The sequence below is a fragment of the Actinoplanes sandaracinus genome, from assembly GCF_030009775.1.
Lineage (GTDB): Bacteria > Actinomycetota > Actinomycetes > Mycobacteriales > Micromonosporaceae > Actinoplanes > Actinoplanes sandaracinus.
In genome coordinates this window covers 39431-96629 of record NZ_JASCTH010000023.1, presented here as the reverse complement: position 1 = coordinate 96629, position 57199 = coordinate 39431, and the positions used below count along the sequence as shown (strand labels likewise).

General features: G+C 70.1%; 50 protein-coding genes and 1 pseudogene (1 of these 51 only partly in view). 18 read left to right on the top strand and 33 right to left on the bottom strand.

Features of this window, described 5'->3' with window-relative positions:
• A protein-coding gene (locus tag QLQ12_RS31030) for an ATP-binding protein (RefSeq protein WP_282764064.1) crosses the window boundary here: on the bottom strand, nt 1-471 show its 5' portion. 18 nt of this gene lie to the left of the window's left edge; the window shows 471 of its 489 coding nt (coding positions 1-471); the start codon lies at nt 469-471; its stop codon lies off the left edge, out of view.
• A 118-nt stretch (nt 472-589) separates the two neighbouring features.
• Nucleotides 590-1855, bottom strand: coding sequence for a PP2C family protein-serine/threonine phosphatase (locus QLQ12_RS31025; RefSeq protein WP_282764063.1), 1266 nt, complete (start codon nt 1853-1855; stop codon nt 590-592).
• Between the two features lie 977 nt (nt 1856-2832).
• Between QLQ12_RS31025 and QLQ12_RS31020 the strand changes: the two genes are divergently transcribed.
• A complete protein-coding gene (locus QLQ12_RS31020; protein WP_282764062.1) occupies nt 2833-3309 on the top strand; it encodes an Hsp20/alpha crystallin family protein in 477 nt (158 codons plus the stop codon).
• Nucleotides 3310-3370: 61 nt separating this feature from the next.
• On the opposite strand, the gene groL is transcribed toward QLQ12_RS31020, so the two are convergent.
• A complete protein-coding gene (gene groL / locus QLQ12_RS31015; RefSeq protein ID WP_282764060.1) occupies nt 3371-4990 on the bottom strand; it encodes a chaperonin GroEL in 1620 nt (539 codons plus the stop codon).
• A gap of 421 nt (nt 4991-5411) precedes the next feature.
• Here groL and QLQ12_RS31010 point away from each other — a divergent pair.
• Nucleotides 5412-5729, top strand: a pseudogene (locus tag QLQ12_RS31010) (MmyB family transcriptional regulator); the annotation flags it as partial.
• A gap of 72 nt (nt 5730-5801) precedes the next feature.
• On the opposite strand, the gene QLQ12_RS31005 reads toward QLQ12_RS31010, so the two are convergent.
• From QLQ12_RS31005 to QLQ12_RS30960, 10 genes are all read right to left on the bottom strand, one after another.
• Nucleotides 5802-6416: a dihydrofolate reductase family protein gene (locus tag QLQ12_RS31005; RefSeq protein WP_282764059.1), complete on the bottom strand. Its 615-nt coding sequence runs from the start codon at nt 6414-6416 to the stop codon at nt 5802-5804.
• A 121-nt stretch (nt 6417-6537) separates the two neighbouring features.
• Nucleotides 6538-7086 (bottom strand): MauE/DoxX family redox-associated membrane protein, encoded by a 549-nt coding sequence (locus QLQ12_RS31000; protein WP_282764058.1) that lies wholly within the window; start codon nt 7084-7086, stop codon nt 6538-6540.
• Nucleotides 7087-7091: 5 nt separating this feature from the next.
• Entirely contained in the window at nt 7092-7598 is a 507-nt protein-coding gene (locus tag QLQ12_RS30995; RefSeq protein ID WP_282764057.1) for a hypothetical protein, read from the bottom strand.
• 48 nt (nt 7599-7646) lie between these two features.
• Nucleotides 7647-7808, bottom strand: coding sequence for a hypothetical protein (locus QLQ12_RS30990; RefSeq protein ID WP_282764056.1), 162 nt, complete (start codon nt 7806-7808; stop codon nt 7647-7649).
• Nucleotides 7808-8173 (bottom strand): hypothetical protein, encoded by a 366-nt coding sequence (locus tag QLQ12_RS30985; protein WP_282764055.1) that lies wholly within the window; start codon nt 8171-8173, stop codon nt 7808-7810. Before QLQ12_RS30985 ends, QLQ12_RS30990 begins: the two co-directional genes overlap by 1 nt.
• A 152-nt stretch (nt 8174-8325) precedes the next feature.
• On the bottom strand, nt 8326-8832 hold the full coding sequence (locus QLQ12_RS30980; protein WP_282764054.1) for a hypothetical protein: 507 nt from the start codon (nt 8830-8832) through the stop codon (nt 8326-8328).
• A gap of 7 nt (nt 8833-8839) precedes the next feature.
• The gene (locus QLQ12_RS30975; protein ID WP_282764053.1) at nt 8840-9520 is read right to left on the bottom strand and encodes a hypothetical protein; all 681 of its coding nucleotides are present in this window, start codon (nt 9518-9520) and stop codon (nt 8840-8842) included.
• Between the two features lie 143 nt (nt 9521-9663).
• Nucleotides 9664-10728, bottom strand: coding sequence for a hypothetical protein (locus QLQ12_RS30970; protein WP_282764052.1), 1065 nt, complete (start codon nt 10726-10728; stop codon nt 9664-9666).
• On the bottom strand, nt 10725-11240 hold the full coding sequence (locus tag QLQ12_RS30965; RefSeq protein ID WP_282764051.1) for a SigE family RNA polymerase sigma factor: 516 nt from the start codon (nt 11238-11240) through the stop codon (nt 10725-10727). The genes QLQ12_RS30970 and QLQ12_RS30965 overlap by 4 nt, the downstream gene beginning before the upstream one ends.
• Before the next feature lie 302 nt (nt 11241-11542).
• Nucleotides 11543-11764: a hypothetical protein gene (locus QLQ12_RS30960; protein WP_282764050.1), complete on the bottom strand. Its 222-nt coding sequence runs from the start codon at nt 11762-11764 to the stop codon at nt 11543-11545.
• On the opposite strand from QLQ12_RS30960, the gene QLQ12_RS30955 reads away from it, so the two are divergent.
• Complete coding sequence (locus QLQ12_RS30955; protein WP_282764048.1) at nt 11748-11981, top strand: hypothetical protein; 234 nt, start codon at nt 11748-11750, stop codon at nt 11979-11981. The genes QLQ12_RS30960 and QLQ12_RS30955 overlap by 17 nt on opposite strands.
• A gap of 28 nt (nt 11982-12009) precedes the next feature.
• Here QLQ12_RS30955 and QLQ12_RS30950 read toward each other — a convergent pair whose 3' ends face one another.
• A complete protein-coding gene (locus QLQ12_RS30950) occupies nt 12010-13017 on the bottom strand; it encodes an NADP-dependent oxidoreductase (RefSeq protein WP_282764047.1) in 1008 nt (335 codons plus the stop codon).
• Between the two features lie 125 nt (nt 13018-13142).
• Between QLQ12_RS30950 and QLQ12_RS30945 the strand changes: the two genes are divergently transcribed.
• The gene (locus QLQ12_RS30945; RefSeq protein WP_282764046.1) at nt 13143-13664 is read left to right on the top strand and encodes a winged helix-turn-helix transcriptional regulator; all 522 of its coding nucleotides are present in this window, start codon (nt 13143-13145) and stop codon (nt 13662-13664) included.
• A 44-nt stretch (nt 13665-13708) separates the two neighbouring features.
• Here the strand turns inward: QLQ12_RS30945 and QLQ12_RS30940 are convergent, their stop codons facing one another.
• Complete coding sequence (locus QLQ12_RS30940) at nt 13709-15259, bottom strand: glycerol-3-phosphate dehydrogenase/oxidase (RefSeq protein ID WP_282764045.1); 1551 nt, start codon at nt 15257-15259, stop codon at nt 13709-13711.
• On the bottom strand, nt 15256-15849 hold the full coding sequence (locus tag QLQ12_RS30935) for a TetR/AcrR family transcriptional regulator (RefSeq protein WP_282764044.1): 594 nt from the start codon (nt 15847-15849) through the stop codon (nt 15256-15258). Before QLQ12_RS30935 ends, QLQ12_RS30940 begins: the two co-directional genes overlap by 4 nt.
• A gap of 17 nt (nt 15850-15866) precedes the next feature.
• Between QLQ12_RS30935 and QLQ12_RS30930 the strand changes: the two genes are divergently transcribed.
• A complete protein-coding gene (locus QLQ12_RS30930; protein ID WP_282764043.1) occupies nt 15867-17429 on the top strand; it encodes an FAD-binding oxidoreductase in 1563 nt (520 codons plus the stop codon).
• Nucleotides 17426-18304 (top strand): diacylglycerol/lipid kinase family protein, encoded by an 879-nt coding sequence (locus QLQ12_RS30925; RefSeq protein WP_282764042.1) that lies wholly within the window; start codon nt 17426-17428, stop codon nt 18302-18304. The genes QLQ12_RS30930 and QLQ12_RS30925 overlap by 4 nt, the downstream gene beginning before the upstream one ends.
• Nucleotides 18305-18320: 16 nt before the next feature.
• Here QLQ12_RS30925 and QLQ12_RS30920 read toward each other — a convergent pair whose 3' ends face one another.
• Nucleotides 18321-20495, bottom strand: a complete 2175-nt coding sequence (locus QLQ12_RS30920) for an AbfB domain-containing protein (RefSeq protein ID WP_282764041.1) — start codon at nt 20493-20495, stop codon at nt 18321-18323.
• A 164-nt stretch (nt 20496-20659) separates the two neighbouring features.
• Entirely contained in the window at nt 20660-22999 is a 2340-nt protein-coding gene (locus tag QLQ12_RS30915) for an ATP-binding protein (RefSeq protein ID WP_282764039.1), read from the bottom strand.
• A 401-nt stretch (nt 23000-23400) separates the two neighbouring features.
• Here QLQ12_RS30915 and QLQ12_RS30910 point away from each other — a divergent pair, with 401 nt between their 5' ends.
• Nucleotides 23401-23862 carry a sigma-70 family RNA polymerase sigma factor gene (locus tag QLQ12_RS30910; protein ID WP_282764038.1) on the top strand — a complete coding sequence of 154 codons (462 nt, stop codon included), beginning with the start codon at nt 23401-23403 and terminating at the stop codon, nt 23860-23862.
• 67 nt (nt 23863-23929) lie between these two features.
• On the opposite strand, the gene QLQ12_RS30905 is transcribed toward QLQ12_RS30910, so the two are convergent.
• On the bottom strand, nt 23930-24298 hold the full coding sequence (locus QLQ12_RS30905) for a DUF2255 family protein (protein ID WP_282764037.1): 369 nt from the start codon (nt 24296-24298) through the stop codon (nt 23930-23932).
• Nucleotides 24299-24410: 112 nt separating this feature from the next.
• A complete protein-coding gene (locus tag QLQ12_RS30900) occupies nt 24411-25664 on the bottom strand; it encodes a serine hydrolase domain-containing protein (RefSeq protein WP_282764036.1) in 1254 nt (417 codons plus the stop codon).
• 129 nt (nt 25665-25793) lie between these two features.
• On the opposite strand from QLQ12_RS30900, the gene QLQ12_RS30895 reads away from it, so the two are divergent.
• The 4 genes from QLQ12_RS30895 (at nt 25794) to QLQ12_RS30880 (ending at nt 29778) form a co-directional block, all read left to right on the top strand.
• Nucleotides 25794-26609, top strand: a complete 816-nt coding sequence (locus tag QLQ12_RS30895; RefSeq protein WP_282764035.1) for a helix-turn-helix transcriptional regulator — start codon at nt 25794-25796, stop codon at nt 26607-26609.
• Nucleotides 26590-27027, top strand: coding sequence for an MmyB family transcriptional regulator (locus QLQ12_RS30890; RefSeq protein ID WP_328518325.1), 438 nt, complete (start codon nt 26590-26592; stop codon nt 27025-27027). Before QLQ12_RS30895 ends, QLQ12_RS30890 begins: the two co-directional genes overlap by 20 nt.
• A gap of 280 nt (nt 27028-27307) precedes the next feature.
• On the top strand, nt 27308-27961 hold the full coding sequence (locus tag QLQ12_RS30885; RefSeq protein ID WP_282764034.1) for a lysophospholipid acyltransferase family protein: 654 nt from the start codon (nt 27308-27310) through the stop codon (nt 27959-27961).
• Between the two features lie 401 nt (nt 27962-28362).
• The gene (locus tag QLQ12_RS30880) at nt 28363-29778 is read left to right on the top strand and encodes an FG-GAP repeat domain-containing protein (protein WP_282764033.1); all 1416 of its coding nucleotides are present in this window, start codon (nt 28363-28365) and stop codon (nt 29776-29778) included.
• 74 nt (nt 29779-29852) lie between these two features.
• Here the strand turns inward: QLQ12_RS30880 and QLQ12_RS30875 are convergent, their stop codons facing one another.
• A complete protein-coding gene (locus QLQ12_RS30875; protein WP_282764032.1) occupies nt 29853-30626 on the bottom strand; it encodes an AraC family transcriptional regulator in 774 nt (257 codons plus the stop codon).
• 122 nt (nt 30627-30748) lie between these two features.
• Here QLQ12_RS30875 and QLQ12_RS30870 point away from each other — a divergent pair, with 122 nt between their 5' ends.
• On the top strand, nt 30749-31930 hold the full coding sequence (locus QLQ12_RS30870; RefSeq protein ID WP_282764031.1) for a trans-sulfuration enzyme family protein: 1182 nt from the start codon (nt 30749-30751) through the stop codon (nt 31928-31930).
• Between the two features lie 92 nt (nt 31931-32022).
• On the opposite strand, the gene QLQ12_RS30865 is transcribed toward QLQ12_RS30870, so the two are convergent.
• Both QLQ12_RS30865 and QLQ12_RS30860 read right to left on the bottom strand, forming a co-directional pair.
• The gene (locus tag QLQ12_RS30865; protein WP_282764030.1) at nt 32023-33525 is read right to left on the bottom strand and encodes a ricin-type beta-trefoil lectin domain protein; all 1503 of its coding nucleotides are present in this window, start codon (nt 33523-33525) and stop codon (nt 32023-32025) included.
• A 160-nt stretch (nt 33526-33685) separates the two neighbouring features.
• The gene (locus QLQ12_RS30860; protein WP_282764029.1) at nt 33686-34201 is read right to left on the bottom strand and encodes a hypothetical protein; all 516 of its coding nucleotides are present in this window, start codon (nt 34199-34201) and stop codon (nt 33686-33688) included.
• A gap of 179 nt (nt 34202-34380) precedes the next feature.
• Between QLQ12_RS30860 and QLQ12_RS30855 the strand changes: the two genes are divergently transcribed.
• Nucleotides 34381-38490: a polymorphic toxin-type HINT domain-containing protein gene (locus QLQ12_RS30855; RefSeq protein ID WP_282764028.1), complete on the top strand. Its 4110-nt coding sequence runs from the start codon at nt 34381-34383 to the stop codon at nt 38488-38490.
• The gene (locus QLQ12_RS30850) at nt 38487-38759 is read left to right on the top strand and encodes a hypothetical protein (protein ID WP_282764027.1); all 273 of its coding nucleotides are present in this window, start codon (nt 38487-38489) and stop codon (nt 38757-38759) included. The genes QLQ12_RS30855 and QLQ12_RS30850 overlap by 4 nt, the downstream gene beginning before the upstream one ends.
• 428 nt (nt 38760-39187) lie before the next feature.
• On the opposite strand, the gene QLQ12_RS30845 is transcribed toward QLQ12_RS30850, so the two are convergent.
• From QLQ12_RS30845 to QLQ12_RS30815, 7 genes are all read right to left on the bottom strand, one after another.
• Nucleotides 39188-39358, bottom strand: a complete 171-nt coding sequence (locus QLQ12_RS30845; protein WP_282764026.1) for a hypothetical protein — start codon at nt 39356-39358, stop codon at nt 39188-39190.
• Between the two features lie 33 nt (nt 39359-39391).
• A complete protein-coding gene (locus tag QLQ12_RS30840) occupies nt 39392-39838 on the bottom strand; it encodes a hypothetical protein (RefSeq protein WP_282764025.1) in 447 nt (148 codons plus the stop codon).
• 93 nt (nt 39839-39931) lie between these two features.
• Entirely contained in the window at nt 39932-40378 is a 447-nt protein-coding gene (locus QLQ12_RS30835) for a hypothetical protein (RefSeq protein WP_282764024.1), read from the bottom strand.
• A gap of 275 nt (nt 40379-40653) precedes the next feature.
• The gene (locus QLQ12_RS30830) at nt 40654-41634 is read right to left on the bottom strand and encodes an NADP-dependent oxidoreductase (protein ID WP_282764023.1); all 981 of its coding nucleotides are present in this window, start codon (nt 41632-41634) and stop codon (nt 40654-40656) included.
• A 48-nt stretch (nt 41635-41682) separates the two neighbouring features.
• A complete protein-coding gene (locus QLQ12_RS30825; protein WP_282764022.1) occupies nt 41683-42078 on the bottom strand; it encodes a MerR family transcriptional regulator in 396 nt (131 codons plus the stop codon).
• A gap of 185 nt (nt 42079-42263) precedes the next feature.
• Nucleotides 42264-44801 carry an ABC transporter permease gene (locus QLQ12_RS30820; protein WP_282764021.1) on the bottom strand — a complete coding sequence of 846 codons (2538 nt, stop codon included), beginning with the start codon at nt 44799-44801 and terminating at the stop codon, nt 42264-42266.
• Nucleotides 44798-45601, bottom strand: a complete 804-nt coding sequence (locus tag QLQ12_RS30815; protein ID WP_282764152.1) for an ABC transporter ATP-binding protein — start codon at nt 45599-45601, stop codon at nt 44798-44800. The genes QLQ12_RS30820 and QLQ12_RS30815 overlap by 4 nt, the downstream gene beginning before the upstream one ends.
• A 213-nt stretch (nt 45602-45814) precedes the next feature.
• Between QLQ12_RS30815 and QLQ12_RS30810 the strand changes: the two genes are divergently transcribed.
• From QLQ12_RS30810 to QLQ12_RS30795, 4 genes are read left to right on the top strand one after another with little or no spacing between them, the layout of a single operon-like run.
• Nucleotides 45815-46981, top strand: a complete 1167-nt coding sequence (locus QLQ12_RS30810) for a sensor histidine kinase (protein ID WP_282764020.1) — start codon at nt 45815-45817, stop codon at nt 46979-46981.
• Nucleotides 46978-47646: a response regulator transcription factor gene (locus QLQ12_RS30805; protein ID WP_282764019.1), complete on the top strand. Its 669-nt coding sequence runs from the start codon at nt 46978-46980 to the stop codon at nt 47644-47646. Before QLQ12_RS30810 ends, QLQ12_RS30805 begins: the two co-directional genes overlap by 4 nt.
• Nucleotides 47647-47686: 40 nt before the next feature.
• Nucleotides 47687-48151, top strand: a complete 465-nt coding sequence (locus QLQ12_RS30800) for an NUDIX hydrolase (protein ID WP_282764018.1) — start codon at nt 47687-47689, stop codon at nt 48149-48151.
• 37 nt (nt 48152-48188) lie between these two features.
• Nucleotides 48189-48656: a 4'-phosphopantetheinyl transferase family protein gene (locus tag QLQ12_RS30795; protein WP_328518323.1), complete on the top strand. Its 468-nt coding sequence runs from the start codon at nt 48189-48191 to the stop codon at nt 48654-48656.
• 598 nt (nt 48657-49254) lie between these two features.
• Here QLQ12_RS30795 and QLQ12_RS30790 read toward each other — a convergent pair.
• From QLQ12_RS30790 to QLQ12_RS30780, 3 genes are all read right to left on the bottom strand, one after another.
• A complete protein-coding gene (locus QLQ12_RS30790) occupies nt 49255-50610 on the bottom strand; it encodes a serine hydroxymethyltransferase (RefSeq protein WP_282764017.1) in 1356 nt (451 codons plus the stop codon).
• Complete coding sequence (locus tag QLQ12_RS30785; protein ID WP_282764016.1) at nt 50592-53897, bottom strand: non-ribosomal peptide synthetase; 3306 nt, start codon at nt 53895-53897, stop codon at nt 50592-50594. Before QLQ12_RS30785 ends, QLQ12_RS30790 begins: the two co-directional genes overlap by 19 nt.
• A gap of 17 nt (nt 53898-53914) precedes the next feature.
• Nucleotides 53915-57199: non-ribosomal peptide synthetase (locus tag QLQ12_RS30780; RefSeq protein WP_282764015.1), on the bottom strand; the 3285-nt coding region annotated here is incomplete at its 5' end.

The following is a 57199-nucleotide window of genomic DNA, read 5'->3' as shown; positions in this document are numbered from 1 at the left end:
ATCGGCCGCCCCCCATCGCGGCGTGCTCCGCGGTCGTTCGTGCGGCGCTGGGAAGGACGCCCAGACGTGCTTGACGTCTTCGGTCGCATACCAGCACAGCTGCCGCGTCAGCGAGCGGACGATGTGCAGGCCCCGGCCGCCGGCGCGGAACTGCTGGGGTAGTTCGGCGGACTCGGGCGCGTGGTGCGGGTCGTGGTCGCTGACGTCGAGGATGTAACCGTCCTCATCGCGGAGCAGCCGGACGACGATCGGCGGCATTCCGTGGCGCAGCGCGTTGCCGCCCAGTTCGGTGGCCACCAACCCGATCCGTTGCGCGATGTCGTCGTTTCTCGCCGGTTCGTCCAGCTCGCGTGCGGTGAAGAAGTGGTGGAGCTCGGCGCGTATCCGCCGGAGATCCTGGTCGTTCGTCAGTTCCCAGCTGAGCAACAGGCAGGCGCGTGCAGGCGGCGCCTGCGACCGCAAGTGGCTCATGGGCAGCTGATGCCCTCGCCATCGCGTCGGCAACCCTCCCGGCGCCATCGAACCGGATCATTACTCGGTTCGCCCGGCCCGCGTTCGTCCACTTCACCGATGCGGTCGATCAGTCGCCTCAAACCTGGTGATCGGTTGCGCTGGCTCGGTGGGGGTCGGCGCCCCCGGCGGTGGAACGGGTCTCGCCGTGGCCGCCGTGCCAGTCGAGGATCAGCAGGCAGGCGTCGTCGGGCAGGGTCGGGCCGGCGACCTCGAGGACCAGGTCGCCGAGGACGCGGACGACCTCCCTGGGGTGCAACTGGATCAGATGCCGCAGTCGCTCGGGCAGGTCGAGAGCGGCGGCGCCTCGCTCCAGCATGCCGTCGGTGAGCAGGACGAGGCGGTCACCGGGCTCCAGCTGGAATCGGGTCGCCCGGTAGGGCTTGTCCTTCAGCACCCCGAAGGGCCGGTTGGCCGGCAACACCACGGGCCGCACGGTTCCGGCGCGGACCAACAAGGGAGCGGGGTGCCCGGCGTTGACGACGTCGAGAATCCCGGTCGACAGGTCGAGGCGGCCGAGCAACCCGGTGGCGAACAACGACCCGGCCGGAGTGTTGCCGATGATCGCCTCGTTCGCGGCCAGCGCCTGTTCCAGCAGGGTCGCGCCGCGGCGGCGAGCGTTACGCAGCCCGCTGACGCACAGGGTGGCGGTGAGCGCGCTGTCGACACCGTGGCCGACCGCGTCGGTGATGCTCAGATGCAGCAGGTCACGAGCCAGGCTGTAGTCGAAGGTGTCCCCGCCGATGCTGGCCGCCGGTTCCAGCCATGCCGACAGGGTGAACGAGTCGGCCTCACAGGTGAACGACTCGGGCAGCAGCCTCCGCTGGATCTCCGCGGCGAGGGTGAACGGTGTCGTCCGCTGGCCCCATTCGAACAGGTCGGTGTGCCGGCGATTGGCGATCACCACGAACGCCAGGGTGTGCGCGGCCCGGGACACCCACTGCACGGCCGCGTCACTCGGCGCGGCCGACAGGGCCATCTCCAACAGCCCGATGGCCTCCCCGCGCTGGGTGACCGGCGCCCGCACGACGAATCGGTCACCGATCTGCTCGACCAGCGTGCGCTGACCGCGCAGCGCCTGCTCCTGAGATCCGCCGTCGAACGGCAACACCAACGCGATGTCCTTGTCCTGCCTGCGGCCGACGGACACCTCCCCGATCGCGTTGTGGACCAGCCGCACCAGGGCCCGACCGCTCATGTCCGCCACCAGGAACGACACCCACAGCGCGTCGAGCTGCACCCCGATGGTGCGCGTCACCGCACCGACCGCGTCGACGGGGGCGGCCTTCTCCACCGCGAGCAGCACATCGTCGAGGTCCATACCGCTCATCGCGCTCTCGGTCACGCGACGCAGCATAGGCGCGACAGGACACGACTCGGCATTCCTCGCCGCCGTACCCGAATCTTCCGATCCGTGGACGGCGTCCACAGCAGTGTCCGGCAGACGGCCCTTGTCGGGGTGGAGAAGAACGGCCGCATGACGAGGGCCCCGGCGCTGACGCGCCGGGGCCCAGGGTTACGGGTTGAACAAACCATCTACCGACAGGTTCGTCGGGTTGTCGTATCCGCACCTGCCGCCATCAGCGGCTGACGGTGCGAGGATCGCATCAGCGTGACCGGAGACCACCTCACGTTCGGTGGAGACTGCGGTGTCCACTCCCAGAACACGGAACGTCCTGACAGTGGGCGATCCAACGGCGTCCAGCCCTCCCTTTCCTCTGCTTCCATTACCTGTCGTCGTACCACCTGCCGGTGCCGGAGCCCCACGCAAACCACATGGCCCCGCACACGTACGGCCAGCACTGCTACTGCTACCTCAGGCAGAGCCCCGAAACCGCATCAGCCCTGCCCGCATGTGCCCTGACCTGGAAAAACGTCAAGGTCTTGTCAAACACACGCCTTACCAAACCACACGCGGCGACACACTCTCACCGCGAAACCGAGCGAGCCGCGAACTTTCCGGGCCCTGCTTCGACGCTCGGCCTGTTCCGTCTGCGTCTTCAACGATCTCTGCTGTCAACGAGAGAAACACTAACCGGCCCCCCTGAGAATGTCTAGTAGCTCCGACCTAGATTTTCTCGGCGTCGTTTCCGATATTCAGCCCGCACCGGGGAGACCGCCAGGCCGCGCCCTTCGGATTCAGCACCGCCCGCCTGCGGGCCGGCTGCCCGGAATCGGGCGCCTGAGCTGCTTAAAGGCCATCTCGGAGAATCTGCGGCGACGGCCTTGACGATGGCACGGGCTTGTGGTGATGCTTGAAATAAGTTGAGTCAAGGGCACTCAACTCCGGAAGATCCCAGACTGAACAGGCTGGAGGAAACCATGACTTTGCCTGTCCTGCGCCCCCACCCGCTCGCACCGGCTCGCAACGGGCACCAGGCGGATCCGCTGCGGGAGCTCGCCCAGTTGCAGCAGCACATGAACCAGCTGTTCACCAGCCTGCTCGGCAGCGACCCGCTGTCCACCACCGCCGGCACGTGGACGCCACTGGCCGACATCACCGAGGTCGACGACGCCTACCTCGTCGAGATCGACGTGCCCGGCGTCGACCGCAAGCACGTGACCGTCGAGGTCACCGGCACCCAACTGCGGGTCAGCGGCGAGATCGTCGAGAAGGAGAAGGTCGGCTGGCTGCGGCACCGCACCCGCCGCGTCGGCCAGTTCGCCCACCACACCCTGCTGCCCGCCGACATCGACAGCGACCACATCAGCGCCGACCTGGCCGACGGTGTGCTCACGGTCCGCGTCCCCAAGACCGAGACCGCCAGGCCCCGCCGGATCACCGTCAACGCCGGCTGACGTGCCTGGCCCGCGGGTCTCGGAGACCCGCGGGCCAGGCGTCCACCCTTGCTGCGCTGCGTTACATGTCCATGCCGGGGCCCGCGTGGGCCGGGGCCTTCTCCGTCTCCGGTTTCTCGGCGACCACCGCCTCGGTGGTCAGGAAGAGCCCGGCGATGGAGGCGGCGTTCTGCAGCGCCGAGCGCGTCACCTTGGCCGGGTCGATGATCCCGGCGGGCAGCATCTCCACATACTCGCCGGTGTTGGCGTCCAGGCCATGGCCCTCGGGCAGGCCCTTGACCTTCTCCACCACGACGCCGCCCTCCCAGCCGGCGTTCACGGCGATCTGCCGTAGCGGCGCCTCCAATGCCAGCCGGACGACGTTCGCGCCGATAGCCTCGTCACCGGTCAGTTCGTTGTCGAAGGCGGTCTTGGCCGCTTGCACCAGTGCCACGCCGCCGCCGGGAAGGATGCCCTCCTCCACCGCGGCCTTGGCGTTACGAACGGCGTCCTCGATGCGGTGCTTGCGCTCCTTGAGCTCGACCTCGGTGGCTGCGCCGACCTTGATGACGGCGACGCCGCCGGACAGCTTGGCGAGCCGCTCCTGCAGTTTCTCTCGGTCGTAGTCGGAGTCGCTGCCCTCGATCTCGGCACGGATCTGCTTGACGCGGCCCTGGATCTGCTCGGCGTTGCCCGCGCCATCGACGATCGTGGTGTCGTCCTTGGTGATCAGGACTCTGCGGGCCCGGCCCAGCATGTCGAGGGTGGCGCTCTCCAGCCGCACTCCGAGCGCCTCGGTGATCACCTGGCCGCCGGTGAGGACGGCCATGTCCTGCAGCATGGACTTGCGGCGGTCGCCGAAGCCCGGCGCCTTGACGGCGACGGAGGTGAACGTGCCCCGGACCTTGTTGACGATGAGGGTCGCCAGAGCCTCTCCCTCCACGTCCTCGGCGATGATCAGCAGGGGCTTACCGGCCTGGATCACCTTCTCCAGAATCGGCAGGAGATCTTTGACCGCGGAGATCTTCGAGTCCGCGACGAGAATGTACGGGTCGTCGAGGACGGCTTCCATCCGTTCGCTGTCGGTCATGAAGTAGGGCGAGATGTAGCCCTTGTCGAACCGCAGGCCCTCGGTCAGCTCCAGTTCCAGGCCGAAGGTGTTGCTCTCCTCCACGGTGATGACGCCGTCCTTGCCGGCCCGGTCCATCGCCTCGGCGATGATCTGACCGACGTCCCGGTCGCCGCCGGCGGAGATCGTCGCGGTCGAGGCGATCTCGTCCTTGGTCTCGATCTCCTTGGCCGCCGCCAGGAGCCGCCGGGCCACCTGTTCGGTGGCGGCCTCGATGCCCCGCTTGAGCGCCATCGGGTTGGCACCAGCCGCGACGTTACGCAGACCCTCCCGGACCATGGCCTGCGCCAGCACTGTGGCGGTGGTGGTGCCGTCCCCGGCCACGTCGTCGGTCTTCTTCGCGACCTCTTTGACCAGCTCAGCGCCGATCTTCTCGTAGGGGTCCTCCAGTTCGATCTCCTTGGCGATCGAGACGCCGTCGTTGGTAATCGTGGGAGCACCCCACTTCTTGTCCAGCACGACGTTGCGCCCCTTCGGCCCCAGGGTGACCTTGACCGTGTCGGCGAGGGTGTTCATGCCGCGTTCCAGGCCGCGGCGGGCCTCTTCCTCGAATGTGATCATCTTGGCTGGCATGGGAATCCCTTTCGACAGACCGATGCCCGCCCGGGACCAGCGCGGCGCCCGCGGCGGCAGACCCCCGACCGGAGTCACACCGCACGGCCCGGGCCGTTGGCACACCCGCCATGAGAGTGCTCATACCTCTGTTAGCACACCCGGCGCGGACCGGCAAGACCACACCACGGGGCCACAAAGGAGGCTCCTCACGGCTCCCGCGCGGACGGCGGCGGAGAAGTCGCCGGCCATGGGTGTACTGCCAGTGCATCCCAGGTCAGCGCGGTGCGTCGTACCGTCGTGAGATGGACAACCGAGCCGAGGTGCGCGAGTTCCTCACCACGCGCCGCGGAAGATCAGCCCGGAACAGGCCGGTCTGCCCGCCGCCGGGCAGCGCCGTGTGCCCGGACTGCGCCGCAGCGAGGTCGCCGCGCTGGCCGAGATGAGCGTCGAGTACTACGCGAAGCTGGAGCGCGGCGCGCTTGCCGGAGTTTCGCCCGGCGTCCTCGACGCGATCGCCCGCGCGCTACGGCTCGACGACGCCGAACGCGCCCACCTGCTGCGCCTGGCTCACGAGGCCGACGGCAGCAACGCCCTCCTGCGCCCGCGCCGCCGCGGCAGGCAGTGGCAGGTCCGGCCCAGCCTGCAATGGTCGCTGGACATCGTCACCAGCGGACCGGCCATCGTCGCCAACAACCGGCAGGACCTGCTCGCCGCCAACCACCTGGGCAGGGCCATGTACAGCGACGTCTACGCCGAGTCCACCCGGCCGCCGAACTTCGCCCGGTTCGTGTTCCTCGACAGCGCGTCCCACCGCCGCGGGCGAAGGGCATCAGCCCTGGGGCTCCGTCTCGGTGAGCGCGCGGGTGTAGGTCAGGAACAGCGCGCCGCTGTCCAGCACGGTGTGGTCGGTCAGTCGCCAGGCGCGCGGCTGGAACACGGCGTCGCGGCCGAACAACGGGATGCCGGAGCCGATCGTCAACGGCGCCAGCTTGATCACGAGCTGATCGATCTCGGGGTAGAGCGCACCGGCCAGGGCGCCGCCGCCGATGACCCAGATGTCCTTGCCGTCCTGCTGCTTCAGCGCGCGCACGGTGGCGATCGGGTCGTCGGACACGATCTGCACGGCCGGGTCCGGGCTCTGCGTCAGGGTGCGGGAGAACACCAGGTGACGCAGGTGCGGGAAGGCGTCACTGACGCCGGCCTGGAGCCCGATCCCGTAGGAGTTCCGTCCCTCCAGAACGGTGTCGAAGTGCGTCCCCTCGGCGGTGATGCCGAGCGCCTGCCGGGCCGGTCCCGGCAGGGTCTCCGGGTACTGCTCGATCAGGTGCCGCAGATAGTCCTCCGGGATCGGCCAGAAACCGCCGGGACCGGACGGGTCGGCGCCGTCGGGACCGGCGATGAAGCCGTCCAGGGTCGCTGCGACGTAGTACACGAGCTTGCGCATGAACATCCTCGATGGGCGTGTTGTCGGACGGTGAACTCCGGCGGATCACCACCAACCTCCATGATCAACGTTGGCGTGACCGGACACAATGGCCTGACCTCCGACAGCCGTTGCGCGCCGGTCACCGTCCCACCCTGGGCTGAGCGGCCCGGAGGGCACCTGTCACCTCCACCAGAACGACGAGAAGCAGGGCCACCAGCGCTGCTCCCGGCAGGTGCACGAGCCGATCCAGGAGCGTGTGCGGCGGGGCGGCCAGGCCGAGGGCGAGCGCACTCGAGGCCAGGGAGAGGGCGACGGCCCGCATGATCGTCGCGCCGGAGACGGTCGTGTCCCGATCGAGGCAGAGACACGGGACCCGGCCGTTTCTCCGCAGCACCGCGGTCAGGTAGACGGCGAACAGGGCGTACATCACGGACATCCCCGCCGAGCCGGCGCGCATGCCGGCCGGCCAGCCGGCCAGCCAGGCCACCACTACGGTGGCCCCCGCGACCACCTCGGCGACCTCCGCGAACCAGCCGAAACCGGCCGCCGCGCCGGGCAGGACCCGGTGCCGGGCGAGGGCCTCCGGCAGCCGCACGGCGGCGCCGGTCCAGCGCCGCACCGCCGCGATCAGCAGCAGTGCGGCGCCGGCCAGGCCGAGGTCCGCGAGCACGATCTCCGGCAGTGACATGGCCGTCACCACAGGATCAGGGTCAGGGCCAGCACGAACCCGGCCGCGCAGACTCTCCCCAACCAGGGGAGGGTGCTCAGGAGCACTCCGTCCCATTCGTGGGCGTCCGCGGCCCGCGAGCGGACGTAGGGCATCAGGATCCGGCCGAACCCGAACCCGAGGCCGGCCAGGACTCCCGGCCCGAGCCCGCCGAGCAGCGCGATCACCAGTACGAGCGCGTGCGGCAACGCGGTGGGGCTATAGGTTCGGACGCCGGTGCCCATCTCGAATCCGAACTGGAACGGTCCGTCGAAGGAGTGCCGCGGAATGATCTCCTGCGGTACGAGCCGACGATTCTGCGGTAGCGACAGCGGTCTTCCCGCCAGCTCGAAGACCATGATGATTGCCAGCGGTACCGCGAGGATCCCCAGGCGCCATGCGTACGGCAGCACGGAGAGAAGTCCTCCGGCGATCCCGGCGATCACTCCGGAGAGCAGCCCGCCGAGCATGAGTCCGGCCGAGAAGGCCGGCAACTGTCCCCGCCAGACCGACGAGGTTAGCAAATCTGCCGAGTTGAGGCTTCAAACCGAGCCGGACAGCGAGAACGCGGCGGTCACGCCGAGTAGCGTCCAGGCCAGGAAGACCAGGGAGACGCTCCACGTGTGGTGCACGGTCGCCACCACGATCGCGCTGGCGGTGATGAGGGCGCCCACCCCTGCCGGGGTGGACGCCCTGCGAATCATCAGAGAGCCCACGAACAGATCCGGAAGACCGACGAGGAGCCGCAGCTCTGCTGGTAGCCGTCCGCGCAGCGGTAGGTGCGCCCGCTGTGCGGCCAGCGCCATGCGTTGCGCTTGGTGACACCCTCGCCGCAGGCCACCGCGGGCCCGCTGTTGAAGCAGGTGCCGCTGTACCGCAGGAACCAGCCGTCGCCGCCGCAGTAGTCCCGGCTGTAGGCACCCCCGACACAGAGCTTGGTGTTGTTGTTGTAGCCGTCCCAGCCGGAGTAGCCGGCACAGTTGGTGTGCTCGGTTCCGACCGAGGCGAAGGCCTTCTTGGTGCCGCCGGGGAGGGCGCCCACGAGGTTCAGAGCGAGAGCGCCGCCCATGACTCCGACGGACTTGAAGATGGTCCGCCGGGACGTCCGGAATCCGCTCTTGCCCCGTGGCGCCGCGAACTTCTCCTCGTCATCGGCGGGAGGAACACTTGCCCAGTATTGATCGACATCGATGCTAATGATTGCTGTCTCCTTCAGGCCCGTCAGACCGACGCCGGAGCGCCGGCCTCAAGGTAGGAATCAAGGTCTGCGTCTGATCCGGCGACCCGGCGCCACTGTTCGGCGCCGTCCGCCCCGTACTTCAGGAGTGTCGGAGTGGCGCCGACCGCGACCTGGCCGAGGAGCTTGGAGTCGACCATGACGGCGATGCCGGTTCCGGCGACCCACTCGGCGCAGCCCGGGTCCGCGGTGAGCAGGGCGAGCCGCCCGGGGACCTGGCCGGCGATCTCAGCGAGGTGCCGTGACCGCGCTTCGCAGTTGTGGCAGTGCTCCTCGACGACGAGGACGAACAGGGCTCGGCCGTCCGCGTCCGCGAATCGCTCGACTCTGCGCGAGGCGGCGCTGAACGAGTCCGCCGGTGTCGAGTTCGCCAGGACGGTCAGCTCCTGACGGAGCTGGGAGACCATCCGGAGCAGGGCGGAGACGGCGAAGAGGCTGATCACCGTACCGAGGAGCCCGAGGACCGCCAGCGAGTTGATGACGTTCTGCACCGGTCTCCTACTTGAGGGAGAAGTTGACGGATTCGGCGGCCTCGATGAGCCGCGGGTCGTCGTCACGGACGGGCGTGAGGACGGTGGCCGTGGTCTCGTTGGCGATGAGAGCCGTCCGGTACATGAGCGAGCCGGAGGTGTCCCGCTCCTCGGTGCGCCACAGCTGGCCGCCGCGCACCTTCTTCCCCGCCCGCTTCGGGATGTAGGAGACGACGTCCTCCACCGGCTTGACCGTCAGCGAGCAGACGTCTCGGATGGTGTTCGCCGCCAGCATGTTGCGCAGGCGCCGGCCCGACCCCGGACGGGGAGTAAGGACGATCCCTTCCGGTGAATCCTGAATGTCGAATTTGCTCAGCCGGTCCATGAACGGTTCCAGTGGCACCGAAGTGCCGGCTACGAAAGTGGAGAGCTCGTGATGGGCGCCGATCCAGAGGACGGTGGTCCCATTGTTGGCGGTGTCCTCGAACGACTGGAGGCGCGCGCCTTTCCACGACACTTCACGAACCGTGAAACCAGCGAACTCGCCGGTCTGCTTGGTGACCAGCTCGGTCGAGCCGGCAGTGCCGGTGTGCAGGCGGTATGTCCCTTCCGGGCTGTCCACCCACAGCATGAACGCCCAGCCACCCAGAAAGGCGCCGGGCGTCCCGTCGATAGTCAGAGTTCTTCCATCGGGCGCACGTAATGACATACTTTCCCCCATAATGTCGCGCGTTGTGAGGGAAGTTAGCATTCTCGCAGCACCGGCCACAAGGCGAGTTCACATTAAAAAAGGGCGCCCGCCGATTCTTTTAACATTGTCGCGCACCTATGCACACCGTTTGTCCACTTTGATCATTTGCCGCCTGCGGAGACGATGTCGCCGGGCGCCGCGGAGGCGACTTCGCTGCGACTGCCCGCGCCGATCAGGTGCACCGCGCCGTCCCGGGCAGCGACCAGAACTCCCGCCGGGCTCGCGCCCACCACGCGGTCGTCCGGCCCCAGGTTTCGCCGCTCGGCCACCGTGCCGTCCGGTGTCACCCGCAGAACCGCACGCTGCCCATAGCCACCGTCACCGGCGGCGGGCCCGTAGACCACCACCCACAGGCCGCCGTCCTCCGCGGCCAGCACCCGGGGGCCTTCCTCATAGGTGTTCAGGACCTCACCGGAACGGAGGTGGCTCCCCGGCCGGACCTCGATGCGGTCGCCGCCGGTCCGGACCAGGTCGATCTCCCGTGCCATCTGCCGGGGGCCGTCCTGTCGCTGCAACGCGTAGACCACCTGCCCGGTGGTCAGGACCGTCATCGGCAGCGCGCCCTCGGGGGGCTGAATCCGGCGCTGGGCGCCACTGGCGAGTTCCAGGAGGTAGAGCTCGTCGTCCACGGTCGGAACATGGCTGATCAGCAGGAACCGCGAGTCCGGGGACCATGCGACCGCCCGCAGGACGGCCACCTGCGACACCGCGCACGGGCGCACCTGGAGCGACGTCCCGTCCAGGGTATTCGTCACCTGGTAGGCGTCGCTTCCGGTCCGGCCGATCCAGGAGCCGTCCGGCGCCGTCGAATCCGCGGCGCCGTCGGTCACCGTGCGGCCGTCGGCGAGGGTCACCATCGCCTGCTGCCCGACCTGTCGCCGGATGACGTCGACCGTGCCGCCGAGGGCCGTCGTCCTGGCAGCGGTGATCTTGACCGGTGCGCTGCCGCACGGGTCCGAGGGCGGGGCGACAGCGGCGGGTGTTCCATCACCGCCACCCGGCCCGGCGACCAGGCCCCCGGCGGCGAGGGTCACCAGCGTCACGGCCGAGGCGACGCTCACGTAGTGCTGCTTGCGCCGTCGCTGCATCAGGGCGATGGCCCGATCGGCACTGGTGTAGTCACGAACCCCTGTGGCCAGGGCCTTGATGTCCAAGGGGTCGTTCATGATCTGGCCTCCAGAGCTTCGCCCGCGACGAGGGTGGGGATGGACTTCTTCAGGTGCCGGAGCGCGTCGTGGGCGTGACGTTTCACCGTGCCGACGGCACAGCCCAGCTCTCGGGCGGTGTCCGCCTCAGACATGTCCTCGTAGTAACGCAGGTAGACCACCGCCCGCTGCCGGGGAGGAAGGCCGGCGAGCGCCCGGCCGAGAAGGAGCCGGGAGTCGGTCCGCGTGATCTCGTCCGCGGCCGGGGCCACGTCGGGAACCGTCGCGGTGAAGGTGAGCCTCACCCTGGGACGCAGCGCCGCGCGGCGGACGTGATTGAGCATCACCTTGCGCACGTACGCCTCGGGCTGGCCGCCGACGACGATCCGGTCCCACCGCATCACCGTCTTGGCGAGCGCCTCCTGGACGAGGTCCTCGGCGTCGGCGTCGTTTCCGGTCAGGAAGAACGCGAACCGGGACAGCGCGAGCCCGCGACCTCGTACGAAGTCGCGAAAATCCTGGTGTGTCGCCAAGCGATCTCCTAGGCCGGTGTTCCCCTCACTTCTAACAAGTCCCTATGCGCCGGCAAGGTTGAGCCGAACCGCGAGATTTCTCGCCGCCGCCGGGAACGCCTACCCCTGCCAGGCGGTCCGGCCACCCCCCGGCGGGCCCAGCAATAGCCCGCCGGTTCTGTCACATCGGTAATCCCCTCCCGGGCGTGGCTGCTCCGCGCCCGGGCGTGGCTGCTCCGCGCCCGCAGACCGGCGACTCCGCGCCCTCTGAGGCACTCGCGTCATGCGCAACAAAAAGGCGATTGATTTCGTACGCCGAAATGTCACCGAAAAGCGCACGCGCTGAGCGTGCCCGACAACAGCGAAGGAAAGGAGAATGCCCCAAAAACGATCATGGCCGCGGCCGCCGCAGTGGCCGGGATTGCCGTCGTGACGGCGTCGAGCATGGCTTCGGCCGCGGATACCGGGTCGCGGATCGCGGCGACACCCGCGGCCGCGATCCAGGCCCAGCCCGCGGCGCATGCCGAGATGGCCCGATCGCGCATCGCGGTCCACTTCGATCTGGCCGAGGGTCAGATGCCGGAGAACATCGCGTTGTCGCCACGGGGCACCGCCTACGTCACGTTCGCCGCGACCCGGCAGGTCGCATCGGTGACGCCCACCGGCGCCGTGCGGATTCCGGCCACCGCCTACGTTCTCAACGCCGCTTACACCACCACCAAGGGCCCGAACCTGATCCTGGCCACCCTGCCACGCCACTGACCTGGCCACTCCCCCGGGCCGGCGGGCGTTACGGCGACATCCGGACGACGACCTTGCCCGCTTTGGCGCGCCCCTCCTCGACATACGCCAGAGCGTCACGGGTCGCCTCGAAGTCGAAGATCCGGTCCACGACGGGCCGGATCGTCCCGGCGTCGACGAGGGAACCGAGGTGGCGCAACTGGTCACCGCTGGCCTTCATGAACAGGAACGAGTACGTTACGTGGTGGCGCCGGGCGCGCTGCCGGATCCGGAAGCTCAAGGCGGCCATGGCCAGCCGGACGACAGGGTTGGCGCCGAGTTCCTTGGCGAAGGCGGGGTCGGGCGGTCCGGCGACGCTGACGACGATCCCGCCCGGCTTGAGCACCCGCAGCGACTTCTCCAGTGTCACGCCGCCGACGGTGTCGAGAACGACGTCGTAGTCGCGCAGGATCGTCTCGAACGCCTGCTTCTGGTAGTCGATGACGACATCAGCGCCCAGACTCCCGACCAGGTCGACCTTCGCGCCGCTCACGGTCGTGGCCACCTGAGCGCCGAGATGTTTCGCCAGCTGAATGGCGATGGTGCCGACGCCGCCGGCACCGGCGTGGATGAGGACTTTCTGACCCGGCCGCAGGTTCGCTCGTTCGACCAGGCCCTGCCAGGCGGTGAGGCCGACCAGCGGGAGGGAGGCGGCTTCCTCGGCGGTGAGGGTGACCGGTCGGGCGGCCACGTCGTCCTGGTTCATCGCGATGAGCTCCGCGAACGCGCCGATCCGGTTCTGGTCCGGCCGGGCGTAGACCTCGTCACCGACGGCGAACCGCGTGACACGCGCCCCGACGGCGACGATCGTGCCGGCGAGGTCGTTGCCGAGGACGAACGGCACCCGGTACGGCAGGATCACCTTGAGGTCTCCGGCACGTGTCTTGAGGTCCAGGGGGTTGATGCTCGCCGCGTGGATCCGGACGAGCACGTCGCTGTCGCCCACCTGCGGGTCCGGCACGTCTCGCGGCTGCACGCCGTCAGCGTCGCCGTAACGGTCCACCACGAAAGCCTTCATCATTCTCTCCGTCTCGACAGCGCCGTCCGGGGTGGCGTGAGGATCGCCGCGGCGCCGAGATCTGTATCGGTCCCGACCATCACCACCTGAGTATAAAAAGTAAACCCAGAAGGTAGGCTGTGGGCATGGACACGACCACCGATCCCTTCGCCGACCGGGACACGGCGAACTGCTCGATCGCCCGCACCCTGGAAGTGGTCGGCGAGAAGTGGACCCTGCTGGTCCTCCGGGAGATCTGGTACGGCTCGTCCCGCTTCACCGACCTGCACCGCATGCTGGGCTGCCCCCGCAACCTGCTCGCGGAACGACTCCGCAAACTCGTCGAGCACGGCATCCTGGCCACCGAGCCCTACCAGGAGGACGGCGCCCGCAGCCGATCCCGGTACGCGATCACCCCCAAAGGCAACGACCTGGTGCCGGCAGTGCTCGGCCTCCTGCAATGGGGCGACCGGTACCGCGCCGACCCGGCGGGCCCGGCCGTCCTCACCCGCCACCGCGGCTGCGGCGGCTCCCTGTCGGTGCAGGTCCGGTGCGAACACGATCACCACGTCCGGGCGACCGACATCGAGGCCACTCCGGGCCCGGGCTTCCGGACGAGGACGAACCCGGTCACCAAGAGCGATCAGGCACCCGGCCAGACCGCCTGAACCCGCTGCCTGCGGCGCACTCTTTGACCTGGTGCGAACGGTGCTCAGGCGGCGGTCGCCGCCCTGCCTCGCTCGATCATCGCCTCGGCGGCGGGCCGGGCGCGGTCGCGGTCGGCCGGCACCAGACCGATACGGGTGCGCCGGTCGAGCAGGTCGTCCGCGTCGAGCGCGCCCTCCCGGAGCACCCCCCAGAGCAGCTCCGCACCGGTCACCGCGAGGCCTTCGGCGACCGGGCGCGCCAGGTCCGGGTCGCGGTCGGCGAGGGCGACCAGTTCCGCGGCCTCGGTTCCGTAGCGGGCGACGAGCCGGGCCGGCGCGCCCAGCCGGGCCAGGTGTTGCGCCGGCGCGGCGCCGACCAGGGGCAGCCAGGCGGTACGGCACCGGCCCACGGGCAGTCCGGCCGCGGTGAGGGCGGCGTCCACCGCGTCGCGGGCCATCCGCCGGTATGTGGTCAGCTTGCCGCCGACGACGGTGGTCATCCCGTCCGGGGAGACACGCACCGCGTGTCGCCGGGACAGGTCGGCCGTGCTTCCGGCGGCGCCGGCGAGCAGGGGGCGCAGACCGGCGAACGCGCCGACCACGTCGGCGTCCGACAGCGGTGTGTCGAGCACTGTGGCCAGGACGTCGAGGAGGAATCCCCGCTCGGCGGCGTTCGGCTCGGCGACGTCCGGCACCGGGCCCTCGACAGGCTCGTCGGTCAGCCCGAGATAGCTGTAGCCGTCCTGCTGGGGCAGCACGAACACGAACCGGTTCGTGGTGCCGGGGACCGGCACGGTGAGGCCGGCGAGCTGCCGGCCGAGGGCGCCGGGGCGCAGCACGAGGTGCGTGCCGCGGGACGGGCGCAGCCGGATTCCCGGGTCGAGCCGGTCCGCCCAGACACCGGTGGCGTTGATGACGGCGCGGGCGCGCAGTTCGTGGTGCTCGCCGGTGAGCGTGTCGAGCACCGTAGCGCCCCGGCCGTGCAGTTGCTCCACCCGGCAACGGGTGAGCACCCGGGCGCCGTGCCCGGCGGCGGTACGCGCCAGCGCGACGACCAGCCGCGCGTCGTCGACGAGCTGGCCGTCCCAGCCGAGCAGGCCACCGCGCAGGCCGCTGCGCCGCACCGCCGGGACCAGCCGGTGCACCTCGACCGGCGCGATCCGGCGAGACCGGGGCAGGGTGCCGGCGGGGGTGCCGGCCGCGGCCCGCAGCAGGTCACCGGCGGCGAAGCCGAGGCGGGCCAGCGTCGCCGGCACGGCGGAGGTCAGCGTGGTCAGCGGCAGCACGGAGGGCAGCGGGGTGACCAGGTGCGGGGCGACGCGGCGCAGCAGCACGTCTCGTTCGGCGGCGCTCTCGTACGCCAGACCGACGTGACCGCCGGCCAGATAGCGAAGCCCTCCGTGCACGAGTTTGGAGCTCCACCGGGAGGTCCCAAACGCGAGGTCGTGGGCGTCCACGGCGGCCACGGTGAGCCCGCGGGAGGCGGCGTCGAGGGCGACCCCCGCCCCGGTGACGCCCAGGCCCACGACGAGCAGGTCCACGGTCTGGCCACCGGCCAGCTCAGCGAGGTCACGGGCGCGGCGCTCGGCGGTCAGCGCGGTCGCGGCGGTGTTCACGGCGCCAGGTATCGGTCGAGGAGCAGGCGCAGCTCGCTGTCGAGGCCGGCGGTGGTGACCTGGTCGGTCATGGTGCCGGCGGAGATGACGAAACCGTGCAGGGTCAGCAGCAGACTGGCGGCGAGCGGCTCGGGTGCGCCGGACCGCACCGAGCCGTCGGCGTGGCCCTCGGCGATCGTGGCGAGGAGTGCGGCGAGCATCCGGTCCTGGCTGGTGCCGCGCCGGTCCACCAGGTAGGGCAGCAGCACCTCGGGGTCCAGCTCGACGATGCGGCGGAACACCGGGTGTTCGCGGAGTCGCCGGACTCCGTTGGCGAGCCCGTCGACCAGGCGCTCGCGGGTGTGCCGGCCGGTGGCGGTCGCCTGCGCCTGGAGGGCCAGCTCGCCCCACTCCCTGGTCATCAGGTCGGCGACGAGCGTCGCCATGTCGGGCCAGCGCCGGTACATGGTCATCCGGGAGACGCCGGCCCGCCGGGCCACGTCGGTCAGCGTGGTCCGGCGCAGGCCCACGGCGAGGACGCAGTCGCGTGCCGCGTCGAGGAGGGCGTCTTCATCGGTTCGAATTCCGGGGGTGTGACGAATGGACGTCATGTGTCACAGTGTAACCCATGAATGAGATGCTCGGCGTTGCTCGATGGGGTGCCCCCGCTGCCGCGGTGAGCCTGCCCTCCGACGTGCGCGATCTGCTCGGCGCCGCGCTCGGCGTGTCCGGCCCCCGCCCGGCCGCGTCGACCGCCGAACTGCCGGCCGTCACCCTGAGCGAGACGGCGCTGGAGCGGCTGCGTGCGGCGTGCCCGGTGGTGTCGACCGGCGACGAGGCCCGGCTGTCACACGCGGCCGGCAAGTCCACCGAGGACCTGCTGCGGCTGCGGGCCGGGCGGGCCGATGACGCGCCCGACGCGGTGGCCCGGCCGGCCACCCAGCAGCAGGTCGCTGACCTGCTGGCCGCCTGCTCGCAGCTCCGGGTGGCGGTCGTGCCGTTCGGCGGCGGCACCTCGGTGGTGGGTGGCCTCGCCGCCCGCCGCGAGGGTTTCGCGGGCGTGCTCGCCGTCGACCTCGCCGCACTCGACCGCCTGGTGCACCTCGATCGGGTCTCACGGACCGCCACCTTCGAGGCCGGCGTGCGCGCGCCACGGGCCGAGGAACTGCTGGCCGCCGAGGGCTTCACCCTGGGGCACTTCCCGCAGTCCTTCGAGTACGCCAGCCTCGGCGGCTTCGCCGCCACCCGGTCCAGCGGCCAGGCCTCCGCCGGGTACGGGCGGTTCGACCGCATGGTCGTCGGCCTGCGAGCGGCCACGCCGATCGGTCTGCTCGACGCCGGCCGGGCCCCGGAGTCGGCCGCCGGCCCCGACCTGCGCCAGCTCCTGCTCGGCTCGGAGGGCGCGTTCGGGGTGATCACCGAGCTGACCGTCCGGGTGCGTCCGGCCCCGCAGGCCCGTGACTACGCGGGATGGAGCTTCCCGTCGTTCGACGCCGGCGCCGACGCGGTCCGCGCGCTCGCCCAGGACGGTCCGCTGCCCACGGTGCTGCGGCTGTCGGACGAGACGGAGACGGCGATCAACGCGGCGACCGGCGGTCCGCAGGCCGACGGCTGCCTGGCCGTGGTCGGCGTCGAGGGCACCGCCGAGGAGGTCGCCGACCGCAGCGCCGCGCTGGGACGACGGTTGACCGCGCTCGGTGGCACCCCACTGGGCGCCGCGCCCGGTGAGGCGTGGCAGGCGGGGCGTTTCCGGGCGCCCTACCTGCGCGACGCCCTGCTCGACGAGGGAGCGATCGCCGAGACGCTGGAGACGGCCACGTTCTGGGACCGCCTGCCCGCGACCTACGCCGCCGTGCGCGACGCGCTGGTGCGGACTCTCTCCAGCTCCGGCACGCCACCGCTGGTGCTGTGCCACATCTCCCATGTGTACGACAGCGGCGCCTCGCTCTACTTCACTGTGGTCGCCGCCCAGGCCGAAGACCCGGTCGCGCAGTGGCGGGCGGCCAAGGCCGCGGCCGGCGACGCCATCGCCGCCTCGGGGGCGACCATCACCCACCACCACGGTGTCGGCCGCGTGCACCGCCCCTGGTACACCCGCGAGATCGGCGACGTCGGCGTCGCCGCCCTGCTCGGCGTGAAACGGGCGCTCGACCCGCACGGCATCCTCAACCCCGGCATTCTGCTGCCATGAACCGCGACGTCTTCACCGCCGTGGTCAACCCGGCGGCCGGTGCGGGCACCGCGGCCCACCGCATCACCCACCTGGCGCGCGCGCTCCGGGAGAGCGGCGCCGCGGTGACCGTGTCGTACACCCGCTCGCTCGACCACGCCACCGGGCTCGCCGCCACGGCCGCCGCCGCCGGGCACACCGTTCTGGCGGTCGGCGGCGACGGCGTCGCGGGCGCGGTCGCCGCCGGTCTGGCCGGTTCGGGGGCCGACTTCGCGGTCGTGTCCGCGGGGCGGGGCAACGATCTCGCCCGCAGCGCCCCGCTGCCGGCCGATCCGGCCGACGCCGCTCGGGCCCTGCGTACGCTGCCCAGCCGGCCGGTCGACGTGGCGCAGGCCGGCGGTCGCGTGATCCTCGGCAGCGTGTGTGCCGGCATCGACGCGGCCGCCAACCACCTGGCGAACCGGCGCCGGCTGCCGCGCCACCCGATCGCGTACCAGCTCGCCGGCCTGGCCGTCATCGCGCGCTGGCGCCCGGTGGAGTACACGCTGACCGTCGACGGGCAGACCATGCCGTTCACCGGGCACACCGTCGTCGTGGCCAACGCCCCGTGGTACGGCGGCGGCCTGCGGGTGGCGCCGCACGCCCGCATCGACGACGGCCTGCTGGACGTGGTCACCGTCGGCGACCTGCCGCGCCACCGGATGCTGCGGGCGCTCGCCGCTCTGCGGCACGGCACCCACCTGGAGCTGCCCGGCATCGAGACCCGCCGGGCCCGGACGATCACTGTCACCGCGGACCGTCCGCTACCGGTGTACGCCGACGGCGAGTCGCTCGGCAGTGCCCCGGTCACGGTCACGATCCGGCCGGGGGTCCTGCGGCTCATCGGCGTGCCGTAGCGATTCGCGTGCCGACCTAGCCGCCCAGCGCCACACGTACCACGAAGGTCGCGTCCTTGCGGGCCTGCGCCGAGTTGTCGAAGGCGTCGAGGTGGATGGCGAAGTTGCGGTGCCGCAGATATCTGCCCGGCATGTTGTACGACTCCAGCGACGTGTGCTGCCCGGTCAACCCGGTGCGCGGACAGAACGTCGCGGCGGCCGCGAACGCCGCCGAGTTGTCGTTGCGCCGCAGGTAGGCCCGGGAGTTCTCATGTCGCAGGAAGTAGCCGGGGTAGTTGGCCGCCTCGAACGACACGCAGCCGGTGCCCGCCAGACCGGCGCGTACCCGGAAGGACGAGTCCGCTCGGGCGAGCATGCTGCTGCGGGGGCCGACGGCGGACAACTTGCCGATGAAGTCCTGGTGCCGCACCCGGTAGCCGGGATGGCTGGCCGCCTCCAGGCCAACCGTGGTGCCCGCGGTGAGCGGAACGGTGCCCGGCTCCGCGCTGCCTCCCGGAGTGCCGGCCTGGCCCTGTTCCGGCTCGTACACGGTGACCGTGCCGGCCGTGCCGTCGCCCTTGAGCGTGATGATCTGCGCCGGGGTGGGCACGCCGTTGTGGTCCACGCCCTGCAGCAGGTAGGAGCCCGGCGGCAGCACGTTGCGGTTGGTGGGAAGCGTGACCCGTACCGTCGCGCCCGACTGACTGATGGTCAGCGGCACCTGGCGCTGGTCGGTGTTGTAGGAGTGGGTGACCCGGCCCAGGCTGGTCAGCGATGCCGACGCGATCCGCCGGGTGTCGCTCATGCCGAGGGACAGGGTGCCGCCGTACGCCGCCGAGCCGCCCATCGTGCGGATCTCCGGCCGGTCGGCCCAGCGCACCGTGGAGCCGCTGCGGGTGAACAGGTACGCCGGGTAGTAGATCTCGCTGTTGAAGTTGTCCACCGGCCCGGGGAGGCCACCGCCGGAGGTCAGCACCGAGCCGCCCGGCAACTGCAACGCCACCGAGTGGTACGTGCGGGTGCGCTGCGCCGAGGCGGCGCTACGCCATTGGCGGGTGGCCGGGTTCCAGATCTCCGACCGGGTGATCGAGTTGGCGGCGCCGGCCTGGGTGCCGACCCGGGTGCCGCCGTTCGCGAGGACCTCGCCGTTGGCCAGGACCGTGAGGTTCAGCCAGTTCCGGGCGTACCGCATCGGAGCGACCCGGGTGACCACCGGGTTGGCGCCGTTGATGTCCACCGTGGTCGCGGCGTTGGTCGCGACCTCGGCGGTCTCGTTGAACCGCTGGCCGCCGCCGGCGTAGAGCATCTTGCCGGGCGCGTACATCACCGACGAGCCGGAGACGCCGATGCCCTGCGGCAGAGTGCCGAGCGAACGCACCGCGCCGGTGCCGGCCGGGTCGAGCCGCCACATCTGGTCGTTCGACACCCCGAAGACCTTGCCGTCCGGGGCGATCGTCGCCCTCGGGTACCACCAGCGGTTGTCCTTCGCGCCGAAGGCGACGGTGCTGGCGGCCCCGGTCAGCGAGGTCCAGGCGCCGGTGCCGGTGCCGATCTCGGGGACGGTCGCCACACCGCTGTTGTCGTTCGGATTCCGGAAGGCGTTGGTGTTGTAGTAGTCGCCGCCGCCGAGCACCAGCATGCGATCGTCGGGCAGCCGCACCACCGAGGCGTACCAGCGCTGCCGGGCGAGTGGGGCGCCCATGGCCTGGTTGCCGGTCGCCGGGTCGTACACCATGCTCGCGGTCGTCGTGTTGCCGCCGACCATGAGGACCCGGCCGTCGGGCAGGATCTCCAGCGCGTTGCAGAAGCTGTCGTACGCGTGCATCGAGGCCACCTGGCGGTGGCTGGCCGTCCCGGTCCCGAGTGCCGGGTTCCAGTCGTCGTAGGCCAGGCCGCCCTGCCGGGCCTCGCCCACGGGAGAGCCGTAGCTGACGACGTGGCCGTTGGGCAGCAGCACCGCGTGAATCGCCACCAGCGGCGTGGCGACCTGCGGCGCGTACATACCCTGGGTGTCCGCGTTCGCACTCGGGGTGATCTTGCCGAGGAACGGATCCGCCGGCTGGTTCAGGACGACCGGTGTGGCACCGACCGCGGCCGGGCCCGGAGGGGCGCCGGCGGCGGGGCCGGGCAACAGGGCCGTACAGGCCGCGATCAACACCGCCCCGATGACCACCTCGGCCATGAGATGACGGCGGAAAGCGGTGGTCAGCATGAAGCCTCCGGGCGGATGGTGTCGGGGGGCACCCAGTGCATCACCCCGCCCGGGCGCGCCGGCTCCCTCGGCCGGGCGGAAGCTCCGCCCGGAACGAACCCGGCCATTCATCCGACCGACCTGTCAGGTGACCGATCGGACAGCCTTTGATCAGCGCATCGCGGTCATTCCTGGGACGACTGCTTCTGGGCCGCCAGCCAGCCGGCCACCTGGGTCCGGGAGGTGAAGCCGAGCTTGCTCAGAAGGTTTTCCACGTGGCCCTCGGCCGTGCGCTGCGCCACCACCAGCCGGGCCGCGATGTCCCGGTTGCTCAGGCCCTCGGCGATCAGCGCGGCGACCTCGCGCTCCCGCTTGGTCAGCCCGAGGCCGGCGGTGGCGTCGACCGGCGATTCCGGCACCCGCACGCGCGGCTGCCGCTCCAGCGCCATCGCGACCACGTCAGCGGTGGACAGCTCGGAGCCACGCCGGGTGGCCGCCGAGAACGCGGCCGCGCCGAGCCGCGACCGCACCTGGCCCACCACCTCGTCGTGCCAGCCCTGGAGGACGCGAAACGGCGCCAGCGACGTGTGCATCTCCTGCCACATCCGCTTGGAGGCGCCGAGCAACATGGCGGACCGTTGGTCGCGGTGTTCACGCGCGGCGATCCAGGCGAGCGACTCCACCGCCAGCCCGACGGCGAACTGCTCGCCCTCCACCGCCTTGCCGACCACCAGGCTCTCCTTGGCCGACGCGGTGGCGCCGGCGTAGTCACCGTCCCGCCAGCGCAGCACGCTCAGCGCCCACAGCCCGAACGACTGCCACCACACCTCGCCGCTGGCCGCGCCCAGATCCCTGGCCGTGGTCAGATCCGGATAGCCGCTGGACGGCTGGTCGGCGATGCCCCGGCAGAGCCCCAGAACGATCAGCGTCCACAGTTCGCCGTTGCGGATGTTCAGCCCCCGGAACGCGACGAGCGCCCGCTCCAGCAACGGCAGCGCCTGGGCGTGGTCGCCCGACCACATCATGAAGACGCCCTCGATCAGCGGCAGGTAAGCGCGTTCGGGCGAGGCCGGCAGCGCCTCGGCCAGCGCCACCGCTTCGGCGAGCAACGGGCCGGCCCGGTCGCTGTCACCCTGGATGCCGGCGATCCACGCGGCGACCCGCAGGGCCTTCACCCGGGTCCAGTGCCGGGGCGCCGGCATCGCCAGCGCACGGTCGAGCCAGTGACTCCCCTCGGAGAAGTAGCCCCGGACGAACCAGTGGTTCTGCAGGTCGGCGGCGAACCGCAAAGCGGTCTCCGGCGGCCCCGAGGTGGTCGCGTACTCCAGCGCGACCCTCAGGTTGGCGCGCTCGTGGCGCAGCCGTTGCATGACGGCCGTCTGCTGCGGGCCGACCCATGTCCGGTCGGCGTGCGCGGCGAGGTCGGCGAACCACTGGCAATGCCGGCGGGCCATCACCTCGTGCTCTCCGGCCGCGGACAGCTTGGCGGCGCCGTACTCGCGGGTGACCTCGAGGATCTGGTACCGCGCCGTGCCGTTCCCGGCCCGGATCAGCACTGACTGATTCACCAGCGAGGCGATCAGGTCGAGGATGGTCTCGACGGGCAGCCGGTCGTCGGCGCAGACCGCCTCGGCCGCGTCGAGCTCGAATCCGCCGGAGAAGACCGACACCCGCGACCAGAGGACGCGTTCGGCGTCGGAGCAGAGGTCCCAGCTCCAGTCGATCAGCGCGCGCAGGGTCTGCTGCCGCGGCGGCGCGTTGCGGAAACCCGTGGTGAGCAGCTGGTATCGATCGGTCAGCCGGTCGAGGATCTGGTCGAGGGAAAGTACCCGGAGCCGGGCCACGGCGAGTTCGATCGCCAGCGGCATACCTTCGAGCGCCTGGCAGAGCCGTACGATCGTGGCGCAGTTGGCCTCGGTGACCTCAAAGCTGGGCAGCACCGCCGTGGCCCGGTCGACGAGGAGGCTGGCCGACTCGTATTTCCTCAGGTCGGCGAGGCTGCAGGCGACAGCGGCGCCGGGCACCGACAGGGGGTGTACGGCCAGGCTGGCCTCGCCGTCGAGCCGCAACGCCTGTCGGCTGGTCGCCAGGACGCGCAGTTCAGGGCAGCCCCGCAGCAGGGTCTCGGCGAGGTCGGCGACGGCGCCGACGAGGTGTTCGCAGTTGTCCAGGATCAGCAGCGCCTGCCGGTCGGCCAGGAAAGCGGCGAGCCCGGACGGGTCCAGACCGACCGTGTCCTCGCGAAGGCCGAGCGCCTCGCCCACGGTGACCGCGACCAGGTCCGGGTCGTGCAGTTCGGCGAGCCCGACGAACCACACCCCGTCGGGAAAGGTGCGGCGCAGCTCGGCGCCGACGCGCTGAGCGAGCCGGGTCTTGCCGACCCCGCCCGCGCCGGTGAGCGTGACCAGCCGGCTGGCGGACAGCATGCGCCGAATGTCGGTCACCTCGTGCCGTCGGCCGACAAAACTGGTCAGTTCAGCGGGGAGATTTCCGATGGTGCCGCGCGCGGTCAGGGCGGTACTCATAGAGGCACGGTAGTAGGTCGGCCCGCCCGCGTGCTCCCTGGTGTGTCACCCGCGGCGGACCGGACCGCGATGTCCCCCGCCGACCAGCTGGCGACGGTATACCCGTAGTAATCCGGGTACTTTCCCCGTGTTCACCGAGAGTCCGGTTCCGGAGTATGGATACGCACGCACATGACCTCGAGTGGAAGGAGTCCGGAATGGGCCGCCACGCCGCCGATCGGACGGCGCCTGGCTCTTCAGACACCGGATTCGGAGGCGTTCCCGCAAGTCAGGGGCCTATTCGGCACGCCGATCTGTTCGTGTCCACGCCCGGCGGCGCAGCCGCACGATCCAGTGCTGAGCGCGCTGCGGAGACTTTCGACCGGCTGGTCGAGCCGCATCGTGCAGCACTGAGCGCCTACATGCTTCGCGCTACGCAGGGTGACGAGTTCGTCGCTCATTCCGTGCTCAGGGAAACGCTCTACCGGGCGGCTCAGGACCCGGCGCGCTACCCCCGGCGTGCCTCGGCGGTCCGGGCGTGGCTGGTTCTGATGGCCCGTGCCGTGCTCCACGACGGTGAACGCCACGCCCCCGCCGGGCACGGCGACCGCCCGCCGACGCACCCGGCCACGCCGGCGTTCGTTCCCGGGCCGCACCCGGCTCGCGGGGCGCCCGCCGCCACGGTCGTCGCGGCGATGAAGGAACTCACGACCGAACACCGCGAGCTCATCCTCCGAACGTTTTACGGCGGCGCCTCCCTGGCGGACGTCGCGGCCGACCGCGGCGTCCCGGTGGCGAAGATCAAACTTGACCTGTTACTCGCCATGCGCGCCCTCCGCGCCGTGCTCGACCAGCGGGTGACCAAGCGGCACGGGTTTCGGTGAGGCCGACACCGCGCCCGTGCACGACCGGGCGCGGATCTCGGCCGGCGCCTGGCCGCCGGCGCCTCGGTCAGGAGGCTGGTTCGACCCGCATCGTGGTGCCGGCTGCCGGTGGGCGCGTCATTGCCGGCGCGTATGAGGAGTCGCCGTACTTGTGCAGATAGGCCTGGTCGATCCTGGCATCCAGGCCGGGTTCCGCGGCGGGCACGAAGCGCACCGGGTGTTCCCGTCCGGCCATGGCGAGCGAGCCCGTGCCGTACCGGTGCGCTCGCCGGTACCAGCGGCCCGCCTCGCCTTTCCACGACCGCACGTAGAGGTCGCCGTCGACGGCGACGATCCAGATCGGTGCGCGAACCACCGGACGTTCCGGCGCCGGAACGATGACGTCGATCTCGCGGGCTCCGGCCAGGTCCGCCGCGATGCTTGCTTCCCAGGGCATGGTGCGCTCCCTCACCGGTAGCTGCTTCCTGCCAGCGGCCGAGTCTAGTCCGCGATGCGCCCGTCGCGATCGACCCGCGGCGATCGGACTTCGGCGTAGGCTGCCCGCTGTTTCAGCGGGCGGCCGTCGCGTCGGGACGTTGCGGCATCTCACCGAGTACGTTGCTGAACAACGCGTCGCGCAGCGCCACCTCGCGGGGGTCGTCCCACAGGTGGAAGCCGGTTCGGTTCATGGCGTAGGCGAATCCCGTACCCGTGTCCGGGTCGGCGAAGGCGAACGAGCCGCCCAGGCCCATCGTGCCGAATGCCGTACCCGAAGCGGAGCCGAACCGGAACGCGGGGAACGGCTTCACGTACCCCAGGGAATATTGGGTCGGCAGTCGCAGGACCTGGTCGGCGAGCCCTCGCGACGGCGTTCTCGCCGGGCTCTTCAGCTCGTCGAGCGTCGCGGTGGTGAGTCCGAGCTCGGCGCCACCGGCCGCCGCATCGCCGTAGAGGCGGGCGATCGAACGCACCAGCCCGATGCCGTTGACGGCGGGAATCTCCGCGGCCTGCACGTCGGGCCGGTTGATGTTCTCCGGCACACGGAGCACCCGCGGATTGCCGAAGGCGCGGGCGCTCAGACTCCGCGGGTTGGCGAACGCGAGAGCGAACGCGGGCGGCATCGCCTTGATGTGCAGCATCATCTCCCAGGTCCGGAAGCCGTGGATCCGGGCGACGCGGCACCTGGCGGTGTCGTCCGGCAGGCCGATGTGGAAGTCGAGGCTCAGCGGCGCCGCCACCTCGTCGGCGAAGAACCGCCCGAGGTGACGTCCTTGCGGGTCGACCCGGCTGACGAGTTCGCTCTCGTACCATCCGAGCGTCGTGCCGTGATAGCCGTGGCGTTCCCCCGGCGTCCACGCCGGGCGCTGCTGCGCCAGCGCCGTGGCCAGGGCCGGGGAGCCGGACAGGTCACGCAGCTCCAGTGGACGGTCGACTGTCACCAGACCGGCCTGGTGCGACAGCAACTGGCGTACGGTGATGTCGGCCTTGCCCGCGGCGGCGAACTCGGGCCAGTAAGCCGCCACCCGTTCGTCGTAGTCCAGCTGACCGCGGGAGTGCAGCAGGGCGACCGCCATCGACGACACGCCTTTGGTCGTCGAGAAGACGGGCACCATCGTGTCGCGTTCCCACGGGTCGCGCGTCGTTCCATCGCGATAGCCGCCCCACAGATCGACCACCTTCCGGCCGTCGCGATAGACCGCGCAGGCGGCGCCGATCTCCCGTCGCTGCGCGAAGTTGCGACGGAACGCATCGGCCACCGGCCCGTAGCCCTCCGCCACACCGCCGTGAATCAGGGTGGACGGCACGTCCACTTTCAGCACCACTCGACTTCTCCTCATTTCCGCGAGACGTCGAACGGTGACATGAGGGCCGTGGCCGTACCAGGGATCGACAGTCCCTGGTGGGGAGGTGCCAGCAGGACGCGTCCCGGGGCGACGTCTTAAGATCTCCGGGTGAGACGCGAGGAGCTGGCCGACTTCCTACGGAGTCGTCGCGCCGCGCTGGCCCCGGCTCGCCGCACGACCCGCCGGACACCGGGGCTGCGCCGCGAAGATGTCGCCGAGCGCGCATACATCTCCATCGACTATTACACCCGGTTGGAGCAGCGGCGCGGCCCGCGACCGTCGCCCGAGGTGACGTCAGCGCTCTCCCAGGCTCTGGAACTGACCGTGGATGAGCGCGACCACCTGTTCCACCTGATCGGTCACAACCCGCCGCCGCAGGCGCCGGCCCTCCACGACGTCGATCCCGGTCTGCGCCGGGTACTGCACGCGCTCGACGGAAACCCGGCGATGATCATCTCGAATCTGGCCCAGGCGTTGCAGCAGAACCGACTGTGCTTGGCATTGTTCGGTGACCTTACGCGTTACACCGGCCTGGACCGCAGCGGCTACTTCCGCTGGTTCATGATGCCGCAGGAACGCAGCATCTATCCCGAGGACGTCCATGCCGCTCAGAGCGCGACATTCGTCGCGAGTGTCCGGGCAGCGGCGGACCTCGAACCCGATCCCACCGAAGCGGAACACATGATCGCGACTCTGCGCGCGCGCAGTTCCGAGTTCCGCCGGCTCTGGGAGAATCACGACGTCCGTCTCTGTCGCCAGGAGACCACGTCCCTGCTGCACCCCGCGGTGGGCCGGGTGGACCTCGACTGCGAGGTCGTCTTCAGCCACGACCGCCGACAGCGGATGCTCGTCTTCACCGCCCGCGACGGCGTGGACCTGCGCCCCCTGATCACCGCGGACGCCGATCCACCGGCACACCGGTAACGGGCCGCGCCGGTCAGCCGGCCGTCACGGCTGCGCATCCGAGCACGCCGATGATGACGGCAACGCTCAGATAGGTCAGGACTCGCAGCCTCGAGCGCAGGAGCTGCTGGCCGACAAGGGCCGCTCGGCCATCATCGGGGAACTGTCCACTCGCAGCGAGGACTCCCGCCGCCGCTGGGCAGCCCACAACGTCCGGATGCACACCACCGGCGTGAAGCTGCTCCACCACCCGGTCGTCGGCGACCTCGACCTGCCGTTCGAGACCTTCCCCCTCGGCGCCGACCCCAGCCAGGTGCTCCTCACCTACACCGCCGAACCCGCGTCACCCTCGCAGGACGCCTTGAGCCTGCTGGCCAGTTGGGCCGCGAACAACGACGACATCGACCGGCCGGCGCCGGCCGACACGGCGACGACCTGATCCACATCGGCGGCGAGGACGGCAGCACCCCTTCCCTACCGCAACGGCGTACACACTCTCGTGCTCGCCACGACCGGACGCCGGGCCGGTACGCCCCGCCGCACCCGCCTGATCACCCCCGGAATCACCGCGCCACGCCGCCGTCGCGTTGCTGAGGGCTGCTCCACCTGTTAAAAAGTGCCGGTGAGTCGCCGTCCAGGCAATGGAGAACGGCGTTCGCGAGCACATCCGCAAGCGTCCGCTGGTGAAACGGCATGGGCCTGGACAGTGAGAGTGAGTCATGGAGCGCAATCGTCCTGCCGCTGCGACGAACAAGGCCAGCCGGATCCCGCCGGTCTATCGAGCGGTCATGGCGGCGGCAGGGCCGATCGTCCGCTGGTGGGGCCGCCTCGAGGTGGTTGGGTTGCATCACCTCCCGACACACGGCGCGACGATCGTCCCGGCCAACCACGACAGCGCGTGGGACCCCGTGGTCATCGCGTTCGCCGCCCGGCGGCAGCGGCAGATCCAGGCCCTCGCCAAAGCATCACTCTGGAAGAATCCGCTACTGCGTCGCGTGCTCGACGGGATGGGACAGATCCCCGTCCGGCGCGGCCAAGCCGACACGGACGCGCTGGACGCCGCGGTGCAGTGCCTTTCCGCCGGCGGCTGCCTCGGGATCTTCCCTGAAGGCACCCGCTCACAAGGCCGGCAACTGCGTGCCCGCAGCGGTGCCGGTCGCCTCGCTCAGGCCGTGCCGGAGGCCCGCATCGTCTGCGCGGCGGTCTCCGGGACCGTGGACATCGCCCGGTTCCCGCGACGCCCCCGGCTGAAGGTGACGTTCTTCGAACCCACACCGTCATCGCCGTCGGAGTCCGCCATCGAACTGGCCACGAGACTGACCGCCGAACTCCGCGCCGTCGCACCGGTGGCGTCGGCGGGACGACACTCATAGGCAACCCGGGCCAGGGACACCGAGAAGAGCCCACGCCCGCGGCGCGGCGATATCGAAAAGATCGCTCGCCGCAGCCCCTGACCAGTCGAGCTCCACAAACGACATCCCTTGTGCCGTCGGCGGTATCGCACCACGCCTTCCACACCGAAGCCTCGATATGGCACATTGATGCAGCGCGACACCACTGGGGAAGAGGTTCGATGCACGTGCCCGCGGATCAGGTAGGCCAACGACGGATACGCATACCCGGACGGCTGGCAGCCCTAGGGACGTCTGCCGTTCTGGCGCTGACCGCCGGATCGCTGTACCCGCCTGCCGCCGCCCACGCCGGCGTGCTGCCTGTCTCCGCCGCGCCGGCATCGCTGGCCCCGGCCAACACTGCCGCGTGCCACAGCGCGGGGGTGACCACCGCTGACCGGGCGGTCGCGGACCGCCTGCGTCCGTCGATGAACGGCCCCCGTCTGGGCCGGGCCGTCACCGGCGAGCGCATCACCTGCGCCCGCGCCATCGTGCGGGTGGTTCAGGCCCGCAGGCTGCCCCAGCGCGCGGCGGTCATCGCGGTGACCACCGTGATCGCCGAGAGCACCCTGCTCAACCACACCGTCGCGACCGATCACGACAGTCTGGGACTGTTTCAACAGCGGCCGTCGCAGGGATGGGGACGCCCGGCCCAGCTGGTGGATCCGGTCTACGCCACCGGCGCCTTCCTGAACGCGATGATCCGCAAGCACCCCGGCGGAGCCTGGATGACCGGCGACATCGGCCAGATCAGCCAACGAGTTCAGAAATCCGCCATTCCGGGCGCCTACGCCCCCGAGGTGCACGACGCCCAACTGATCGTGGACGCGCTGTGGACGGGTGGCGCCCCGCCGGCCGATACCGCGGCCACGGAGCCCGCCGCACCGGCACCTGTCGCACCCGCGCCTGCCGCACCCGCGCCGCCCACGAAACCGCAGGGCCCATTCCAGCGTTCGTTGTCCACCACCTATACCGGGCTGGCCGCCACAGACGAGCGGCACCACCTGGCGATGGCCGACTGGAACGGCGACGGCCGCGCCGACCTGGCGGTGGTACAGGGCACCGACACCGCCACCGGCAGGACCGAGGTGCGGATCATGGACGGGGCGACGCGGTTCCAGTCACTGCTGCTGCAGACCGTGACAGCGCTCGGTGCGACCGACAGCCGGTATGAGTTCTCGCTGGCGGACTGGAACGCCGACGCCCGCCCGGATCTGGTGGCGGTGCACAAGTCGGGAACGGCCAGTGGCCGCACCGAGCTACGGATTCTCGACGGGGCATCGGCCTTCCGGCGCGTTCTCCTGGAGACGGCTACGGGACTGCCCGCCATGGAGAACCGCCAGGGATTCTCGCTGACGGACTGGAACGCCGACGGCCGTCTGGATCTGGTGGCGGCCCAGACGTCGGGCACCGCCAGCCAGAAGACCGAGGTGCGTGTCGTCGACGGCGCGTCCCAGTTCCAGCGCGAGCTCGGGGCGCCCATGGTCACGTCGGTCGCCGCTGACGGGCGCCACGAGATGTTCGCCGCCGACTTCAACGCTGACCGGCGCCCCGACCTGGTACTGGTGCAGACGTCGGCAACGGCAAGCGGGCAGACCGAGGTACAGGTCCTCGACGGCGCATCGGGCCTGCGCAGCTCTCTGCTGCAGTCCAGTACCGCGATGGGACCGATGGATCACCGGCACGACCTGGCGGTCGCCGATTGGAACGGCGACGGCAAGCAGGATCTTGTGGTGGTGCAGAAGTCAGAGGCGCCCAGCGGGCGGACCGAGGCGGCCGTCCTCGACGGTTCCGCTTAGATCCGCACACCGGCTCGATACTCCCGGCCGAGCCTCAGCCCGAGCCGGGCGGCGCGAACGCCCTCACGCGACGTCTACCGCTCGGGCGGTCGGCTGACAACGGCCTGTCCGCCGGGGTGGGCGCCCGGAGTGTGGCCGAAGGTGCGGCGGAAGACATCGATGAACGCGCTGGCCGACGACCAGCCGCACTGGTGGGCCACCGCGGTCACCTGCTTGCCGTCGGCGAGCAGGACCAGCGCGTGATGCAGCCGCAGCTGGGTGCGCCACTGCGGGAAGGTCATGCCGAGGTCGCTGCGGAAGAGTCGGGACAGCGTACGGTCGCTCGCGCCGACCTCCTGGCCGAAGTCGGCAAGCGTCCGATTGTCGCCGGGGTCCGCCTGCAGCAGAGCGCACACGGCGCGCAGCAAGGCATGGCGGGGCCGGGGCACATGCAGCGGCTGCTGGGGCGAGGCACGGAGCTGGTCGAGCAGCACGGCGCGGAGCCTGTCGCGTTCGGGGCCCTGCTCGCCTGTGGTGCTGGTGTAGGCGACGATCAGCTCGCGCAACAGCGGACCGACGGCGAGCACGGCCGGTGCGGTCAGGTCGAGCGGGTTGTCGGCGGCGGGCAGACCCACCAGGTGCAGCTCGAGATCTCCGTGGGCGCGGTGAGCGTGCACGGTGCCGGCCGGCACCCAGATGGCGCGGGTGCCCGGAGCAACCCATGATCCGGCATCGGTCGTGACGGCGACCACGCCGCGCGAGGCATAGATGATCTGGTGGTCATCGTGGCGGTGCGCGTCGATCTCGCCGCCCGGGGTGAGCCACTGGGTCCGGGTAGGAGCCACCGACTCGTGGCGGACTTCCGTCATCATCTGGCAGTTTATCGGAAGTCGGACATAGTCAGCGGTTGAAACCATCGCAGAGTGCTCGCCAACCCTGCTCCCCACATCGGCGCGCCCCTCTTCGATCGACACCGCCGAAGGACGATCTGATGGATAAAGAGACGCTGCTGATCCACGCCGCTCGGCAGACCGCGACCGCCGCCCATGCGGTCAGCGTTCCGCTGGTACGCACCTCGACGACCGTGTTCGACTCCTTCGACGCGTACAAGAAGGCGCAGGACGGGCTGGTGTTCGACGGTCCGCGCTACGGCAGGTCGGGCACGTCGACGACGTTCGAACTGCAACGCGCCATGGCCCAGCTCGCCGACACCGAGACATGCATCGCGACCAGCAGCGGGCTCGCGGCGATCACCGCCGTGCTCGCCGCGCACGCCGGCCCCGCACGTCACATCCTCGTCAGCGCGGGCGTGTACGGGCCCACGCGAGTCTTCTGTGACAAGGAGTTGATCCCGTCCGGGACAGAGGTGGAGTACTTCACCCCCGACGCCGACGTATCGGCTCTGCTGCGCGAGACCACGAGCCTGGTGTTCGTCGAGACGCCCGCGTCGCTGACGATGGAGATGGTGGACGTGCCCGCCGTCTGCGCGGCGGCGCACGCTCGAGGAGTGCCCGTCGCATGCGACTCCACCTGGGGCACACCGATCTTCTTCGACGCGCACGCGCTGGGAATCGACATCTCCGTCCACGCCGCGACCAAGTTCATCAACGGCCACTCCGATCTACTGCTCGGGCTCATCACCGGAACCCTCGACGCCCTGGCCGGCGTGCGCGCGCACTGCGACCGCAACGGCACCCATGCCGCCCCGGACACGTGCTGGCTCACCCTGCGAGGGCTGCGCACCCTCGCCGTTCGCATGGAACGCCACCAGAGCTCGGCTCTCGCCGTCGCGCGGTGGCTACGGTCGCGACCCGCAGTCCAGCAGGTGCTCTACCCCGCCCTCGACACCGATCCGGGCCACGAGCTGTGGCGCTCACAGTTCTCCGGCGCGGCAGGCCCGTTCACCATCGAGTTGGCCCCGTGCAGCGAGGACGCGTTCACCCGGTTCATCGACCGCCTCACCCTGTTCCGCCTGGGCACCAGCTGGGGCGGGTTCGAGAGCCTGGTCATGCCCGCCGTGCCCCACCACTTGCGCGCCCTCGCCATGCCGGCGGACGCACCCCGGCTGGTCCGTCTCCACATCGGACTCGAAAGCCCCCGCGACCTCTGCGACGACCTGGCCCCGGCACTCTCCGCCATGCAACACCATCCCGACACCACACTGCGCGACTGACGTATGTATTCGGCATCCAGGCGAAGCAGGTGAAACAAGCGATGGCCGCCACAACCGTGGCGGCCATCGTCTGTTTCGGTCGTCCAGCCGGCTTACGGAAGCTTCCACTGCTGGTGGGGGCCGCCGTTACAGCGATGGATGTACAGCTGGGTGCCGTTGTTGGTGTTGGGGGTGTCAAGACAGCTCGCGTTGGGCCCGGACAGGTTGCTGTAGAGCGTGCCGTCCGAGTTGAGGCGCCACAACTGCGGAGCGGTGCCATTGCAGGACCACAAGTGCACAAGCCGTTGTGGGTAGAGGGAGACGTCGGGGCCTACCGCCGGGCCGCCGGCGTCGACGCACTTGCCGACCAGTCGCAGCGTCCCGTCGCCGGGCAGGGTGACGTCCTGCGCGTAGGTGGAGTTGCAGGCGTACAGCGTGACCATGGCGCCATTGGGGTTACGGCCGTTCGGGATGTCGACGCACTTTCCGCCGACGCCGGTGACCTTTCCGAACCGGGCGCCGGAGAAAGCCGGGATGGCCCACTTCTGGTTGTCGCCGCCGTGGCAGGCGTGCAGGTACAGCCGGGCGCCGTTGCTGCTGGTGGGTGTGTCGATGCAGCGGTCGTTGTTGACCTGGTAGAGCGTGCCGTTGGGCCGCTGCTGCCACTGCTGGGCGGGGGTGCCATTGCAGGACCACAGGTGTAGGTACCGGTCGCCGGGGATGCTGCCGGTCGCCGGGCCACCGGCGTCGATGCACTTGCCGAATACCCGCAGGGTGCCGTCACCGGGTGTGGTCACGTCCTGGGCGCCGCTGCCGTTGCAGTCGTACACCGTGACCCGGGTGCCGTCGGCGGTGGCGCTGTTCGGAATGTCGAGGCACTTGCCGGCGACCCCGGTCACCCGGCCGAAGCGGACACTGCCATGCAGCGCGTCGGGCCGGGTCTGGGCCAGCCAGTCACCGAGATCGTCCAAACGGGTCTCGACCGCGTCCTGACCGGTGTCGGACGAGCCGAGGCAGCCCTTCTGCTCGGCGGTGTGATGGATCGCGACCAACTCGACCCGGTCACCGGCCTCACGCAGCAACGGACCACCGGCGTCGCCCTTGCAGATCCCCGCGGCGGCATCCTTGCGGGTCAGATCCAGAGCACCGGCCCGGGCCGCCTTCACCTCGAACGTGGCGGTGTGCAGCTTGTCAGGCACCCACTCGGAGGCGGTACGGCCGTAACCCGCGGCCCGCACCACGTCACCGGCAGCCGGAGCGGTCGTGCCGACCGCCACCGGGTCGATGCCGGCGATCCAGGTGTTCAGCTTCGCGAGCACCACATTCCGGCCGGCATGCGGCACCAGCGTGGTGACGGTCGTCTTCGTCGCCGCCGAGGTCCCATGGCCGACGCTCACCGTGGCGGCGCGCGGCGGCGCCCCAGCGGTCACCGGCTTACCGTCCTCAGCGAAACAGGCCGTCGCCGTCACGATCCACTGCGGCGCCACCAGAGCACCCGAACAGGCACGCATCCCACTGACGTCAATCCTCGCCGCGAAGCGGTAGGAGCCGTCCGGGGCAGCGCCGCTGCCGGCGATGGCCTGCGCCGGCGTGCCGGCGGCAAGCCCTGTGCCCAAGGCTGCTAGGACGGCGCCCATGACCAGCCGCAACCGGTTGTGCCTTACCAATTTATTTACCCCAGGTCTTTCAATAGCCGATGGATCGGGTCGCGGTACGCGATGTTAAGCACTGGTACGGAAGCGACGGCAAAACGCATGACGTCACCCCTGCGGGGTTTTACTTCGCGGCGCGGAGTTCGAGGAGGAGGGCTTGGCCGTCGCCGGCACCGGCGCCGACGCCTTTCCAGTCGTCTTTTTCGACGGTCACGGGCGGCTTGACGAGGTCGCCGATGCGGATTTTGGCATCGATCGGGAAGTCGTTGTGGTTACGGATGCCGTAGACCTCATCGAGTTCAAGGGTGACGAAACCGGTCGCTGCCTTGAATTCGAAGCAGTATGGTTTGGCAGCCTTGTAGCTGTACACCTCGGCGGACGTTCTACCTTCGTCGCAGCCGACGAGCATGATGCGGCCGTCGCCCTTAATGAGGCGGATGCCGTCCACCTTGTCGCCGCCGGGGTAGTCGTACGTTTCCACCAGGGACGCCGCATTGTCGGAGGTGGGTTCGGCGGCACCGGCAGGCAGCATGCCGGTGATACCAGCCGCGAGAGTTGCGGCGGCCAACGCGCCTACGGCAAGCAGGCGTGGGGTCATCTTCACTTTGGAGTCGCTCCGGAGTTCGTCAGGTGCGGGCAAGCGCAGAGGCTAGTGAATGTTGCACGCGTAAGGCAACGGGACCTGAATCACCGTGCTCGATTCGACATGTCATCATCATCGTCGATCGCGCCTGAGCCCCGGCAACCGCCTCGGGCGAAAGGGCGTGTGGATGTCGTTCGATGGCGGTTCGGCTGCTATCCGCTCCAAAGGGGAAAGTCTTGTATCAACCCGTTCGCGGCAGTCTGTCGTTCCGGCATCGAATCCACCGGTGGATCGCCGGCGCCATTGTGCCGCTTCTCACACTAGCCACATTGTCTGTCCCCGCGTCTGTTCAAGCGCGGGAGAACGAACCTGCAGACCCGGTTTTGAGCGCTGAAGCCGCCTTCCGCCTGGATCGGGAAGAAGTGGTTTGGTGGATACGTAACGGTGGCGCCGAAACAGCGAAGGCGGCGAAGGCGGCGCTGCTGGGTTCGGACGCCGAGTTGCAGAGCTTCCTCGCCACCGGTCGGGGCGAGCTGGAAAGCCACGATCTGCGGGTCCAGGTTTTGCGGCTGATGACGATCGGCGGGGCGGGGGTGCGGGCTGCGGCGATCGCAGCCCTGGATGGCTCTGACGCCGACCGGGAGAAGTTTGTCGAGTCCGGTTGGGATCTGGCGTGGGCCCAGGATGAGCGGGTCGAGGCGTTGCTGGTGCACGGCCAGGGCGGGTTCGCGGTGAAGGCTGCGGCGAAGAAGGCTTTGGACACCGGTGACGAGGCGATCGCCACGTTCTTGGCGTCGGGGCAGTTCGAGGCCCGGACGATCGACGAACGCGTGACCGTGCTCAACATCATGGGCAAGGGCGGGCCGGCCACCCGGGAGATGGCCAAAGCTGCTCTAGATGGTGGTTCGGAGACGATTCACGAGTTCGTGACCTCCGGGGTGGAGGTTGCGCGGGCCCGTGACGAGACGCTGACGTCGGTGACCGAGCTCGCTGAGCAGGCCAAGGCCGCGGGAATGACCGCGGCGGCGAAGACCGAAGCGGCCAAGGAAGCCGCAGCGCGGGCCACCACAGCGGCCGACCGGGCGAAGACCGCCGCGGCGGTGGCCGCGGCGGAGACCAAGGCGGCCAAGGATTCAGCGAAGAAGGCGGCTGCTGCGGCGGGCCGGGCGGCGGACGCTGCTGAGCAGGCCTCGAACGCCGCGCAGGTCGCGATCAGTGCGGCAGCGCAGGCGCATGCGGCGGCCCGGGCGGCAGCCGACGCGGCGGCGCGGGCGGCGAGTCTGGCGGTCCGCGCCGGTGACGCCGCGACGCGCGCCTACAACAAGGCGTCCGCTGCGGCGTTAGACAAGAACAAGGCCGCCGATGCGAGTGCGGCTGCCACGGACGCGTTGAAGATCGTGGAGGCGGCGAACAGCGCGGCCGAGGCGGCCGACAAGGCGTCCGAGGCGGCGGTGGAGGTCGCCAAGGCCGCGGTGGCGGCCAGTTCGGCCTCCGATCTGGCCGTCCAGGCCGGTGCGTCAGCGGACGAGGCCGGCGGATACTCACAGGCCGCGGGTGCTGAAGCGGACCGGGCCCGGCGTGAGGCCGCTAAAGCCCGCGCTGCTGCTGGCCGTGCGACCCGGGCGGCGAAGGCCGCGGTGGCGTTGGCGAACAAGGCCGCCGCCGCGGCGAAGGAAGCCGGCCGCGCAGCCCGTCAGGCCGGTGCGCACGCGGCGGCGGCGGCCGCGGCGGCGAAGAAGGCCGCTGAGCAGGCCGGCCAGGCGCATGATGCGGCCAAGGATTCCAAGATGCACGCGGACGCCGCGCTGGTCGCGGCCGGGGCGTCGACGGCCGCGGCAGAGCAGGCCGCCACGGTGCAGAAACTCGCCGAGGAGGCGGAGGTCGAGCGGCTGGCGCTGGCCACCGATGAGGGCATCAGCATCGCCGAGGCCGAGTTGCGGGCTGACCAGGCCAGGGTCAAGCAGGTCGCGTGGGACGCCGAGGAACAGGCCCGCCGCGGCACCGAGACCAACGAACTCCTGGCCGCTGCTGGAGCACCCGGCGCGCCGGTGGACGTGCTGCTGGGCAAGGGCCGGCAGGCGGCGTTGCGGCTGACGTCGACCGGCGGCCCGTACACCCGGACCGCGGCTGAGGAGGCGTTGATCGGCGGCGAGGCCGACATGCGGCTGTTCCTCACCGAAGGCCTGGCGAAGGCGGCGGAGCAGGACGACCGGGCCCGGGTCGCGCACATCGCCGAGACCGGCGAGTTCGCCGGACTGAAGGCCGCCGCGGGACAGGCACTCAAAGGCCCGGTCACCACGGTGCGGGAGTTCCTGAACTCCCGGTCGTATCCGGACCGGATCCATGACGACCGCATCGCCATCCTGAAAATCATGGAAGCGGGCGGCCCGGCTACCGACTCGGCCGCGAAGAAGGCGCTGGACGGCAGCGACGCCGACCGGCACGAGTTCCTGGCCCGCGGCCAGTACGCGGCGGCTGAGCACGACGAGCGCACCCAGATCCTGCAGATTCTGTCCGCGAACCCCAAGCCGGGCCCCGAAGTCACCTCAGCGGCCAAGATCGCTCTGGCCGGACCCGAGTCGTACCTGCGCGGGTTCCTGCGTGTCGGTCTGGCCCGCGCCCAGGAACGCGACCAACTGCTCACGACGCACCAGGCCCGGGTCACCGCCGTGGTCGCCGAAGCCCGCCAGGCCGCCGCGACCGCTCAGAGCGACGCCTACACAGCCGCCCAGGCAGCGGCCGTCGCCAACCGTGCCGACGCTGACGCCGCCCGCTATGCCAGAGAGGCTGCCGCGTCCGCGCAGAAGGCCGGCCTCTACGCCGACAACGCCAAGAAGTCGGCTAAGCAGGCGAAACAGTCCGCCATCGAGGCAGCCGCCTCCGCGGCCACCGCGACCAAGGCTGCCGCGGCCGCCCGCGCCGACGCCCGTAAAGCCGAGCAGTCCGCCGCTGACGCCCGCTGGTCCGCGGCACGTGCCAGCCAGCACGCCGCCAACGCCCGAGCCTCCGCCGAAGCGGCTCGCGAATCCGCCGAGGAGGCGGGCAAGAGTTGGTGGGAAGCACGCGACGCCTCCCAAGAGGCCTACCTCCTCGCCATGAACAAGGTTTTTGAGGAAGAGGAAGCGCGGCTCAACAATCCTGATCCTGACGGCGACAAGAAGTGCAACCGCCCGCCGGGCTACGGCGCTGACCCGTCCTGCTACCCCGACCTACCGGGCATCGAACGCCAAGCCGACCACGGCGAAACCGTCTGCATGAGCTGGGGAATTGACGACGGCAAAACGCAATGCGGCTCCCGCATCGTCAAGGACAAAGACCGCGAAATCTACGAACAAGACCGCGAGATCGCTTCGTCTCAATTCCTCTGCGCCCTCATGGGGTACTGCTATCTAGTGGCGGCTGGGTTGATGAACATCATCGATCCCGAAGCGGCGGAACACTACGGCTACACCCTCGACCCGGCCGACATCGCCATGATGCTGGCGACCCGCCGCAACACCAAATCTCTCACCCGTCAGCTGAAGGCCCAGAACAGAATCGTTCTGCCCAGGTGCAAAACGAATCCCAAACCCAAGAACAGCTTCGACGCCGACACCAGCGTCCTCATGGCCGACGGCAGCACCAAACCCATCAACGCCGTCAAACTGCACGACCAGGTTCGGGCCACCGACCCCATCACCAACGTCACCGGCGCCCGTGAGGTCACCGCACTCCACCTCAACCAGGACACCGCCCTCACCGACGTCCAAGTCCGCGACGACCAGGGCGTTCTCGGCACGATCAACACCACTGCGGAACACCCGTTCTGGAACGCCACCCGCCACGCCTGGATCGACGCCGAAGACCTGAACCCCGGCGATGAACTCCGCACCGCCACCGGCGCGGTTGCCGCTGTCGCCACGAGCACCTCGTTCACCGGCAACCAGCCGATGTACAACCTCACCATCGCCGACATCCACACCTACTACGTACTCGCCGGCAACACGCCCGTCCTCGTCCACAATGTCGACCCCTGCAAGACAGGCGGGTCAGGCACGGGTTCGGGCGAGGAGATGATCCGTATGCGTCACTACACCAACTCAAAGGGCGCAGCCGGTATCCAGGGAAGCGGCGTGATGAAGGCAAGTGACCAGAACAAGGTCTTCATGCTTCAGGCGAAAGGTAAGCCGCACAGTCCTCGCGATGCTGAGAAGAAGCTGGGAATCAAAGAGGGCCGTGGGCGTAAAGTGATCGAGTTTGACGTCCCCAAAAGTAGGGTGTCCAAGCGGTGGAACGCAAAATTCGGTGTAGAAGAGTGGGTAGCCGATGGCGATCTGCCGATCGAGAACATTAAGGTGGTGCGATGAGCGACTCTAATCCCTGTGTCGTTTCGGTAGACGACATGAAAAAGATCGCTACTGATCTCAACGAGTTCGTAGTGTGTTTCGATCGGATATTCTCACGTCTTGCCTTCAGTGACGCCAGCCCCGATATTCTTGTCAACTACATGTTGGATCGAGACGTGCGTCTGCGTTTGGCAGAAGCAAGATCCGTGGTGTGGGACTCTCTGCGAGAGAAGATAAGCGAGGAGGAGGCGGATGACCTTTCGGAAAGTGGATATGAGTACTCCGACTAACCTCACTCCGATCTCGATACCAGTTGTGGCGCCCGAGGACCCAAGGACTACTGCTTCGAGCCTCAGCTAGGGAGTAAGGATTCGAAGGGCCTGGGCTGCAGTAATGCAGTTCGGGCCCTTCGCCTTCTCGCTACCAATTCGCCGCCGCGGGTTCCTTCGTCTCGGAGTCACCGGTGTGGGGATGTTCGGCGGCGTGGTCAGAAACCACGCACGGCCGCCCGTTGCTGGCGTTGATCTTCGGCCTCGTAGGCGATCGAAGTGGCGGCGATGGACGTGAACCGGCCAGCGAGCAGCCGGCCACGGCCTATCAGAGAACAGCCCCGGCCTCGTCGAACATCGCCGGAAGGCGCTTAGCGGTAGTTGAGCTGGTCCGAGGCTTCCGTGCCGCGTCGAGTGGTCAGGCCGATGTCGCGGATCTCGCGGGTGGCTCAGGAAAGGGTCAGGCGGGCGAGCAGGAAGCATCCGGCGATGAGGAGAAGGCCGACGCCGATGAAGGTCAGGTTGGTGCGGGTGCTCCCGCGCTTGGTCACGCGCGCGCCGACCAGGACAGCGACGGCTGCCAGGGCGGCGATGATCGCCAGGGTCGTTCTGGTGTCCATTGACCTGTCCCGTGGGGTCGAAGGTTCTCGTTCTCAGCGTCGGTGGATTCGGTCCAGTCTGCTGGACAGGGCATCGGCGAGGAGGATCGCCAGGGGGACGCACAGTACGAACAGCGCCACATGGAGCGCCAGCATCCGAGGGGACAGGCTGTGCTGGAGGTGGTTCTGCGCGATTCTCGTGGTGACCAGGGCGAGCAGGGCGATGACGGCCGTGGCGCGGGAGTGGTGCCGTCGTCGTAGCTGGTCTTCCCGATGCGGCTCGCGGGCCACGGCGCGGCGTGTGGCCGCGTCCCGGGCGAGGTCGGCGATAAGGAATCCGAGGAAGAACACCGCCCAACCGAGCCCGGCGAGCATGGTGGCGGCGCCGGCGTCGGTGGGCACGCCATGGCCGCTGATGCCCAGGTGCAGGTGTGCGATGGCGACCACGAAAACGCTCAAAGCCATGGCGTAGCCGGCGTGTTTCAGGGCGGCGGTTTCCAAGAGGAGGCCCTTTCATGAACTCGCGATGGGTGAGGTAAGGCGATACCAGTCGCCTTACCCCACCCATGTTGTGTTCTGGTGCGGTTCAGAAGATCAGCCGCGGCCCTGGATCTCTCGGATGATGCGGTCGATCGCGGCGTTGAGCGCCCGGTCCACAGCTCGCTTGCACGCCGGGATCAGCTTGCACGCGCGGTAGGCGACCGTGCCGACGATCGGGGTAACGCAGCCGACGATGGCGTCGGCCAGCAGTTCCCGGGCATTGCCGAGCTTGCCCTCGGCGATCAGGCGCTGCAGGGTGCCGAAGCCGACGCTGCCCGCCGCGCCCGCGGCGCACACGGTCAGAGCACCGGCGATAGCGGCCGGAATGGCCATCGTGGTGACCTCGCCGTCGGCCGAGGACGACCGGGCCTTGTTGAACTGCTCGTCGGCCTCGGCGAGCCGCTTGATGCCCTTCGGAGTGGCGAACTCCTCGGCAAGCGCAGCCGCAACCCGCTCGCTCTTCTGCGCGTCGGTGAGGGTGGCCCGGTCCGGCTCGATCAACTTGGGAATCGTTGAGCGACGGTGTCCATCGTGGATCCCGCGACATGGATCGCCCCCGAGAGGGTTTAAATGGCGGGAAGCCAACGCTCCAGCGGCTTCGCCGATAGGGCTTTAGTGACAATATGGAGTACGGAAGCGAGTCCCTTGGCCGAGTGGCTGCTCTCGCTGACCTGGTCGGACGCCCGGAGACGCCGCGGGTGGGGCGCCTGCCAGACCACTCCGGTCACTGCACTTCTGCTACATGCGGTTTCCGGCGCCAGCCGGCCGGGCACGTCTCATCCCACCTTGATGACAACCTTGCCAGAAGTGTGGCCGTTCTCCACCGTGGCGAGGGCGGCCGGAGCGTCGGAGAGCGGATGGACCGCAGTGATCACGGGGGTGAGGACTCCGTCGAGGGCCAGCCGGGCGGACCGCTCCAGATTCTCGCGGTCGAGACGACGCTCGACGAAACGCCCACCGATCTCGGGCACCGACATATCACCCACGGCGATGAGGTTGTGGGATTCCTTGGCCAGTGGAGCGACCGTCCGCAGCGAGGTGCCTCCGACCAGGTCGACGATCCCGTCGAAGCCGTCCGGAACCAGCTCGCGTGCCGCAGCGACGACGTCCCCGGCGGTGTAGTCGATGAACCGCACCCCGATGGCCTCGGCGGGCTCGCGCTTGGCGGTACTCCCGATGCCGATCACACGCAGCTCGCGTTCGACGGCCAGCCGGGCGACGAGGAGGCCGACCCCGCCCCCGACCCCGTTGACCAGGACCGTAGCACCGGCCGGGAGGCCGAGTTGGTCGAGCGCGTCCACCGCGGTCGTCCCGGCCACTGGCAGCGTTGCCGCCACGGTCGCGGACAGGCCCACCGGGATGCGAGCAGTGTTCGGTGCGGACAGCACCGTCGTCTCGGCATAGGTGCCGCCACCGGTGAGTGCGAAGCCGAAGACCGCGTCACCCACCTCGAGCCCGTCGACGTCCTCGCCCAGGGCGAGAACGGTCCCCGCTGCCTCCATGCCCAGCACGCGGGGAAACGGACGCCCGCCGTCGACCCCGGGGACCAGACCGGAGCGCACAACGTAGTCGAGGGGATTCACGCCGGCGACGTCGACCCGGATCAGCACCTCGCCGCGACCGGGGACCGGATCGGGACGATCGAAGAACTCCTGCACCTCAGGCCCGCCGTACCTGCCGAAACCCCACGCCTGTCCCATGATTTGTGCCTCCGGTGTGACCGGCCCGGTGGTTCCGGGCTCTACGGCAATCCTCACCGCTCACATCGATGTAAGGGGCAACCGGCTGAGGCGCGGGTCACAGCATCAGGCCGACGGTGTCACCGGTTCCGGGGCGGTAGAAAGCTCCACCCAATGTTGGCGGTTGACCCTGATCAGCACGTCGAGCGCATCCCGGGTCTCGATCAGGTGGGCGATGTCGGCGTCGATCCGGTCGCGCTCGCGCGTCATCGTCACGAACGCCGACTCGGTGACGCCCGGGTCACTCGGGGTCTCCACACACGGCAGCACAGACGCGATCACCCGGCTGGACATACCCGCGGCGAACAGCTGCTGGATCAGCGACACGCGCTGGACCTCGGCAGCGGAATAGTGACGCTGCCCGGCATCGGAGCGTGCACTGGTCAGCAGGCCCTGCTCCTCGTAGTACCGCAGTGAGCGCGGACTCACGCCCGTGCGCTTGGACAGCTCCCCGATCCGCATCCCCAAAAGCCTACGCCCGCGTGCTCCAAGGCTCAGACCACCGGCAAGTCATGGACGCAGCGTGGGACCCGAACTCACACGCATCGATCACGGCGAATCGCCGAGTCCTCGGTCCAGGTGAGGCGCTTGTCCGGGCACCGTTCCCACGACCGAATCCAGTACGTCGGTCTTCCACCTGCCGCGAATCAGTGGGTGGCGATCGCGCGCAGGACGTCCATTCGTGCGGCACGCCGGGCGGGCCAGATCGCGGCCACCATCCCCACGGCGCCGCCGGCCACCAGATACAGGGCCAGGATCCCGTACGGAATGCTGAGAACCTCGATGCCGTTCCGGGCGAGGGATCGTTGCAGCGCCCAGCCGATCAACGCACCGACGGCGATGCCGACCGCCGATCCGAACAGGGCGATGACGACCGCTTCGAAGCGCACCATCCACCCCACCTGCCGCCGGCTGGTGCCGATGGCACGCAACAGCCCGATCTCGCGGGTCCGTTCGATCACGGACAGGGCGAGGGTGTTCACGATGCCCAGCGCGGCGATCACGATGGACAGCACCAGCAGGGCGATCGACATGCCGAGCAGCTGAGTGACATCGTCGCGCGCCTTCGCCTTCGCCTGCTGCCGGTCCTGGAGCTGGACATTGGGGTACGCGCTCAGCGCCTTTTCGATGCCGGCACGGATCTCCTTCTCCTGACCGCTGTCGCCGCCGATCTCCACATAGGCCAGTTGCACCGCCTCCCCGGGGGAGTGCTCCCGGTAACTGTCCGGCGAGATGACGTAGGGCCGTGTCATCTGTTTGTTCTCGGCGAATGTGCCGGCCACGCGCAGCGACACCTTCGCCCCGTCCGGGTATTCGGCCGACACGGTGCCGCCGACGGCCAGGTTGCGGGCCGCGGCCGTTCCGCTCTGCACCAGCACCTCATCCGTGCCGAGGACCGCCACGCCGCTTTCCAGGGTCAGGTTGATCATCGGCGCGAGCGCCGCCGGGTCGGCCACCAGGAGCGGAGTCGGTGTGTCACCGAGCTTCACAGCGCCGTACCGCACGGGGGTGACACCGCGGACGCCGGGAGCCGCGGACACGGCCTTGACCGCCTCCGGGCTGAAGCCGTTGAAGTTCGCGGCGTTCAACACGTAATCAGCGGTGAACGCCTGGTCGAACGCCCGGTTCACCGATGCCGCCATCGACTGGGACAGGACCGTGAACATGCCGACCAGAGTCAGCCCCACCATCAGCGCGGACGCCGTCGCCGCGGTACGCCGGGGGTTGCGCCGCGGGTTCTGCATGCTCAGCCGCCCGACCGCTCCGCCCAGTGCGGCGATCGGCCAGCCCAGCACCCAGGTGACCGGCCGGCTCAACAACGGGCTGAGCAGGACGATGCCGATGAACCCGGTGGCCGCTCCGATTCCCACGAAGAAGGCGCCGTCCTCACCGCCCTGCCGGACTCCGAGCACCATGCCGACGACCCCGAGCACCGCCGACAGGGCACCGATCACCGCTCGTACGCGCAAGGACCGCTCCGGCAGGGCCTGGTCGTCGCGCAGGGCGGCCACCGGAGGGATCCGGGACGCCCGCCGAGCCGGGAAGTACGCCGCGAACAGGGTCACCACCAGGCCGGTCAGGTACGACCCGGCGACCGCCGTCAGGCTGATCGTCAAGGGCGTGGCCGGCAGGACGATACCGAAAACGCCGAACAGCCGACGGATCACGATGGCGAGCCCGGCACCTGCCGCCAGCCCCAGGGTCGACCCGACGATCCCGATTCCGAACGCCTCCCCGAGCACCGATCGGGTCACCTGGGTACGGCTCGCGCCGACCGCCCGCAACAGCGCCAGTTCGCGGGTCCGCTGCGCCACCAACATGGAGAACGTGTTGAAGATGATGAAGGAGCCGACGAACACCGAGACACCGGCGAAGACCAGCAGGAAGATGGTCATGAAGTCGACCAGCTGCCGTACGTCGGCGCGGGCCTTCTCCGCCTCCTTCTCACCGGTGGTGACCTCGTATCCCGCGGGCAGCGCGCCGGCGACCTGGGCGGCGAGGCCCGCTGACGAGACACCGGCGCGGGCCTTGAGGTGGATCGTCGAGTAGTGCCCGGGCTTCACCAGTAGTTCCTGGGCCGTAAGCAGCGGCATCGCCACGTACGTGGACAGCCCGTTGAGGTTGCTGGACTCGGCGAACCGGAACGTCCCGACCAGGCGCATCGATCGGGTGGCGTTCTGGGTCAGAATGTTCACCGGTTCGCCGACCTTGAGCCCGCCGGCTTCGGCGCTGGCCGTGTCGATGACCACCTCGTCGGCTGCGCCGGGTCGAGCGCCCGTCACCAGCTCCATCGGTGAACCCGGCAGGTCGATCCACTCGCCGCCGAGCTGGTCGAGCCCTGACGGGGCGACGACCTGCTCGGCGCGGCCGACGATCGCGGCGTATCCCTCGGCGCTGCCGTACACGTGCTCCGCCGAGGTCGCCTTCGCCCGCAGGTCGGTCAGCACGGTTTCCGGGATCGGGGTGAGTGGCACGTCCTCGGTCTGGACGGCCTGCTTGGCCTTCACGGTGACCTCGACCCCGGTGTACGCCCGGACGAAGATGTCGTCGAACCCTTTGACCGTGCTGTCCTTGAAGATAAGGGTGCCGGACACGAAGGCGACGCCGAGGACCACCGAGACGACGGTGAACAGGAGCCGCAGTTTGTGTGCCGCGAGGTTGCGCAGCGCCAGCTTCGCGATCACCGGTCACCCACCGGGGCCGGCGCCGTCATCGGCTCGAAATTCTTCATCCGCTCAAGGACCCGATCGGCCGTCGGGTCGGCCATCGTCTCGACGATCCGCCCGTCGTTGAGGAACACGACATCGTCGGCGTGGGCAGCGGCGATCGGGTCGTGGGTCACCATGACGACGGTGTGGCCGCCCGAAGTGACCGAGTCGCGCAGGAACGACAGCAGCTCCGCACCGGACCGTGAGTCGAGGTTGCCGGTGGGCTCGTCGGCGAAGACGATGTCCGGCTGGCTCGCCAGCGCGCGGGCACAGGCGACCCGCTGCTGCTGCCCACCGGAGAGTTCGCCGGGCCGGTGGTGCAGCCGGTTCCGCAGTCCGACGGTGTCGATCAACCGGTCCAACCAGGCCTGCTGCGGCTTGCGGCCGCCGATGTCCAACGGAAGCGTGATGTTCTCGAGCGCGGTGAGCGTCGGAATGAGGTTGAAGCTCTGGAAGATGAAGCCGATCCGGTCGCGGCGCAGGCGGGTGAGCACCTTGTCGGACAGCTGAGTGATCTCGATGTCGCCGATGTGGATCTGCCCGGCGGTCACCCGGTCCAGGCCCGCCAGGCAGTGCATCAGTGTCGACTTACCGGAGCCGGACGGCCCCATGATGGCGGTGAAGTGGCCTCCAGGGAGACCCAGGGTCACGTCGTCGAGGGCTACCACTGTCGCGTCGTCCGCGCCGTATCGCTTCGTCACACCGAGGGCACGGGCGGCATACCCGCCGGCATCAGCGCCGCTGATCTCGTCGGGCGTGGTCGCCACGGTCGTCATCATCGTCGTCTCCCTGATCTCGCGTGCCACCGGCGAATCGCGGCGGACACGGGGTTACGTCGAGTCTGTCCGGGATGGTCCGCCGGTTCGTCGGCATGTGTGCTAGTTCCCGGTAGACTTAAGTAGCTACCGGCTTCGCCTCCTGACTACTGGCGCAAGGCTCCCCGGCACGACTTACCCTCAGCCGATCGAGCCGACGTCGAGGGGGATGACGTGCCGGATGCAGCGATCGGCCAGTTCTGGGTGGCGTGGAGTGGCCGCGTCCGCACCCGGAGCTGGTCTTCGAGTCTGCTCGCCGCCGTGACCTCACTCGCCATCGGTGTGCTCTTCCTGCTGCTGGCCCGTTCCGGCGAGCCGCCGGCGAAGACGCTCCCGCTGAGCTGGGAACTCGGCTGCGCCGGCGTCGCCACGGCCGCGGTGATGTTGTTCCGCCGCAACCAGCCGGTACTGCTCGCGGCGACGTTGATCGCCGCCGGCGTCGTCTCCGTCTCGGTGTTCGGCGCCATCGCCGTGGCGTTGTACTCGGTCGCGAAGCGCCGGTCGTGGCCGCTTGCGATCTTCGTCGCCGGACTTCACCTGGCCACGGTCGCCACGCTCTTCCGGCTGGCCGACATGCCCCACGACTACGCCGAATCCGTGACGACGGTGCTGTTCCTGGACGTGGCGATGGCCGCGCTGGGGATGCTCGCCCGGTCGGTTCAGGAACGCGCCCGACAGGCACAGGACGTGCATCGCCGCAGGGTCGAGGAGGCGCGGCTGCTGGAACGCGAACGCATCGCCCGGGAGATGCATGACGTGCTGGCGCACCGTATCTCCCTGCTCAGCGTCCACGCGGGCGCCCTCGAATTCCGGCCGCAGGCAGCGCCCGAAGAAATCGCACAGGCGGCCGGCGTTATCCGCCGGTGCGCATTCGAGGCGCTGGAGGACCTCCGGCAGGTTATCGGCCTGCTGCGCACCGCCGAGGACCTCGATGGCGAACGGCCGCAGCCGACGATGGCCGACGTCGAGGAACTCGTCGAGGACAGTCGGCGCACCGGCGCCGAGGTGACGTTCACCAACACCGTCACCCCGTTCGAGGAGATCCCGGACTCGATCGGGCGGCAGGCGTACCGGATCATCCAAGAGGGATTGACCAATGCGCGAAAGCACGCGCCCGGCGCCCCCGTTCGGCTCACCGTGTCGGGCGGACCGGGCCAGGGCCTCATCGTGGAGCTACGCAACCGGACGACCGCCCGGGACGGACGGTCGGCGATCCCCGGCGCCGGGGCCGGGATGATCGGCTTCGCGGAACGGGTGGAACTGGTCGGCGGCCAGCTCGAACACGGACCGACGCCCGACGGTGACTTCCGGCTGTGGGTGTCGCTACCGTGGCGGATGTGACATCCAAAATCCGGGTCCTTGTCGCGGACGATGACGCGCTGGTCCTGGCCGGTCTGTCGATGATGTTGGCGGGCGCCGACGACATACAGGTCGTCGCAGAGGTGCGGGACGGCACCGAGGTCCTCGCCGCAGTCCGGCAGCACCAGCCCGATGTGGTGCTCATGGACATCCGGATGCCCCGCCTGGACGGGCTCAGCGCCACCGAGAAACTGCGGAGTGAACAGCCCCGCCCTGAGGTGATCATCATGACCACCTTCGACACCCAGGAACACATCGAACGCGCGATACGCGCCGGAGCCAGCGGGTTCCTGCTCAAGCACACCGCGCCGGCCGACATCGTCCAGGCGATCCGGAAAGCGGCGCGCGGCGAGCCCATCCTGTCGCCCACCGTTCTGCGCCGGGTCATGGCCCGGCTGGCGGCGGCGACCGACAATCCACGACGCGACCAAGCGCGGGGGGCGCTGAGCCGGCTCACCCCCGGGGAACGCGCGATCGCCGAGCTGATCGCCGACGGTCGCACCAACAGTGAGATCGGGCGCGAACAGCGGGTCAGTATCGCCACGGTGAAGGCGTACGTGTCCCGGTTGCTCACCAAACTCGACGTCACCAACCGGGTCCAGGTGGCCAAGCTGGTGCACGACGCCGAGCTCGGTGACAGGCGGTAAGTTCTTGGTCGCTTCATCGCCCTCTGTTAGCGTGTCGCCCATGTTGAACGAGGACCTATTACCCCTGACCAGGGCCGAGTTCGATGACATCTATGGTCGCGTGCCGCGGTTGAACGTCGAGGTGGTGATCCGCACCGCGGCAGGCGTGCTCCTCACCCTGCGCAACATCGAGCCCTGTCGCGGCCAATGGCACCTGCCCGGTGGCACCGTCCGGTTCGGAGAGACGCTGGAGGACGCAGTGCGCCGGGTGGCGCGCCAGGAGCTGGACGTCGAGGTCGCTGTCGGCCCGCTCCTCGGATACATCGAGTACCCGCAGATGCACGCCGCCGGTTACCGCGGCTGGCCGATCGGTATCGCGTTCGACGCCACCGTGGTCACCGGTGAGGTCCGCGGAAGCGCTCAGGCGGACGAGGTGGGCTACTTCCGCGACATCCCGTCCGACACCATTGCCGACCAGGCCGATTTCCTCGCCGCACATCTGCCGGAGAGCGGGACCGGCCACTGACCGGCATGCCGGAACTGGGCGCCGGAGAAGTTCACCTGTGGTGGGGCACGCCCGCCGACGCGCGGCCGGAGCACACCGCCTTGCTCAGCACAGCCGAACGTTGACGTCAGGACCTGTTTCGCCGGGCAATCGACCGGGACCGGTTCACGGTCGGCACCGCCATCGTCCGAACCGCGCTCGGCCGTTACCTGGACCTCGATCCGGCCGCTGCCCCGCTGGGCTGTCCGAGCAAGCCGCGCAGCGGGTCCTCACCCGATTCTGGGTGGGCAAGGAGGCGGTGCTCAAGGCCACCGGTGATGGCCTGCGGCTGCCCATGAACCGCCTGGAACTCGCGGGCCCCGGTATACCGCCGGCGGTACACCGATGGGCCGACCGGCCGGGCGCCGTCCCGCTGCTGAGGCTCACCCATCTGCGGGACGAAGAGACTCACCAGGCCGCGCTCGCGGTGCTCGACCCCCGTACGCACCGGGTGCGGGAGTTCACCGCAGCGACGCGACTGGTGTGACGGCCCGCCGGCATCGACGCCCGGTCACCGCCGGCACCCGCGGCTGACCTTCTGTTCGCCCCGTCCGGACAAGCGGGTCCCTCCTTGAGATCGCGAGCGTTACGTGGCCGAACCTGACCACCCAACAGCGTTATCGGGATTTTTCGGGAAGAATTCAAAATATGCCGGCGGGAAACGGTAGCGGCGCAGCGGCAGGCTTGGCTGATCGTCGAGGACGAGGCCGGTCAGACGCTGCGCCCGCCCAAGGCCCGGACCTGGGGGCCACGCTGGCGGACACCGGTCCTGCCGGTGGCTGCGCAACGTCTCAGCCGGGATGAGCGCGATCTCCTCCGGCAGGTCGACGATTGTCAGCCGGACCGACGCCGACCGGAGGCGCCAACTCTCCGGCCAACTTGTCATTTCGACAGCTCGCGGCTCCTCACCATGCGCACCATGGGAAAACATGACAAGCGCCACGTTGCCCGGGTGCTTCCGGCCGCCGAGGCCGGCACCGGAACGCGAGACGCGCAGCCATTTTGTCGCCATCCCGCCGCCGGCGGGACGCTCCCCTGCGCGAAGGAACATCCCACCGAGCGACCGGCCGTCGAAGCCGGAAAGGTCAGGCCGCGTCCGGTAGCGGATAGCGTCGGCACAGGTCGGCGACCGCCGCCCGGACCTCGCTGCGGACCGCGTCGTCCAGCACGAATTCGACGTCGTCCACCACCACCAGCGACGTCCACACCCGGTCCACCAGCGCGGCGCACTCGACGATGGCCGACTCGTCCATGCCGCGCAGGGCCAACAGGTTGGTCCCGAACCGTACGCCGCCGCCGACCTGGGCCGGCTTGCCGTCACCCGGGATCCGATTGCGGTTGACGATGATCCCGCAGGACTCCAGGGCGCGCTCGGCGACCGCGCCGGTCAGACCGCGAGCGCCGACGTCCGCGAGCACCATGTGGTTGTCGGTACCACCGGTGAGAATCGGCCACCCTCGGCTCGCCAGCTCGGCGGCGAGCGTGCCGGCGGTCCGCACGATCCGGGTGGCCAGCGTACGGAACTCGGGCGTCGCCACGATCCCCAGTGCCCGAGCCTTCGCCGCGATCCCGTTCAGCCGCGGCGTGCCCTGGAAGTACGGGAAGACGGCGTGCTGAACCAGCGCCGAGAGGGTCCGTCGGCCGTCCGGCGCCGGGGCGTCGGCGTCACGCCCCATCAGCACCAGCCCGCCACGCGGTCCGTAGAGCTGCTTGTAGGTGCTGGTGGTGGTGAAGTGCGCGGCGTCGATCGGGCTGGGGTGCAGGCCCGCGGCCACCAGGCCGGCGATGTGCGAGATGTCGGCCAGCAGGTAGGCACCCACCTCGTCGGCGATCCGACGGAACCGCGCGAAGTCGATCCGGCGCGGATAGGCGCTCGCTCCACAGATGATCATTCGCGGACGGTGCTGCCGGGCCAACCGGGACACCTCGGCGTAGTCGATCAGACCGTCGGCGCCCAGGCCGTAGGAGACCGACCGGAAGTAGCGCCCGGAGAAGTTGGCGGCCGAGCCGTGCGTCAGGTGCCCGCCCGCGCTGAGCTCCATGCCCAGGATCGTGTCGCCGGGCTTCAGCAGGGCCGCCATCACCAGCTGGTTGGCGGTGCTGCCGGAGTGTGGCTGCACGTTGGCGTAGCGGGCGCCGAACGCCGCCTTGGCGCGCTCGATCGCCATGCGTTCGATCTCGTCGACCACCGCACAGCCGGCGTGGTAGCGCCGGCCCGGATAGCCCTCGGTGGTGACGTTGTTCGTGGTGGTTCCCTCGCAGGCCAACACGGACGCGTCGGCCGCGCTGGCCGAGGCGATCATCGCCAAGGTCTCGTGCTGCCGGTTCTGCTCGCGGGCCAGCAGCCGGTGCAGCTCCGGGTCCTGCTTGCGCAGCCGGGCGACACCGTCCCGCGCGTGCCGGGCGACCGGGTCCTCGACGGTCAGTGTGCGGACGTCCATGCCGGACCCTCCTGTTCGTCGGCGAGCAGAGCGGCGACCTCTTCCTCGCTGAGTTGTTCGATCTCCAGCGCCATCTCGGCCAGGGCGCTCACCTGCACGCCCTGCTCGGAGCCGAGGCGCTCGAGCAGGGCGGCCTGCTCGGCGACCGTCGTCGCGGTGAAGGCGTCGCGGATCGGCACCGCGACGGTGAAGGTCTCGGTGATCAGGGCGACCAGCCGGGTGACCGCCAGCGAATAGCCGCCGAGCTGGAAGAAGTCGTCGCGGGTGCCGATCCGGTCGATGCCCAGGACGGCGCTCCACAGCTCGGCCAGGATTCGCTCGACCGGCGACGTCGGCTCCGCATAGGAGGCCGCCAGCATCGGCCGGTCGGTGCCGACCGCGGGAAGCGCGGCACGGTCAATCTTGCCGTTCGGGGAGAGCGGCAACCGGTCGAGGGTCACGAAGGCGGCGGGGACCATGTAGTCCGGTAACGTCCCCTTCAGGTGATCCTGCAGCTCACCCACGGTCGGTGCGGCACCGTCCACGGGCACGACGTAGGCGACCAGCCGGGCCTCGCCGGTGTCGGTCCGGCACACCACCACGCCCTCGTCGATCGCCGGATGGGTCAGCAGCGCGCTGGTGACCTCGCCGGGCTCGATCCGGAAGCCACGGATCTTGGTGAGGTGATCCAGCCGGCCCAGCAGTTCCACCTCGCCGTCGAGCCGATACCTGGCCAGGTCGCCGGTGCGGTAGATCCGGGCCCCGGCGGGGACGTCGGGGAAGCGGCCGGCGTACGGGTGCGGCACGAACCGTTCCGCGGTCAGCCCCGGCCGGCGCAGGTAACCGCGGCTGACACCGACGCCGCCGAGGTGCAGCTCACCGGCCACGCCGACCGGCGCCGGCTGGCCGTCCTGGTCGAGGATCAGCACCTGCTGATTCGCCATGGCCCGCCCGTACGGGATGCTGGTCCAGGTCGGGTCGACGTCGTGCACCTCGTGCACGGTCGAGTGGATGGACGCCTCCGTGGCACCGCCCATGACCACCATGCGCAGCCCCGGCGCGAGCCGACGGGCCCGCTCCGGCAGGCTCACCGCGACCCAGTCACCGCCGAGGAACGCCAGGCGCAGCGAGGCCAGCGCGGTGCTGCCCGGACCGGCCGCCGCCACCAGGGACTCCAGCAGGGCCGGCGCCGAGTTCCAGACGGTGATCCGGTGCTCGCGCACCAGGTCCAGCCAGTGGTTCGGGTCCTTCGCCGTCACCGGGTCGGGCAGCACCACGGTGCCGCCGACCATGAGCAGACCGAGCATGTCGTAGACCGACATGTCGAAGCTGGCCGACGAGAGCGCCAGCAGGCGGTCGCCCGGGCCGCACTCGCCCATCCGGTTCAGGTCGACGATGTTGTTCACCACCCCTCGATGCGGCACGGCGATGCCCTTCGGGCGGCCGGTCGATCCGGAGGTGTAGATGACGTAGGCCAGGTTGTCCGGGTCTACCGGCGCCGGCTCGACCGGCCCCGGGTCGCGGAGGTCCTCCAGCCGCAGCACCGGCACGCCGGCCGCGACCTCGGCCAGCCGACCGGCGAAGTCCTCGGAAGTGAGCAGCACCGACGGCGCGGCGTCCTCGATCATGAAGGTGAGCCGGCCGGCCGGGTAGTCCGGGTCGAGCGGAAGGTGCCCGGCGGACGCCTTGAGGATGCCGAGGAAGGCGACCAGCCGCTGCGGGCCGGGGCCGAGCGCGGAGCCCACCAGGGTCTCCGGGCCGACGCCCCGGGCCCGGAGCACCCGGGCGACCAGCTCGGCCCGATCGTCGAGCTCACGGTAAGTGAGCCGGCCGCCCGGCCACAGCACGGCCGGCTGCTCCGGGGTCCGCGCCGCCTGCTCCTCGATTAACTCGTGCAGGCACCGCTGCGGGAAGTCGGCAGCCGTGGCGTTCCAGCCGGACACTGTCGTCTCCAGCTCCGCCGAGGTGAGCAGCGGCAACGCGGACAGCCGCGTGTCCGGCGCGGCGGTGACGGCGTCCAGCAGGGCGAGAAATTCGTCCCACATCCGGGCGATCGTGGCGGGGGCGAAGAGGTCGCTGCTGTATTCGATGAAGCCCTCGAAGTGGTCGCCGGCGTCCCACAGCTGCAGATCGAAGTCGACCTGGGTGGCGTGCCGGGGAACGTGCACCGACGAGACGACCAGATCCCCGATCGTGGGCACCGGCATCGGCGCGTTCTGCATCACGAACATGATCTGAGTCAGCGGCTGGTGGCTGAGGTCGCGCTGCGGTGCCATCTCCTCGACCAGGCGCTCGAACGGCAGATCCTGGTGTTCGAAGCCGTCCAGGACGACCCGCCGCACCCGGCCCACCAACTCGGCGAAACTCGGGTCCCCGGCCAGCGAGGTGCGGAACAACACGATGTTGATAAAGCAGCCGATCAGCGCCTCCACCTGCGCTGTCCGCGTCGCCACACCGGTGCTCACCACCACGTCGCGGCTGCCCACCCAGCGGCCGACGGCGGCCTGGAAGGCGGCCAGCACCGTCATGAACGGCGTCGCGCCGAGGGCTCGGCTGACCTCGGTGATCCGCCGCGACACCTCCGGGGAGAGCCGCACCGGATGCATGTCGCCCCGGAACGTCTGCACCGTCGGGCGCGTGTGGTCGGCCGGCAGCTCCACGAGTGTCGGCGCACCGTCCAGCGTCGACCGCCAGAACTCGACGAGCTGTCGATCTCGCTCCGGATCGGTGTTCTGACGCTGCCAGACGGCGTAGTCGACGTACTGCACCGGCGGCTCCGGCAGCGGCGAGCGGGCACCGGCCCGCACGGCCGGATAGGCCGCGCCGAGTTCGCGCAGGAAGATGCCGCACGACCACATGTCCGAGATCAGATGGTGCATGGTGACCGCGAGCACGTGCTCGTCGGCGGCGAGGCGGTACACCGCGATCCGGACCAGCCGGCGGCCGAGGTCGAAGGGCTCCCGGGCCCGCTCGCCGAGCAGCGTTACCAGCTGCCGCTCGTCGGTGGCGGCGGCGGTGCCCCGCAGGTCGTGCACCTCGACGCTCAGGTCGGGTTCCGGGAGCACGACCTGGACGGCGACGCCCTCGGTGGTGGCGAAGACGGTCCGCAGTGCCTCCTGCCGCCGGGCGATCTCCTGCACCGCCGCTGCCAGCGCGTCCACGTCGAGGTCGCCGCGCAGGCGGACGGCCATCGGGACGTGGTAGGCGGCCGTGCCGGGGAACATCTGCTCGATCAGCATCAGGCGCTGTTGGGCGGGCGCCGCCGGGAAGGTCGCCGGTTCGGCCGGGGCCACGAGAGGCTCGTTCATCAGATTCTCCACTTCGGTCACTCGCCGGAGCGCGCGCGGAGCCGGCGCACGGCCTGGAACTTGCGCAGCGCGGCACTGGGCTGCGGAAGGTGGGTGCCGGCGTAGTCCCCCCGGTCCACCCTGGTGATCTCGGGTGCGGCGGTGCGCTCGGACCCGTCGACGCGCGAAGCGTCGACCAGGACGGCGAGCTGCTGGACGGTAGGCGCATCGAAGAGTCGGTGCAGCGGGAGCCGGATCCCGAGGCTCTCGTCGACCCGGGTCACCAGCCGCGACAGCATCAGCGAATGGGCACCCAGATCGAACAGGTTGTCCCGACGGCCCACCGCGGCACCGCCGAGCAGGTCGGCGACGATCCCGGCGAGCGCCTGCTCGACCTCGCCGACGGGTTCCTCGCGCCGGCCGCCGACGTGCTCCGGGGCGGGGAGCGCGGCCCGGTCGATCTTCCCGCTGGCGTTGAGCGGGAAGTCGTCCAGCCAGACGAAGTGCGTCGGCACCATGTATCCGGGCAGTTGCTCGCGCAATGCCGCACGCAACTGCCGGTTGGCCTCGTGCCGGTCGAACGCGGCGGTGTCCACCCGATGCCGGGGTTGCAGGTACGCCACCAGCGCGGGCAGCCCACCGACCGTGCTCAGCCGCAGCACCGCGGCGCGGACCGCCGGTTGTCGGCTCAGCGCCACCTCGATCTCGCCGAGCTCGATCCGGTGCCCCTTGAACTTGACCTGGTGGTCGGTGCGACCCAGGTATTCCAGCCGGCCGTCCGGCCACGATCGGGCCAGGTCGCCGGTCCGGTACATCCGGGCGCCGGGACGGCTCGCGTACGGATCCGGCACGAACCGTTCCGCGGTGATGTCCGGCCGTCCCCGGTAACCGCGGGCACCGCCGTCCCCACCGATGTAGATCTCCCCCGGCACGCCCGGCGGCACCGGCTCACCCGATGCGTCCAGAACATAGATCTGGTTGTTCGCCACCGGACGGCCGAGCGGGACGGTCCCGGTCACGGGTCCGCTGACCGGCTCGGCCGAGGACCACACGGTCGTCTCGGTCGGACCGTAGAGGTTCCACAGCCGGTCACCGAGGCCGGACAACCGCTCGGCCAGCCCGGGCGACAACGCCTCGCCGCCGCTGAGCACGGTCAGTCCGGGCGTGCCGCGCCAGCCCGCGTCGCAGATCATCTGCCAGCTCGCCGGGGTGGCCTGCATGAACCGGAAGGCGCCGCTGTCCAGGCGTACCCGTAGTTGTTCGCCGTCGGCACGCAGCGCGCCGGCCACGATGTGCGTGGTGCCCCCGGTGAGCAGCGGCAGGAAGATCTCCAGCACCGAGATGTCGAAGGAGAAGGTGGTCAGCGCGAGCAGCCGCGCACCCGGAGCCGGGTCCAGCATCTGCCGCATCGCGGCCAGGAAGTTGACCATCGAGCCGTGCTGGATCTGTACGCCCTTCGGCCGCCCGGTGGAGCCCGAGGTGTAGAGCACGTAGGCGAGGTTGGCCGGGTGCAGCCGCACGGGCGGCGCGGTGGCCGGCTCGCCGCTGAGGTCCAACCGGTCCAGCTCGAGCGAGGCGACGCCAGCCGGCAGCGGCAGCGCTGCGGTGGTCTCCGCGTGGCCGACGACGAGCGACACGCCGGCGTCGGCGAGCATGTAACCGATCCGCTCGGCCGGCAGGTCCGGATCGATCGGCAGGTACGCGCCGCCGGCCTTGTGCACCGCGAGCAGCGTGACCGCCAGGTCCGCCGACCGCGGCAGGTGCACCGCGACGATCCGCTCCGGGCCGACGCCGTGCCGGATCAGGCGCCGGGCGAGCCGGTTGGCGGCCTCGTCCAGCTGCCGGTAGGTCAGCGTCGGCACCGCGCGGACGGTGTCCGCCGACACCGCCTCGTCGGTGGGCAGGGCGACCGCGTCGACCGCCACCGCCAGCGCGTCCGGGTGGGCCGCGGCCCGGCGGGCGACCTGCGCGAAGACGAAGTCGGCGGGGTCGTAGGCGAGGGCGGTGTCGTTGCGGGCGTACAACTGCGTCGCGCGCTCCGCCTCGGTGAGCAGGGGCAGCGCACCGACGGTCCGGTCCGGATCGGCGGCGATCGCGAGCAGCAGGGTGCGCAGCTGGGTCGCCATCCGCTGCGCCGTCTCCGCGGTGAACAGGTCGGCGTCGTACTGCAGCAGGCCGCCGAGGCCGTCCTCGCTCTCCGCGAAGGTCAACATCAGATCGGTCTGCACGTGCGGCGGGTCCAGCGGCACCGGCGTCAGCCGCAGGTCGCCCAGGGCGACGTCGCCGCGACCGTGTCCGACCGAGAAGGCCGCCAGCGCGGTGCCGTAGGCACCGGTGGACCGGTGCAGGCCGAACATCGCCTGGACCAGGGGTTGCCGGCTCGCGTCGCGCGGCACCTTGAGCATCTCGACCAGCCGGGGCAGCGGCAGCTCGGCGTGCTGCAGCGCGGTCCGCGACCGCTGGGCGGTGCGGCGCAACAGTTGCCGGAAGCTTTCGCCGGGCGCGATCGTGCCGCGCAGCACGGCGGTGTTCATGAAGCATCCGACCGCGTCGGCGAAGTCGGCCCGGCTCCGGCCGTGCACCGGGGATCCGACCACCACGTCGCGGTGCCCGGTGTATCGCGAGAGCAGCACCTGGTACGCCGTCAGCAGCACGGTGAACAGGGTCGTGCCGTCCCGGCGGGCGAGCCCGGTGAGGCGTTCGGCGACCTCGCGGTCGAGCCGGAACCGGTGGGTGCCGCCGCGGAACCGCTGCTCCGCCGGGCGCGGACGATCGGTGGGCAGGTCGAGGTCGGTCGGAGCGCCGGCCAGTTCGCCGGCCCAGAAGTCGCGCAGTCGCTGCCCGTGCTCCCCGGCCAGCCGATCGGCCTGCCATCGGGCTGCGGTGGAGAAGCCGATCGGTGCCGGCGTCCGGGGCCCGGGTCGGCCGGCCCGCTCGGCGCGGTAACTCTCGTCCAGCTCGTGCAGCAGCAGCTCCATCGACCACAGGTCGGTGATCAGGTGGTGCAGGGCGATCACCAGGTGGTCCGGGCCACCGCCCGCGCGGCGTACCAGGGTGAGCCGGACCAGCGGACCCTCGGCGAGGTCGAAGGGGGCGTAGGCGGCCTCGTGCAGCGCCGCGCGCACCCGGTCGTCGTCCCAGGCGGCGCCGTCGTGCTCGACGAAGCCGATCGGTAGGTGCTCGTGCACCCGCTGCACCGGCTCGTCGTCCACCACCGGAAAGGTGCTCCGCAACGCTTCGTGCCGGTCGCAGACCGCGGTGAAAGCCCGGCGCAGGGCCACCGGGTCGGGGTCGCCGGCGCCCACGCCGGGCCCCCGCACGGG

Bases quoted from the DNA above. Each gene is read 5' to 3' on its own strand.
- QLQ12_RS31020 (WP_282764062.1), top strand. From the start codon at position 2,833: ATGACTTTGCCTGTCCTGCGCCCCCACCCGCTCGCACCGGCTCGCAAC.
- groL (WP_282764060.1), bottom strand. From the start codon at position 4,990: ATGCCAGCCAAGATGATCACATTCGAGGAAGAGGCCCGCCGCGGCCTG.
- QLQ12_RS31005 (WP_282764059.1), bottom strand. From the start codon at position 6,416: ATGCGCAAGCTCGTGTACTACGTCGCAGCGACCCTGGACGGCTTCATC.
- QLQ12_RS31000 (WP_282764058.1), bottom strand. From the start codon at position 7,086: ATGTCACTGCCGGAGATCGTGCTCGCGGACCTCGGCCTGGCCGGCGCC.
- QLQ12_RS30990 (WP_282764056.1), bottom strand. From the start codon at position 7,808: ATGATTCGCAGGGCGTCCACCCCGGCAGGGGTGGGCGCCCTCATCACC.
- QLQ12_RS30985 (WP_282764055.1), bottom strand. From the start codon at position 8,173: ATGGGCGGCGCTCTCGCTCTGAACCTCGTGGGCGCCCTCCCCGGCGGC.
- QLQ12_RS30975 (WP_282764053.1), bottom strand. From the start codon at position 9,520: ATGTCATTACGTGCGCCCGATGGAAGAACTCTGACTATCGACGGGACG.
- QLQ12_RS30970 (WP_282764052.1), bottom strand. From the start codon at position 10,728: ATGAACGACCCCTTGGACATCAAGGCCCTGGCCACAGGGGTTCGTGAC.
- QLQ12_RS30955 (WP_282764048.1), top strand. From the start codon at position 11,748: ATGGCCCGATCGCGCATCGCGGTCCACTTCGATCTGGCCGAGGGTCAG.
- QLQ12_RS30960 (WP_282764050.1), bottom strand. From the start codon at position 11,764: ATGCGCGATCGGGCCATCTCGGCATGCGCCGCGGGCTGGGCCTGGATC.
- QLQ12_RS30950 (WP_282764047.1), bottom strand. From the start codon at position 13,017: ATGAAGGCTTTCGTGGTGGACCGTTACGGCGACGCTGACGGCGTGCAG.
- QLQ12_RS30945 (WP_282764046.1), top strand. From the start codon at position 13,143: ATGGACACGACCACCGATCCCTTCGCCGACCGGGACACGGCGAACTGC.
- QLQ12_RS30935 (WP_282764044.1), bottom strand. From the start codon at position 15,849: ATGACGTCCATTCGTCACACCCCCGGAATTCGAACCGATGAAGACGCC.
- QLQ12_RS30930 (WP_282764043.1), top strand. From the start codon at position 15,867: ATGAATGAGATGCTCGGCGTTGCTCGATGGGGTGCCCCCGCTGCCGCG.
- QLQ12_RS30925 (WP_282764042.1), top strand. From the start codon at position 17,426: ATGAACCGCGACGTCTTCACCGCCGTGGTCAACCCGGCGGCCGGTGCG.
- QLQ12_RS30920 (WP_282764041.1), bottom strand. From the start codon at position 20,495: ATGCTGACCACCGCTTTCCGCCGTCATCTCATGGCCGAGGTGGTCATC.
- QLQ12_RS30915 (WP_282764039.1), bottom strand. From the start codon at position 22,999: ATGAGTACCGCCCTGACCGCGCGCGGCACCATCGGAAATCTCCCCGCT.
- QLQ12_RS30910 (WP_282764038.1), top strand. From the start codon at position 23,401: ATGCTTCGCGCTACGCAGGGTGACGAGTTCGTCGCTCATTCCGTGCTC.
- QLQ12_RS30905 (WP_282764037.1), bottom strand. From the start codon at position 24,298: ATGCCCTGGGAAGCAAGCATCGCGGCGGACCTGGCCGGAGCCCGCGAG.
- QLQ12_RS30885 (WP_282764034.1), top strand. From the start codon at position 27,308: ATGGAGCGCAATCGTCCTGCCGCTGCGACGAACAAGGCCAGCCGGATC.
- QLQ12_RS30875 (WP_282764032.1), bottom strand. From the start codon at position 30,626: ATGACGGAAGTCCGCCACGAGTCGGTGGCTCCTACCCGGACCCAGTGG.
- QLQ12_RS30870 (WP_282764031.1), top strand. From the start codon at position 30,749: ATGGATAAAGAGACGCTGCTGATCCACGCCGCTCGGCAGACCGCGACC.
- QLQ12_RS30850 (WP_282764027.1), top strand. From the start codon at position 38,487: ATGAGCGACTCTAATCCCTGTGTCGTTTCGGTAGACGACATGAAAAAG.
- QLQ12_RS30845 (WP_282764026.1), bottom strand. From the start codon at position 39,358: ATGGACACCAGAACGACCCTGGCGATCATCGCCGCCCTGGCAGCCGTC.
- QLQ12_RS30825 (WP_282764022.1), bottom strand. From the start codon at position 42,078: ATGCGGATCGGGGAGCTGTCCAAGCGCACGGGCGTGAGTCCGCGCTCA.
- QLQ12_RS30815 (WP_282764152.1), bottom strand. From the start codon at position 45,601: ATGACGACCGTGGCGACCACGCCCGACGAGATCAGCGGCGCTGATGCC.
- QLQ12_RS30800 (WP_282764018.1), top strand. From the start codon at position 47,687: ATGTTGAACGAGGACCTATTACCCCTGACCAGGGCCGAGTTCGATGAC.
- QLQ12_RS30790 (WP_282764017.1), bottom strand. From the start codon at position 50,610: ATGGACGTCCGCACACTGACCGTCGAGGACCCGGTCGCCCGGCACGCG.
- QLQ12_RS30785 (WP_282764016.1), bottom strand. From the start codon at position 53,897: ATGAACGAGCCTCTCGTGGCCCCGGCCGAACCGGCGACCTTCCCGGCG.